At 75.2% G+C, this 42,868-nt stretch carries 39 protein-coding genes; 18 read left to right on the top strand and 21 right to left on the bottom strand.

Annotation, left to right across the window (positions count from 1 at the left end; genetic code table 11):
- The coding region (locus ACZDWJ_RS15540) for a DUF4031 domain-containing protein (protein WP_463522281.1) at positions 1-254 on the bottom strand (254 nt) is incomplete at its 3' end.
- A 60-nt stretch (positions 255-314) separates the two neighbouring features.
- On the opposite strand from ACZDWJ_RS15540, the gene ACZDWJ_RS15535 reads away from it, so the two are divergent.
- Positions 315-686, top strand: a complete 372-nt coding sequence (locus ACZDWJ_RS15535) for a hypothetical protein (RefSeq protein ID WP_463522279.1) — start codon at positions 315-317, stop codon at positions 684-686.
- Between the two features lie 19 nt (positions 687-705).
- Here the strand turns inward: ACZDWJ_RS15535 and ACZDWJ_RS15530 are convergent, their stop codons facing one another.
- On the bottom strand, positions 706-1,422 hold the full coding sequence (locus ACZDWJ_RS15530) for a GntR family transcriptional regulator (RefSeq protein WP_463522277.1): 717 nt from the start codon (positions 1,420-1,422) through the stop codon (positions 706-708).
- Positions 1,423-1,559: 137 nt separating this feature from the next.
- Here ACZDWJ_RS15530 and ACZDWJ_RS15525 point away from each other — a divergent pair, with 137 nt between their 5' ends.
- Positions 1,560-1,997 carry an SRPBCC family protein gene (locus ACZDWJ_RS15525; protein ID WP_463522275.1) on the top strand — a complete coding sequence of 146 codons (438 nt, stop codon included), beginning with the start codon at positions 1,560-1,562 and terminating at the stop codon, positions 1,995-1,997.
- A gap of 47 nt (positions 1,998-2,044) precedes the next feature.
- Positions 2,045-2,665 (top strand): alpha-ketoglutarate-dependent dioxygenase AlkB, encoded by a 621-nt coding sequence (locus ACZDWJ_RS15520; protein ID WP_463522273.1) that lies wholly within the window; start codon positions 2,045-2,047, stop codon positions 2,663-2,665.
- A gap of 10 nt (positions 2,666-2,675) precedes the next feature.
- Here ACZDWJ_RS15520 and ACZDWJ_RS15515 read toward each other — a convergent pair whose 3' ends face one another.
- Positions 2,676-3,233: a LemA family protein gene (locus ACZDWJ_RS15515; protein WP_463522271.1), complete on the bottom strand. Its 558-nt coding sequence runs from the start codon at positions 3,231-3,233 to the stop codon at positions 2,676-2,678.
- Positions 3,234-3,354: 121 nt separating this feature from the next.
- On the opposite strand from ACZDWJ_RS15515, the gene ACZDWJ_RS15510 reads away from it, so the two are divergent.
- From ACZDWJ_RS15510 to ACZDWJ_RS15485, 6 genes are all read left to right on the top strand, one after another.
- Entirely contained in the window at positions 3,355-4,677 is a 1,323-nt protein-coding gene (locus tag ACZDWJ_RS15510; RefSeq protein WP_463522269.1) for an MFS transporter, read from the top strand.
- Between the two features lie 135 nt (positions 4,678-4,812).
- Positions 4,813-5,421, top strand: a complete 609-nt coding sequence (idi, locus tag ACZDWJ_RS15505; protein ID WP_463522267.1) for an isopentenyl-diphosphate Delta-isomerase — start codon at positions 4,813-4,815, stop codon at positions 5,419-5,421.
- The gene (locus ACZDWJ_RS15500) at positions 5,418-6,512 is read left to right on the top strand and encodes a polyprenyl synthetase family protein (protein WP_463522265.1); all 1,095 of its coding nucleotides are present in this window, start codon (positions 5,418-5,420) and stop codon (positions 6,510-6,512) included. Before idi ends, ACZDWJ_RS15500 begins: the two co-directional genes overlap by 4 nt.
- Positions 6,509-8,038 carry a phytoene desaturase family protein gene (locus ACZDWJ_RS15495; protein WP_463522263.1) on the top strand — a complete coding sequence of 510 codons (1,530 nt, stop codon included), beginning with the start codon at positions 6,509-6,511 and terminating at the stop codon, positions 8,036-8,038. The genes ACZDWJ_RS15500 and ACZDWJ_RS15495 overlap by 4 nt, the downstream gene beginning before the upstream one ends.
- A complete protein-coding gene (locus tag ACZDWJ_RS15490; protein ID WP_463522261.1) occupies positions 8,038-9,951 on the top strand; it encodes a DUF5914 domain-containing protein in 1,914 nt (637 codons plus the stop codon). The genes ACZDWJ_RS15495 and ACZDWJ_RS15490 overlap by 1 nt, the downstream gene beginning before the upstream one ends.
- A 241-nt stretch (positions 9,952-10,192) precedes the next feature.
- The gene (locus ACZDWJ_RS15485; RefSeq protein WP_463522259.1) at positions 10,193-11,497 is read left to right on the top strand and encodes an HNH endonuclease signature motif containing protein; all 1,305 of its coding nucleotides are present in this window, start codon (positions 10,193-10,195) and stop codon (positions 11,495-11,497) included.
- Between the two features lie 89 nt (positions 11,498-11,586).
- Here ACZDWJ_RS15485 and ACZDWJ_RS15480 read toward each other — a convergent pair whose 3' ends face one another.
- Together ACZDWJ_RS15480 and ACZDWJ_RS15475 are read right to left on the bottom strand one after the other, a co-directional pair.
- Entirely contained in the window at positions 11,587-14,082 is a 2,496-nt protein-coding gene (locus ACZDWJ_RS15480) for a hypothetical protein (RefSeq protein ID WP_463522257.1), read from the bottom strand.
- Positions 14,083-14,174: 92 nt separating this feature from the next.
- Positions 14,175-15,962 (bottom strand): redoxin domain-containing protein, encoded by a 1,788-nt coding sequence (locus ACZDWJ_RS15475; protein WP_463522255.1) that lies wholly within the window; start codon positions 15,960-15,962, stop codon positions 14,175-14,177.
- A gap of 105 nt (positions 15,963-16,067) precedes the next feature.
- Between ACZDWJ_RS15475 and ACZDWJ_RS15470 the strand changes: the two genes are divergently transcribed.
- Both ACZDWJ_RS15470 and ACZDWJ_RS15465 read left to right on the top strand, forming a co-directional pair.
- Positions 16,068-17,540, top strand: coding sequence for a phytoene desaturase family protein (locus ACZDWJ_RS15470; protein WP_463522253.1), 1,473 nt, complete (start codon positions 16,068-16,070; stop codon positions 17,538-17,540).
- Positions 17,541-17,571: 31 nt separating this feature from the next.
- Positions 17,572-19,422, top strand: coding sequence for an N-acyl-D-amino-acid deacylase family protein (locus tag ACZDWJ_RS15465; protein WP_463522251.1), 1,851 nt, complete (start codon positions 17,572-17,574; stop codon positions 19,420-19,422).
- Here ACZDWJ_RS15465 and ACZDWJ_RS15460 read toward each other — a convergent pair.
- Positions 19,335-20,315, bottom strand: a complete 981-nt coding sequence (locus ACZDWJ_RS15460; protein WP_463522249.1) for a sterol desaturase family protein — start codon at positions 20,313-20,315, stop codon at positions 19,335-19,337. The two genes, ACZDWJ_RS15465 and ACZDWJ_RS15460, sit on opposite strands and share 88 nt — an antisense overlap.
- A gap of 63 nt (positions 20,316-20,378) precedes the next feature.
- Between ACZDWJ_RS15460 and ACZDWJ_RS15455 the strand changes: the two genes are divergently transcribed.
- Positions 20,379-20,999, top strand: a complete 621-nt coding sequence (locus tag ACZDWJ_RS15455) for a TetR/AcrR family transcriptional regulator (protein WP_463522247.1) — start codon at positions 20,379-20,381, stop codon at positions 20,997-20,999.
- A gap of 35 nt (positions 21,000-21,034) precedes the next feature.
- On the opposite strand, the gene ACZDWJ_RS15450 is transcribed toward ACZDWJ_RS15455, so the two are convergent.
- The gene (locus ACZDWJ_RS15450) at positions 21,035-21,313 is read right to left on the bottom strand and encodes a DMT family transporter (RefSeq protein ID WP_463522245.1); all 279 of its coding nucleotides are present in this window, start codon (positions 21,311-21,313) and stop codon (positions 21,035-21,037) included.
- Positions 21,314-21,392: 79 nt separating this feature from the next.
- On the opposite strand from ACZDWJ_RS15450, the gene ACZDWJ_RS15445 reads away from it, so the two are divergent.
- Positions 21,393-21,947, top strand: a complete 555-nt coding sequence (locus ACZDWJ_RS15445; protein WP_463522243.1) for a TetR/AcrR family transcriptional regulator — start codon at positions 21,393-21,395, stop codon at positions 21,945-21,947.
- Between the two features lie 84 nt (positions 21,948-22,031).
- Positions 22,032-22,742, top strand: a complete 711-nt coding sequence (locus ACZDWJ_RS15440; RefSeq protein ID WP_463522241.1) for a DUF1275 family protein — start codon at positions 22,032-22,034, stop codon at positions 22,740-22,742.
- 79 nt (positions 22,743-22,821) lie between these two features.
- Here ACZDWJ_RS15440 and ACZDWJ_RS15435 read toward each other — a convergent pair whose 3' ends face one another.
- The 14 genes from ACZDWJ_RS15435 to ACZDWJ_RS15370 form a co-directional block, all read right to left on the bottom strand.
- Positions 22,822-23,610 (bottom strand): SDR family oxidoreductase, encoded by a 789-nt coding sequence (locus tag ACZDWJ_RS15435; RefSeq protein WP_463522239.1) that lies wholly within the window; start codon positions 23,608-23,610, stop codon positions 22,822-22,824.
- A 70-nt stretch (positions 23,611-23,680) separates the two neighbouring features.
- Positions 23,681-26,335 carry a molybdopterin-dependent oxidoreductase gene (locus ACZDWJ_RS15430; RefSeq protein ID WP_463522237.1) on the bottom strand — a complete coding sequence of 885 codons (2,655 nt, stop codon included), beginning with the start codon at positions 26,333-26,335 and terminating at the stop codon, positions 23,681-23,683.
- On the bottom strand, positions 26,332-27,102 hold the full coding sequence (locus ACZDWJ_RS15425) for an FAD binding domain-containing protein (RefSeq protein WP_463522235.1): 771 nt from the start codon (positions 27,100-27,102) through the stop codon (positions 26,332-26,334). The genes ACZDWJ_RS15430 and ACZDWJ_RS15425 overlap by 4 nt, the downstream gene beginning before the upstream one ends.
- Positions 27,102-27,962, bottom strand: a complete 861-nt coding sequence (locus tag ACZDWJ_RS15420) for a MurR/RpiR family transcriptional regulator (RefSeq protein ID WP_463522233.1) — start codon at positions 27,960-27,962, stop codon at positions 27,102-27,104. The genes ACZDWJ_RS15425 and ACZDWJ_RS15420 overlap by 1 nt, the downstream gene beginning before the upstream one ends.
- Positions 27,959-29,239 carry a M20 family metallo-hydrolase gene (locus ACZDWJ_RS15415; RefSeq protein WP_463522231.1) on the bottom strand — a complete coding sequence of 427 codons (1,281 nt, stop codon included), beginning with the start codon at positions 29,237-29,239 and terminating at the stop codon, positions 27,959-27,961. The genes ACZDWJ_RS15420 and ACZDWJ_RS15415 overlap by 4 nt, the downstream gene beginning before the upstream one ends.
- Positions 29,236-30,447 carry a pyridoxal-phosphate-dependent aminotransferase family protein gene (locus tag ACZDWJ_RS15410; protein WP_463522229.1) on the bottom strand — a complete coding sequence of 404 codons (1,212 nt, stop codon included), beginning with the start codon at positions 30,445-30,447 and terminating at the stop codon, positions 29,236-29,238. Before ACZDWJ_RS15410 ends, ACZDWJ_RS15415 begins: the two co-directional genes overlap by 4 nt.
- Positions 30,444-31,874, bottom strand: a complete 1,431-nt coding sequence (gene allB / locus ACZDWJ_RS15405; RefSeq protein ID WP_463522227.1) for an allantoinase AllB — start codon at positions 31,872-31,874, stop codon at positions 30,444-30,446. The genes ACZDWJ_RS15410 and allB overlap by 4 nt, the downstream gene beginning before the upstream one ends.
- Positions 31,871-32,749: a factor-independent urate hydroxylase gene (pucL, locus tag ACZDWJ_RS15400; protein ID WP_463522225.1), complete on the bottom strand. Its 879-nt coding sequence runs from the start codon at positions 32,747-32,749 to the stop codon at positions 31,871-31,873. Before pucL ends, allB begins: the two co-directional genes overlap by 4 nt.
- A gap of 3 nt (positions 32,750-32,752) precedes the next feature.
- The gene (gene uraH, locus ACZDWJ_RS15395; RefSeq protein ID WP_463522223.1) at positions 32,753-33,076 is read right to left on the bottom strand and encodes a hydroxyisourate hydrolase; all 324 of its coding nucleotides are present in this window, start codon (positions 33,074-33,076) and stop codon (positions 32,753-32,755) included.
- Complete coding sequence (uraD, locus tag ACZDWJ_RS15390) at positions 33,073-33,603, bottom strand: 2-oxo-4-hydroxy-4-carboxy-5-ureidoimidazoline decarboxylase (protein ID WP_463522221.1); 531 nt, start codon at positions 33,601-33,603, stop codon at positions 33,073-33,075. Before uraD ends, uraH begins: the two co-directional genes overlap by 4 nt.
- Before the next feature lie 147 nt (positions 33,604-33,750).
- Positions 33,751-35,274 (bottom strand): AtzH-like domain-containing protein, encoded by a 1,524-nt coding sequence (locus ACZDWJ_RS15385; RefSeq protein WP_463522219.1) that lies wholly within the window; start codon positions 35,272-35,274, stop codon positions 33,751-33,753.
- Positions 35,271-36,347, bottom strand: a complete 1,077-nt coding sequence (locus ACZDWJ_RS15380; RefSeq protein WP_463522217.1) for an acetamidase/formamidase family protein — start codon at positions 36,345-36,347, stop codon at positions 35,271-35,273. The genes ACZDWJ_RS15385 and ACZDWJ_RS15380 overlap by 4 nt, the downstream gene beginning before the upstream one ends.
- 58 nt (positions 36,348-36,405) lie before the next feature.
- Positions 36,406-36,831 carry a pyridoxamine 5'-phosphate oxidase family protein gene (locus ACZDWJ_RS15375; RefSeq protein ID WP_463522215.1) on the bottom strand — a complete coding sequence of 142 codons (426 nt, stop codon included), beginning with the start codon at positions 36,829-36,831 and terminating at the stop codon, positions 36,406-36,408.
- Entirely contained in the window at positions 36,828-38,594 is a 1,767-nt protein-coding gene (locus ACZDWJ_RS15370; protein ID WP_463522213.1) for a dolichyl-phosphate-mannose--protein mannosyltransferase, read from the bottom strand. Before ACZDWJ_RS15370 ends, ACZDWJ_RS15375 begins: the two co-directional genes overlap by 4 nt.
- A 59-nt stretch (positions 38,595-38,653) precedes the next feature.
- Here ACZDWJ_RS15370 and rsmI point away from each other — a divergent pair, with 59 nt between their 5' ends.
- The 4 genes from rsmI to ACZDWJ_RS15350 all read left to right on the top strand — a co-directional run bounded on the left by rsmI (position 38,654) and on the right by ACZDWJ_RS15350 (position 42,821).
- Positions 38,654-39,574, top strand: coding sequence for a 16S rRNA (cytidine(1402)-2'-O)-methyltransferase (rsmI, locus tag ACZDWJ_RS15365; protein ID WP_463522211.1), 921 nt, complete (start codon positions 38,654-38,656; stop codon positions 39,572-39,574).
- The gene (locus tag ACZDWJ_RS15360; RefSeq protein WP_463522209.1) at positions 39,571-40,434 is read left to right on the top strand and encodes an alpha/beta fold hydrolase; all 864 of its coding nucleotides are present in this window, start codon (positions 39,571-39,573) and stop codon (positions 40,432-40,434) included. The genes rsmI and ACZDWJ_RS15360 overlap by 4 nt, the downstream gene beginning before the upstream one ends.
- The gene (locus ACZDWJ_RS15355; RefSeq protein WP_463522207.1) at positions 40,431-41,303 is read left to right on the top strand and encodes a TatD family hydrolase; all 873 of its coding nucleotides are present in this window, start codon (positions 40,431-40,433) and stop codon (positions 41,301-41,303) included. Before ACZDWJ_RS15360 ends, ACZDWJ_RS15355 begins: the two co-directional genes overlap by 4 nt.
- 414 nt (positions 41,304-41,717) lie before the next feature.
- On the top strand, positions 41,718-42,821 hold the full coding sequence (locus tag ACZDWJ_RS15350; RefSeq protein WP_463522205.1) for a ubiquitin-like domain-containing protein: 1,104 nt from the start codon (positions 41,718-41,720) through the stop codon (positions 42,819-42,821).
- Positions 42,822-42,868 lie beyond the last annotated feature (47 nt).

Below are 42,868 nucleotides of genomic sequence, written 5' to 3'. Positions count from 1 at the left end.
CGGGGTCCGCGGCGGCGCAGGCCGGCCGCGGCCAGCCGGGCCACCAGCTCGCGGCTGCGCACCGGCGTCGCGCCGGCGGCCACCAGCGCGTCGTAGTGCTCGGCCGGGACGTCGTAGTGATCGCGGTCGAACCCGCGCTCCGGGACGCCGGCGGCGCGGGCGAAGGCGTGCAGCTCCTCGTAGGAGACGTCGCTGACCAGGTGCGACCACATCCGGCCGTGGCCGGGCACCTGGGGCGGGTCGATGAGGATCACCGCCCGATCATCCCGCGCGGCGCCCGCGGCCCGGCGTCCGGGCTTGGCCGGGCGTGTTGGATGGGCCACGTGGACGCCACCGTGCTGATGGAGGCCCGCGCCCGGGTGCTGCGGGACCTGCAGGCGCGCGCGCTCGCGACCGCCGTCGCGGTCTCGGCGCTGGAGGAGGCCGTCTCCTCGCGCAGCTGGTGGGTCGACCATTGGCCCGCGGGCGTGGAGTACCTCGCCGGGCTGATCGCCCAGGACGTCCAGGACACCCTCTCCGAGAGCGTCGGCCGCTGGCCGCTGTGCCACCTGTGCGACGGCCCCGCCCACAGCCTCTACATCACCCCGGACCTCGGCGGCCCCGACCCGCAGTGGGTGTGCGAGGAGAGCGGACGCCTCGTGGCGCCGCTGGGCCACCTGGGCGGCATCCGCTCCGTCGAGGGCTGAGCGCGCGCGGGGCGTCGGCTCACTCCGAGCCGAGCTGCACCCAGAGCGTGAAGCGGTCGGCCCGGTAGACCGAGCGGGACACCTCGAGCACCTTCTCGCCCGCCAGCGCGCGGCGCGAGTGACGCAGCACGGCGGCCCCGGAGTCGAGCCCGAGGTGGCCGGCCTCCTCGGCCGTGCAGACGTCGGCGGAGATGGAGTCCTCGGCCCAGGCCGGACGCAGGCCGCGGGCCTCGAAGGAGTCGTAGAGGCTGGTCGGCAGCGCGGACTGCAGGAAGCCGGGCAGCAGGATCTCGTTGAGGTAGGCGTCCTCGAGGCACATCGGCTGGTCGTCGGCCAGGCGCAGACGGCGCCAGTGGATGACGGCGTCGCCCTCGGTGAGGTTGAGGGCCCGGGCGACGCCGGGACCCGCCTGCTCGCGGCGCGCCAGGAGGGTCTGGGACTCCGCCACGAGGCCGCGGCGCTGCATCTCCTCGGTGAACCCGATGATCCGGCTCGCCGACCGACGCGGACGCGCGACGAAGGTGCCGCGGCCGGGGATGCGCTCGAGCAGCCCCTCCACGACGAGGGCGTCCATCGCCTGCCGGACGGTCATGCGCGCGACCCCGAACTGGTGCACCAGCTCGCGCTCGGACGGGGCCGGGGCCCCGGGCGCGCTGCCGGTCACCAACGACCGCACGTACTCGCGCACCTGGACGTGCTTGAGCGTGCGGCCATCGGGGGACATGACCTTCTCCACGGGGACGAGATTAAGGATTCCTTCATGGCCACGTCAGGCGAACCGCGATAGTCGCGGGCTCGAACGGCTCACACGACGGATCCGTGACCCACCGGTCGGGTGATCGCGCTGGATCCGTGGCGGCCTAGGTTCGAGGCATGCACGTGGAGCGCACCTTCATCGTCCCGGTCCCCGTCGAGCGGGTCTACGACTACCTGCTCGACTTCTCCCGCACCGAGCAGTGGGACCCCGGCACGGTCTCGACCCGACGCCTCGACGGCGACCTCGGCGTCGGCACGCGCTACGCCAACGTCTCGGAGTTCATGGGCCGCCAGGTCGAGCTGACCTACACCACCGCGGTCGCCGAGCGGCCGCACCGCCTGGAGTTCCGCGGCGAGAACCGCTCCTCGAACAGCCGCGACATCCTCGTCCTGCGCCCCGTCGACGAGGCGTCCACCGAGATCCACTACCGCGCGGAGTTCCGCTTCCACGGGATCACGCGGCTGCTCGCGCCGCTCGTGGTGCCGCGCAAGCTGCCCGCGCTCGCCGACGAGACCGTCGAGCAGCTCACCGCCGCGCTGGTCCGACACGCCTGAGCATCTCTTCTCGAACGCATGTTCGAGAAGAGGCGTAGACTGGGGTCATGGACTTCCAGGGCTCGCTCTTCTCCGAGGTCGAGGACGTCGATTTGCTCACCCGCCTCGCCGGTCGTGAGCGGCACGTCCTGGCCCACGGCGCGTGGGTCGACGTCGTCCGCTCCTTCCTGCCCGAGCCCGACGCCGTCCTCGACGCCCTGGTGCACCGGGTGCCGTGGCGCCAGGAGCGCCGGGCGATGTACGACCGGGTCGTCGACGTGCCCCGCCTGGTGCACACCTACGGCGAGGGCGAGGCGCTCCCCCACCCGCGCCTGGTGGAGGCGCGCGAGGCGCTGAGCCGGCACTACCGCCCCGAGCTCGGCGAGCCGTTCCGCACCGCCGGGTGCTGCTTCTACCGCTCCGGCGAGGACTCCGTGGCCTGGCACGGCGACACCATCGGCCGCGGCTCCACCGAGGACACCATGGTCGCCATCGTCTCCGTGGGCGACCCCCGCCGCCTGCACCTGCGGCCGCGCGGCGGCGGCGCGTCGCTGGCCTTCGAGACCGGCCACGGCGACCTGCTCGTCATGGGCGGCAGCGCCCAGCGCACCTGGGAGCACGCCGTCCTCAAGGTGGCGCACGCCGGTCCGCGGATCTCGGTGCAGCTCCGTCCGCGCGGGGTCTTCTGAGGGGAGCGCCTCAGAACGAGACGGCGGGCGGGGCCTCCTGGCCGGCCGGGGCGTCGTAGAACTCCCGGCGCGCGACGCCGGCCGGGCCCACCAGCAGCATCCAGGGGAACGTCACGATCAGGCGGTTCAGCCGGCCCGCGGCGTCGTTGTAGTAGGTGCGGGCGTAGGCGATCTGGTCCTCGGTCTCGGCCAGCTGGCGCTGGAGCTCGACGAAGCTCTGGTTGGCCTGGAGGGCGGGGTAGGCCTCCGCGACGACCCGCAGGCGCCCCAGGGCGCCCTGGAGCGCGGCGTCGGCCGAGGCCTTGGCCCGCACGTCGGCGTCGGCCGTGGCGGCCTGGACGCCGGCCCGGGCGCGGGTGACGTCCTCGAGCACGGTGCGCTCGTGGGCGGCGTAGCCCTTGACGGTCTCGACGAGGTTCGGGACGAGATCCGCGCGGCGGGTGAGCTGGACGTCGATGCCGCTGAGCGCCTCCTGGGCGCCGACCTCGAGGCTGCGCAGGCGGTTGAAGCCCAGGACGCCGACGACCGCCAGCGCGGCGAGGACGACCAGGACGACGATGAGGATCACGGGAGGCCTCTCGGGACGCTGCAGGACGAGGGGGTCGGTCCCCATCATGCCGCGCGGGGCGTCGGGGCGGGGCGGGAAACCGAGGTGCCGATGTCGGCGGGCGGTGCGAGACTCCCCGACGATGTCCTCCGAGCCCGCCGCGCCGCCCGCACCGCCGTCCCGACCACCGCTGAGCGCCTTCTGGCACGACCTCCCCCGCGAGGGCCGGCTGCTGCTCTCGGTGGTGGTGCTGGAGTTCGTGGGCACCGGGCTCGTGCTGCCGTTCTCGGTCGTCTACCTCCACGAGGTCCGCGGCATCGCCCTGCCCACGGTGGGCCTGCTGCTGGCGGTGCCCTCGCTCATCGGCCTGGTGGCCAGCGCCCCCGGCGGCATCGCCATCGACCGGCTCGGCCCGCGTCGGGTGCTGATCACCTCGCTGGTGCTGATGATCGCCGCCGACGTCGTGCTCGCCTCGGCCACGAGCGCGCCCGTCGCGGCGGCCGCGCTCACCCTCAACGGCCTGGCCGGCGGGCTGTCGTTCCCGGCCTTCTCCAGCTTCATCGCCGACGTCGTGCCCAGCGGCATCCGACAGCGCTACTTCGGCATCAACTTCAGCCTGCTCAACCTGGGCATCGGCCTCGGCGGCGTCCTCGGCGGCCTGCTCGTCGACGTGCGCCGTCCGGCGACCTTCCAGGCCATCTACCTCCTCGACGCGCTCAGCTTCGTGCCCGCCCTCGTGCTGCTCATCGTCCCGTTGCGCCGCGTCGGCAACCCGCGACCGCACGTGATCGCGGGCCACCCCGACCATCCCGACCACCCCGACCGGCCGGCCACCGCGCTGCGCACCCTGGGCTATCGCGCGGTGCTGCGCGAGCCGGCCATGGCCTCGCTCATGGTGCTGGTCTTCCTCACCGCCTTCGTCGGCTACGCCCAGCTCAACACCGGCATGCCGGCCTTCGCGCGCGCGGTCAGCGAGGTCTCCACCCGCGACGTCGGCCTGGCCTTCGCCGCGAACACCCTCGTGATCGTGCTCCTGCAGCTGCTGGTGCTGCAGCGCATCGAGGGGCGCCGACGCACCCGCGTCATCGTGGTCTTCGCCGCGATCTGGGCCACCGCGTGGATGCTGCTCGGCGTCTCGGGCCTGCTGCCCGGAGGCGTGGGCGCGACGGTGCTGGTGACGGCCTGCGCGGCGGTCTTCGGGCTCGGCGAGACCCTGCTGCAGCCCACGATCCCGGCCCTGGTCAACGACCTCGCGCCCGACCACCTCCGCGGGCGCTACAACGCGCTCCCCTCGGGGGTCTTCCAGCTCGCGGCGATCGTCGCGCCGCCCGTGGCCGGCCTGATGATCGGCCGCGGCCTGCCGGAGGCGTGGATCGCGATGCTGGTGGCCGGCTGCGTGCTCAGCGCCGCCTGGGCGGTGCTGCGCCTGGAGCCCGTGCTGCCGGCGTCGGTCAACGGCCGCTGACGCGGTGCGTTGCCCGGGCCCCACCCGATCGGGTCGGCACGGATCGATCCGCCTGCGTACGTTGAGGATCACCGCCACACCGAGCACGCCCACCGAGAGAGGCCGCGCATGGTGCCGAGCCCAGCCATACCCCACGTGTCTGAGGCCCTGACCGACCCGGACGGCAGCGCGGCCGACCTGGTCGTCCTGCTCGACGAGCACGACCGTCCCACCGGCGTCGCGCCTCGTCTGGAGGTGCACACCGACGACACCCCGCTGCACCTGGCCTTCTCCCTCTACCTCCTCGACGACGACGGCCGCGTGCTGCTGACCCGCCGCGCGCTGGGCAAGCGCACCTGGCCGGGCACCTGGACCAACGCGTGCTGCGGTCACCCGCGCCCCGACGAGCCGATGCTCGACGCCGTGCGTCGTCGCGTGGGCGAGGAGCTCGGGCTCGCGGTGCCCGAGCCCCGCGTCGTGCTCCCCGACTTCCGCTACCGCGCCGTCGACGTCAGCGGCGTCGTCGAGCACGAGGTGTGCCCGGTGCATCTGGCGCAGGTGCCCTCGGGCACCGTCCTGGCCGCCGACCCCGACGAGGTCGGCGACCACGCCTGGGTGGCCTGGCCGCAGGTGCGCGCGCTCGTCGCGGCCGCACCGGCGCTGGTGAGCCCGTGGATGGCCCTGCAGGTGCAGGCCCTCGGCGAGCGGCACGGCGACGACCTGCGCGGCGCCCTCGACACCGCGAGCACCGGGGATCGACGATGACCGCCGATCCGCTCGCCCTCACCCCCGCCGACCCCGCGGTCGCGCTGGCGGCCGTCGAGGAGGTCCTCGACGAGCGGCTGCACGCCCTCGCCACGCAGTGGCGGCACCTCGCCGAGCACGGCGTCGGCGGCGACCCCGTGCTCGGGGTGCACGACGTCCCCGGCCTGCTCGCCGATCTGGTGCACGCCGGCGGCAAGCGCTTCCGTCCCCTGCTGTGCCACTGGGGCTTCGTGGCCGCCGGCGGGCTCGACCCCCGCGAGGTGGCGCCGCTGGGCGCGGCCCTGGAGCTCCTGCACGTCTTCGGCCTGGCCCAGGACGACGTCATGGACGCCTCCACCACGCGCCGCGGCCGCCCGGCCGTCCACGTGCGCGCCACCGAGGCTCACCACGCCAGCGGCGGCCGCGACGACGCCGCGCGCTACGGCGAGTCGGTGGCCGTGCTCGTCGGCGACCTCGCCCACGTCGAGGCCGACGCGCTCGTGGCCGGCCTGCCCGACGCCGTGCGCGCCGAGTGGTGGCTCACCTGCGTCGAGCTGGTGCGCGGCCAGGTGCGCGACCTCGCCGGCGCCGCCCGCGGCGGCGGACCCGACGCCCTGGCCCGCGCCTGGGAGGTCGCCCGCGCGAAGTCCGGCGCCTACACCGTCGAGCGGCCGCTGCGCCTGGGCGCGCTGGCCGCCGGCGCCGGCCCGGAGACGCTGCAGGCGCTCTCGGCCTACGGTCGGGCGCTGGGCGAGGCCTTCGCCCTGCGCGACGACCTCCTCGGGGTGTTCGGCGACCCCGCCCTCACGGGCAAGCCCGCCGGCGACGACCTGCGCGAGAGCAAGGCCACCGTGCTGCTGGCCCTGCTCGAGGAGCGGCTCCCGGCCGCCGATCTCGGAGCCCTGACGCGCATCCGCAGCCACGCTCACCAGGAGGACGACGTGCGCACCGTGACCGCTCAGCTGGAGGACCTCGGCGTGCGCGCCGAGGCCGAGGCGCTCATCGCGCAGGCCCACGCTCGCGCCCTGACCGCCCTCGACGACGCCGTCGCGCCGGCCGCGCGCGCCGGCCTGACCGTCGTCGCCGACCAGGTCGCCTGGAGAGACCGATGAGCCGCGTCGTCGTCATCGGGGCCGGCCTCGCCGGCCTCGCCACCGCCTGTCACCTCAGCGGCTCGGGCCACGAGATCGTCCTCGTCGAGCGCGAGACGATCCCCGGCGGCCGCGGCGGCCGCATCCACGACCAGGGCTACACCTTCGACACCGGGCCCACCGTGCTCACGATGCGCGGGCTGATCGACGACGTCATCAGCGCCGCCGGCGGCGACCTCGACGCCCTGCTGCCGATGCGCCTGCTCGACCCCGGCTACCGCGCCAAGTACTCCGACGGCTCGGAGATCCTCGTGCGCCACGGCCACGAGAACATGCGCGAGGAGATCCGCCAGAAGTCCGGCGCGCGCGACGCCGCCGCCTTCGACGACTTCGTGGGCTGGCTGCGTCGGCTCTACGACGTCGAGATGCCGCACTTCATCGACGCCAACTTCGACTCTCCGCTCGACCTGCTCTCCTCCCCCGCCGCTGCGGCGCGGCTGGTGGGCATGGGCGGCTTCGGCCGGCTCGGCCCGGCGGTGGCCCGCCGCTTCGAGGACGACCGCCTGCGTCGCCTCTTCACCTTCCAGGCCATGTACGCCGGCCTCCCGCCGAGCTCGGCCCTCTCGCTGTACGCCGTGATCACCTACATGGACTGCATCGAGGGCGTCTGGTTCCCCGACGGCGGCATGGGCGCGGTCCCGGTGGCGATGGCCAAGGCGGCCGAGGACGCCGGCGTCGACGTTCGCTACGGCGCCACGGTCTCGCGGCTGCTGCGCCGCAACGACGGCGCGGTGGCCGGCGTCGAGATCGACGGCTCCGAGCGCATCGCCGCCGACGCCGTCGTGTGCACCCTCGACCTGCCGGTCGCCTACCGCCACCTGCTGCCCGAGCTGAAGGCGCCCCGCGTCGTGCGCAAGGGGCAGTACTCCCCCTCGGCGGTCGTGTGGCACGTCGGCGCGCGCGGGGAGCTGCCCGCCGGCACCCACCACCACAACATCCACTTCGCCGACGCCTGGGACTCCTCCTTCGACGCCCTCATCAAGCAGGGCCGGATGATGCCCGACCCCTCGCGCCTGGTCACCGTGCCGACGATGAGCGACCCGTCGCTGGCCCCCGAGGGCGGCCACGTGCTCTACGTGCTGGAGCCCGCGCCGAACCTCGACGGCGTCGTCGACTGGAAGACCCAGCGCGGCCGCAGCCGCGAGGAGCTCCAGCGGTTCCTCGAGACCGAGGGCTACCCCACCGACATCGTCGCCGAGGAGCTCGTCGACCCGCTCGACTGGGAGCGCCAGGGCATGGAGCGCGGCACCCCGTTCGCGCTGGCCCACACGTTCCTGCAGACCGGGCCGTTCCGGCCCAAGAACGTCGAGAAGCGGGTGCCGGGCCTGTTCTTCGCCGGCTCCGGCACCACGCCGGGCGTCGGCGTCCCGATGGTGCTGGTCTCCGGCAAGCTCGCCGCCCAGCGCGTCCTCGACCACCTGCCCTCCGACGCGCTCGGCGTCCGCCGACGCGGTCGTGAGCGGCGGTCGAGCGGGGCGGTGGCCTGATGGCCACGCTCGCCGAGCCGGTCGCCGACCCGCACCTCCTCGAGGGGTACCGCCGCTGCGCGGAGCTGACCCGCCAGCACGGCACCACGTACTTCTGGGGAGCGGCGATCCTGCCGCGCGAGCAGCGGCGTCACGTGCACGCCGTCTACGCCCTGTGCCGGCTCGCCGACGACATCGTCGACGCCCCCGGCGCCACGATGGCGCCCTCGGCGGCGGCCACCGAGGCGGCGCTGCGCGACTTCCAGCACCGGTTCGTCGACGCCGTCCACGCCGGCGGCAGCGACGACCCCGTGCTGGCGGCCGTCGCCACCACCGTGGGCGCCACCGGCATCGACGCCGAGTGCTTCGAGCGGTTCTTCGACGCCATGGCCCAGGACCTCACCGTCGACCACTACCCCACGTGGGACGACCTCCTGGGCTACATGGAGGGCTCCGCGGCGGTCATCGGCGAGATGATGCTGCCGGTGCTGCAGCCGCTCTCGCCGCAGGCCAAGGAGCCCGCGCGGGCGCTCGGCCTGGCCTTCCAGCTCACCAACTTCCTGCGCGACGTCGACGAGGACCTCGACCGCGGCCGGGTCTACCTGCCGCAGGAGGACCTCGAGCGCTTCGGCGCCGACCCCTTCGAGCGGCGCGTCGACCCCGCCTGGCGGGCGCTCATGCGCTTCGAGCTCGAGCGCAACCGCGAGCTGTACCGCGAGGCCGACGCCGGTCTCGCGCTGCTGCCCGACGCCTCGCGTCGCTGCGTCGGCACCGCGCAGCGGCTCTACGCCGGCATCCTCGACCGCATCGAGGCCGCCGACTACGACGTCTTCACCTCCCGCGCCCGGGTGCCCACCTGGCGCAAGGCGGCGCTGGCCGCCGTCGCCCTCGGCGGCGCCGCGGCGCACCTCGCGCCCACGCGCGCCCCGGCCGTCGAGCCGCCGGCCGCCGTCCCCGGCCAGCTGCACGAGCGCATCCCGCTGGCGCTGCGGCCGATGCCCTCGCGCGACCGACTCGAGCCGTCGTGGCGCGACGCGAAGCCCGCGCGCATCCGCGCCGCGCTCGACGTCGCCCTGGCCCGCGACCCCGGCGGCTGGTACTGCGTCGGCGCCTCCACCGACCTGCGCGACACCTCGATCGTGCGTCACGTCGGCGGCCAGGAGGTCGCCCTGTGGCGCACCTCCACCGGCGTCCACGCCGCCCCTGGCTCCTGCCCCCACCTCGGCGCGCTGCTCACCGACTGCGAGGTGCTCGGCGACCGTCTCCACTGCCGCTGGCACGGCATGCCGCTCGACGAGCAGGGCGTCCCCGGCTGGCAGCCCTTCACCGCCCACGACGACGGCGTCCTGCTGTGGGTGCGCATCCCCACCGCCGGCGAGGTCACCTCCGAGGCGCCCCGCCTGCCGGTGCGTCCCGCCCTCGGTCGCTCGGTCTCGGCGGTCGTCGCCGTCCCCGGCACCTGCGAGCCGCGCGACATCATCGCCAACCGCCTCGACCCCTGGCACGGCTCGTGGTTCCACCCCTACGCCTTCAGCCACCTCACCGTCGACGAGGCCGCCAGCGACGACGAGGTGCTCACCGTCGACGTCACCTTCCGCGTCAGCCGCCGCCTCGGCGTCCCGGTGCGCGCTGAGTTCACCTGCCCCGACGCCCGCACGATCGTCATGACGATCACCGAGGGCGAGGGCGCCGGCAGCGTCGTCGAGACCCACGCGACGCCGCTCGGCCTCGACGCCGCCGGCCGGCCGCGCACGATGATGGTCGAGGCCACCATCGCCACCTCCGAGCGCACCGGCTTCGCCGTCGCCCGCCACGTCGCGCCACTCCTGCGCCCGGCCATGCGGAGCACCGCGCGGCGGCTGTGGGTCGACGACATGGTGTACGCCGAGCGGTCGTGGCTGCTGCGCTCGCGAGGGGAGTCGTACGGGGTCTGAGGCTGGGGCGGCGAGACTCTCGCCGGGCTCTCGCTGGGCGTCCTCGCCGTCGGTGGCCTGCTGGTCCGCTTCACGTTGAAAGGCACACCGAGGAGAGCGGGGCTCGGGGGTGCCGCGTCGGTGCGCCGCCGCCCGTGGTCGCGCGCCGCCCCGGTGGTCGAGCCTGTCGAGACCCCCGCACCCGCCCGGATCCCTGTGCACAGGCGCTCGTCTTCGAACTGGTGTTCGGATAGAATGAGGCATGGCCACACGGAAGCCCCGTCTCCTGCGCGACAGCGACGTCCTGCGCGCTGCGATGCAGGCCAGGTCCGTGGCTGACGACGCCGAGCGTGAGGTCTTCCAGATCGCTGCTGACTGGGCGATCACCCACACCGTTGCGGACGAGATGGACGCCGCGTTCCTCGTGGGCACGCACTGCGAGGTGTCGATCGCCGGCCCGGGTGCGCCGATGGTCTCGGAGTACTGCTGCGACGAGATCGCCGCCGCGCTGGGCATGTCGACTGACTCCGGGCGCTACTACGTCGGCCACGCCCTCGAGGGCTGCACCCGGCTCCCGCGCCTGTGGACCCGCCTCGTCGAGGGCGAGGTGACCGTCGCCCAGGTGCGTCGGATCACCGAGCACACGATGGTGCTCTCCTTCGACGCCGCCGCTCGCGCGGATCAGCTCCTCGCCGCCTATGCGCACTCCGTCGGGCGTCGGGCGATCGAGAACGCGATCAACCTCGCCGAGCAGCAGGTCGACCCCGATCTCGCGGCCCTGCGCCAGCGGCTGGCTCGTGACGACCGGCGCTTCGACGTGGCCGTCGACCAGCCGAGTCTGGACGGCACCGTCGACGTGCACGGCCGGATGGACCGCGAGGACGCGATCGACCTCGACGCCGCCCTCGCCGAGCTGGCCCACCAGGCCCTCGCGCTCGGCTCGACCGACTCCCTCGACGCGCGGCGTGCGTGGGCCGCTGGCCAGCTCGGGCGCCAGCACCTGGACCTCGCCGAGTCGGTGGTCGAGCCTGTCGAGACCCCAGCGCCCGCCCGTCGCCGCGAGACGATCCTCTACGTCCACCTCTCCGCCGACGCCCTCGGCGACATCGGCCCCATCGCCACCCTCGAGGCCACCCGCTCCCCGCTCCTCCTCGACGCCGTCAAGAGCTGGTGCCCAGGCTCGTCGAAGGTGACGATCCGGCCCGTCCTCGACCTGGCGGCCGAGCGGCACTGCGAGTCCTACGAGGCCGCACAACTCCTCCGCGAGCAGGTCATCGTCCGGGACCGCACCTGCGTCTTCCCCCACTGCCGCCGCCCCGCGAGGCGTGCGGACCTGGACCACATCAACCCGTTCGACTCCGGCGGCCCGACGTCATCCTGGAACCTCGCGTGCCTGTGTCGACATCACCATCGCTCCAAGACCCATTCAGGCTGGCGCTACCGGCCCGACCCCGACCATCCAGGCCACCACCTCTGGACCAGTCCCACCGGCGTCCACTTCCGGCGAGGCCCCACCGGCACCGTCCAACTCCCGTTGGTCGAGCCTGCCGAGACCCCCACACCCTGACGCCACCAGCACGAGCTCCAGCACCCTCAGCCCGCGACCGACAGCCGGTCCCGGGCTCGAGGTGCGTCCCGGGTTCGAACGGCCCGGCCCTAGCGCGGCAGGTAGGTGCGTGCGGTCGCCTTGGCGTCGCGGCAGCCGGTGCGTCGTGCGGTGACGACCGCCTCGATCCGCTTCCCGCGCATCGCGGAGGTCAGCGTCAGGGAGCGGGCGCGGATGCCGGTGAACCGTCCCCCGACGTACCACGAGACGACGTAGCTGCTCGGCTGCGGCGACCAGCGGCCCACGGACGCGGTGAGGCGTCGTCCGACAGTGCGAGTGCCGGAGATCGACGGCGCCGTGAGGAGGGACGGTGCGGCTCCCTCCCGGACGCTGCTGGACGCCGACAGCGCCTCGCCGGGGCGGACCTCGACGTAGGGCGTGGCCCGGACCCGGAGGCTGAGGCGCCGTCCCAGCGCCGCGGCCGGGACGCGCAGCGTCGAGCGGGTCGCGCCGGTGAGCGCGCGTCCGTCGAGCAGCCACTGGTAGGAGAAGCGGGCCGGCACCGCGGACCAGTCGCCGCGAGCCGCGCTGACGGTCTCGCCGGCGCGCACGGAGCCGACGATGCGCGGCGGGGTGAAGGACAGCATCGCGCCGGTGTCGTCGGTGCGGCGCAGCTCGCTGACGCCGTCAGGGCCCTCGCCGAGGACGACGACGGTGCGTGTCCCCGAGCCCGGGCACAGCATGCTGTGGAACAGCAGCGACGAGGTGCAGCCGGCCGCGCTGGCGGCGGCCAGCTGCACGCTGCCTCCGGAGCGGCGCAGGACGTGCAGCTGCTGGCCGGTCGTGGCGGTCACGGTCGCGCACGCCGCGCGGCGCTCGCCCTGCAGCCGCAGCGTGAGGCCGTTGCCCAGGCCGGCAGGCAGGGCGGGGCACTCGACGGCCCCCTCGCGCAGGAAGGCGACGGTGTAGCGCGGGGCGGAGTCGGCGTCGACGAGGGCACGGAAGGGGGCCGGCCCGTCGAGGCGGCAGGTGGTAAGGGCCTCGCCGCCGGAGGTGCTCGCGCACACGCCGCGACCCTCGGCGTCGACGATGAGGACCGAGGCCTGGGCCCCGCCCGGCTGGAGGGCGTCGGCGATCTGGATGGTGCGTCCCCCGCTCGAGCCGACCGGCAGCACGCTGCAATCCAGCCGGCCGAGGGTGCGCTCGCCGCTGCGGGTGCTCAGGTCGTCGCCCTGGGGGAGGCAGCCCTCGGACGAGCCGAGGTCGTGGAAGGTGGTGCGCTGGTCGGTGCCGAGGACGTCGGTGATCAGCGTGTAGCGGCCGTCGCTCGGCAGGGTGCACAGCGGCGCCCCGTCGCCGCCCGCGCACACCGACTGCAGCGCGGGGTCGTAGAGCGCGTCCTCGTGCTGCTCGTCGGCGGCGGTGGCGTGGGAGGCGAGCCAGATGCGCTCTCCGGCCCGACCGTCGAGCTGGCGGCAGCCGATGCCCGGGTGGCGGTCGGCCGGGGTGATGCCGAACGGTGCGGCGGCGATGACGGGGCAGCCGGAGCCGGCGGCGAGGGAGCGGGCGACGACGTCGTACCCGACGCCCGTGGAGGAGCCGCTCTCCCCGCGCAGCCGCGAGAGCATCCGGAAGGGCGCCGCGCCGCGCAGCGTGCAGCCGAGGCCGTCGACGGTGGGCGGGCACGCGAGCGTGCCGGTGGCGTCGACGATCTGTGTCGTCACCCGGTCGCCGGACCGTCCCTCGTCGAGGGTGCGGCCCGCGAGCACGAGGGGAGTGCCCGCCGGGGCGTCGAGCCGGCGGCAGGTCACCTGCTGACGGCTCCGGGTGGCGATCCGCTGCGGCGCCTCGAGCCAGGACGTCGGGGCGACGGCGTCGCAGCGTCCCGCCTCCAGCACGTCGGTGACCGACGCGTCGAAGGGGAGCGCCCCCGGGTCGAGATCGTCGCGGTTGGCCAGGACGAGCACGTACGTGCCCGCCTGCGGGGCCCGGCACGGCTGGTCGTCGCTGCTGGAGCAGGCGACCTGCGCGTCGTCGCGGTAGAGCGTCCAGCCGATCGCGCTGTTCAGCGACTCCACCTGCACCAGGTGGGTGGACGCCGCCAGCTCGAGCCGGCGACAGGTGAGCTGGAAGGGCTGCAGGCGGCCGAGGAACAGGCGCGGCGCGCTGCCGAGGGTCGAGGTCGGCGCGAGCCCGCAGCCTGCGGCGTCGTCGACGCGCAGGACGTCGACGGAGTAGGGCGCGGTCGTGCCCGCGCGGGAGCGCACCAGGATCCGCAGGTCGCTGCGATCCGGCACGACGCACGGTCCGGACCCGGCCAGTCGGCACTGGACGGCGCCGTCGGGATCGACGAGCGTGACCTCCGGCGCCGCGGGACCGCCGTCGGCGCTCGCGACGAGGGTCAGGCCCGCGGCCTGCGACGGAAGGCTCCAGCAGGTGGTCTCGTCGGCGGACAGGGTGCCGCTGATCGGCTGGCCGACGCGCAGCGAGTCCAGCGAGAGCGCCCCGCAGGACGCCGCGCGAGCCTGGGCGGGAGCGGGCGTCATCCCCAGCAGACCGGCGAGTCCGGCGAGCACGATGAGGAGGGCGGTGAGGCGGCGTGGCATGGCGTGTCTTTCCGGAGTCCCGAGTGGTCGAGCGCTTCGTACCACGGGAGCGCCGGCCACCGCCGGTGAACAGGCGACCGGGAGCTGAACGTCTACTCGAACGCGAACCCCCACAGCCGCACCCCGGGCGAGGGCAGCAGGCGGACGGTGCGGTCGGAGGCGGCGTCGGAGGTGGCCAGGCGCAGCAGGCCGCCGGGGCCGCGGACGGCGATGGTGCGGAAGCCGTCCTCGGAGACGACGCTGATGAAGCCCTCGCCGGTGACGACCGCCTCGACGTTGCTGGCGCGATAGCGCAGGCGCAGGATGCTGGCCGGAGAGGTGGCGCGCAGGGAGTCGCGGCGGACGTCCCAGCTGCCCTGGAGGCCGTAGGTGCTCAGCGGCTGGGCGCCGGGGAGCGGCTGGTAGCGGCTGACCTCGGTGGAGAGGTAGCGCGGCACCCCGGCGTAGCCGGCCTGGCCGGGGAAGAGTCGGATCGCGGACGTGCGGCCGATCAGCGCCATCGCGGGCTCGACGAGCAGCTGCGGGCCAGGGAGGTCGGCATCGCGTCCCTCCTCGGTGAGCAGGGTGCGCAGCCCGCGCTCGAGGGTCTCCAGCCCACCGGCGCCGAAGGCGATCGCGCGGACGGTGCCGCGGGCGTCGATGAGGTAGTGGGCCGGCCAGACCTGCGAGCGGTAGGCGTCGAAGGTCTCGCTGTCGGTGTCGAGCGCCACCGGGTAGCTGACGCTGCTGCGGGCGAGCATCCGCTCGACGACCTCGCGCGTCTCCAGCGGGTACTCCGCGGTGTGCACGCCGATGAACGAGGCCTGCGGGTAGGCGTCGGCCAGTCGCTGGGTGCGCGCGAGGTCGCGCACGCAGGTCAGGCAGGTGGCGGAGAAGAGCGTGAGGATGGTGGGACGGCCGCGGAGCCGGGGCGGGGTGTCGCCGACGAGGTTGATCCAGCCCTCGAAGCGGATCTTCGGCGCCGTTCCGCACGAGGCCAGCAGCACCGAGCCCGGCACGCATCGTGAGAGAGCCCGGTTCTCGGGATCGGTGAACGGCACCAGTCGCCCGCTGCCCCCGAGGGCGGTGTAGGACTCGGTCGCCCCCGGCGAGCGGCTCGTGCCCGGCGAGGAGCCCGCGGACGCCGGTGCGGCGACGGGCGCGGGCAGCCGTCCGACGTGCGGTGCGAGCGGCACGACGACGGTCAGCACGAGACCCGCGACGAGCGCGACCGCGCCCGCACGCCGCAGGTCGGGGCCGACGCGCGGGCGGGGAGCGAGCACCAGCCCGCCGGCCAGGGCGGCGGCGAGCACCACCGCGGGGACGACGACCCGCGCGTCGGAGGACGCGGCGTCGGGGGTGAGGGCAGCCAGCACGGGGCCGGCGACGGGCAGGGCGGCCAGCCCGGCGAGCAGGGTCGGCACGAGCGGCGACGCGGGGTCCTCCGAGCGCCGGGGCAGCACGGTGGCCACGGCGCTCCGGGCGCGGGCGCCGAGGGCGGGCGCGACGAGCAGCAGCCCGGTGACGGCGATCGCGATCCCGCCGAGCACCCGCAGCGACGACGTCGGCAGGCCGGCGACGTCGAGCAGTCGCGGCCCGAGCAGCTCGGCCGTCGCGAGCACCACGCCTGCGCCCAGCGGGGCGAGCGCCGGGGTGAGGTCGGGGAGGCGTCGGGCCGGGCGCTCGCGCTCCGGCCCGGAGTCGAGCACGTCGAGGACGACGACGCGCGGCGCGTCGGCAGGGTCGTCGGCGTCGCCAGGGTCTGTGGGCTCCTCGGCGGCACGGGCCACCACCGGCCGAGCGTCGAGGACCGCGCGCAGCGGCCGCACGAGCAGCAGGTGCAGTCCGACGCCGAGCAGCACCCCCACGAGGAGCGCGATCGGCACGGCCAGCACGACCACGGCATCCTCCTCGGATCTCGGTGCGGCGACGTCGAGGGGTTCGGTGCGCCCACCCCTACCGGATGGGCCGTGGGTCGTCGTCGCGGTCCTGGCATCCTCGACCGGGTGAGCCCCGCAGCGAAGAGACGTCCCGACGCTCGCACCGCCGTCGTCGTCGGCGCCGGTCCCAACGGCCTGGCCGCCGCGGTCACGCTCGCGCAGGCCGGTCTGCGGGTGACGGTGCTCGAGGCGGCCGACGTCATCGGCGGCGGCACCCGCACCGAGGAGCTGACGCTGCCCGGACTGCGGCACGACATCTGCTCGGCGGTGCACCCTCTCGGCGTCGGCTCGCCCTACCTCGCGACCCTCCCGCTGGCCGAGCACGGCCTGGAGTGGGCCTGGCCGGAGGTCGACCTCGCCCACCCGCTCGACGACGGCAGCGCGGGCGTCCTGCTGCGCGACCTCGACGCGACGGTCGCGGGCCTGGGACGCGACGGCGCGGCCTGGCGTCAGATCTTCGGCCCGCTCACCGACGGGTTCGACGAGCTCGCCCAGGACGTGCTCGGCCCGATCGTGCGCTGGCCCTCGCACCCGCTGCGGATGGCCCGCTTCGGCGCGCTCGCGGGGCTCCCGGCGTCGGTGCTGCTGCGCCGCTTCCGCACCCCGCAGGCCCGGGCGCTGTTCGCCGGCTCCGCCGCGCACGCCTACCAGCCGCTGCACCGCCCGGCGACGGCCGCGGTCGGCCTGATCCTCACCGCGGCCGGCCACGCGCACGGCTGGCCGGTGGCGGTGGGCGGCAGCGCCGCGATCACCGACGCGCTGGCCTCGCTGCTGCGCGAGCTCGGCGGCGAGATCCACACCGGCACGCGCGTGCGCGGTGCCCCGGACCTCCCGGCCTCCGACGTCACCCTCCTCGACACCACGCCGTCAGGCGCTCGCGAGATCCTCGACGGCCGCCTGCCGGGGCGCATCGACCGCGCCTACCGCCGCTGGCGCTACGGCCCGGCCGCCTTCAAGCTCGACCTCGCCGTCGAGGGCGGGGTGCCGTGGACGAACGAGGCCGCCCGCCGCGCCGGCACCGTGCACGTCGGCGGCACGTGGGAGGAGGTCGCGCGAGCCGAGGCCGACGTCGTGGCCGGCCGGATGCCCGAGCGGCCGTTCGTGCTGCTGGCCCAGCAGTCGGTGGCCGACCCGTCCCGCTCGGTCGGCGACCTCCACCCGGTGTGGCTCTACGGGCACGTGCCGAACGGCCATGAGGGCGACGCGAGCGCGGCGATCCTCGACCAGGTCGAGCGGTTCGCCCCCGGCTTCCGAGGCCGCATCCGCGCCACGGCCGTGCACGGTCCCGGCGACTACGAGGCCCACAACCCCAACTACGTGGGCGGCGACATCGCCGGCGGCGCCAACGACGTCGTGCAGCTGCTCGCGCGGCCGCGGCTCGGCGTCGACCCCTACGCCACCGGCGTGACCGGGGTGTTCCTGTGCTCCTCGAGCACCCCGCCGGGCGCGGGCGTCCACGGGATGTGCGGCCACCAGGCGGCGCGCAGCGCGCTGCGCCACCTCGAACGCCACCTCGCAGGGGCCCGGACGGGCTCTTGACGCGCGTCAGATCGGACGGTGTCCTGGGGGCGTGACGTACGACACCCTCATCCGCCGCGGCCGCTGGTTCGACGGCTCCGGCGCCCCCTCCGCGATCCGCGACCTCGGCCTGCGCGACGGCGTCGTCGTCGCGGTCTCCGCCGAGCCGCTCCCGGCAGGGGAGGGCACACGGGTCATCGACGCCGAGGGCTGCTGGGTGCTGCCCGGCCTGGTCGACATCCACACCCACTACGACGTCGAGGTGCTCGACGGCCCCGGGCTGGCTGAGTCGGTGCGCCACGGCGTCACCACCGTGTTCGTGGGCTCCTGCTCGCTCTCCACCGTGCACGTCGGTCCGGTCGACGCCGGCGACCTCTTCGGTCGCGTCGAGGCGATCCCGCGCCTGCAGGTCATCGACGCCGTGCAGCGGCACCAGACCTGGGACGACGCGCCGTCCTACGTCGCGGCCCTGGAGTCGGTGCCGCTCGGTCCGCACATCGCAGCGTTCATCGGCCACTCCGACGTGCGCACCGCCGTCATGGGCCTCGACCGCGCCACCCGCGCCGAGGTGCGGCCCACCGAGGCCGAGCAGACGCAGATGGAGCAAAGGGTGCGCTCGGCGCTCGACGCCGGCTTCCTCGGCATGTCCAGCCAGCAGCTGCTCTTCGACAAGCTCGACGGCGACCTGTGCCGCTCGCGCACGCTGCCGTCGACCTACGCACGCCGCGGCGAGCTGCGTCGCCTCACCGACCTGCTGCGCGAGCGCGGCCGGGTGCTGCAGTCCGGCCCCGACATCACCCACCCGCAGACGATCGTCGAGGCGGCGTTCAACTCGGTGCGGCGCCGCGGCCGCAAGGCGCTCAAGACCAGCCTGCTCTCGGCCGCCGACATCAAGGCCGTGCCGCCGGCGGTGCGGATCATGGGCCCGCTCGCACGCACCGTGAACCGCCTCGGCGGCGACTTCCGCTGGCAGCACCTGCCGGTGCCCTTCGAGGTCTACGCCGACGGCATCGACCTGGTGATCTTCGAGGAGTTCGGCTCCGGCGCCGCCGCGCTGCACCTGGCCGACCAGGTGGCGCGCAACGAGCTGCTGCGCGACGAGGCGTACCGGCGGCGCTTCCGCAAGGACTACGAGTCGCGCTTCGGCCCGCGGGTGTGGCACCGCGACTTCTTCGACGCCGAGATCGTCGCCTGCCCCGACGCCTCCGTGGTGGGGAAGAGCTTCGGCCAGGTGGGCGTCGAGCGCGGTGGGCTGCACCCCGTCGACGCCTTCCTCGACCTCGTGCTCGAGCACGGCACCGCCATCCGCTGGCGCACCACGATCTCCAACCACCGTCCCGAGCTGCTGCGGGTGCTGGCCGCCGACCCCGGCGTCCAGATGGGCTTCTCCGACGCCGGCGCCCACCTGCGCAACATGGCCTTCTACAACATGGGGCTGCGGCTGCTGCGCCACGTGCGCGACGCCGACCTCGCCGGCCGGCCGTTCCTCAGCGTCGAGCAGGCCGTGCACCGGCTCACCGGCGAGCTCGCCGACTGGTACGGCCTGGACGCCGGCCACCTCCGGGAGGGCTCGCGGGCCGACGTCGTCGTGCTCGATCCCACGGCCCTCGACGAGCGGCTGGAGGAGTACCACGAGAGCCCGGTGGAGCACTACGGCGGACTGCGGCGCATGGTCAACCGCAACGACGCCGCGGTGCGGGCCGTGCTCGTCTCGGGCCGGGTGGTCGTGGAGGACGGCGAGCCCACCGAGGTGCTCGGCCGCGAGCGCACGGGCGCGTTCCTGCGGGTCGGGGAGCCGACGCCGCCGGTGGCGCCTCAGGCCGCGGCGTCGCCTGCCGCGGTGGAGGTCGAGACGGCGGGCGCGGAGGCGGTGGGCGTCCAGCCCGGCGGGCCGAACACGTAGCCCAGCTTCTCGCGCCAGGTGGCAGCGGCCCGCACGTCGCGGGCGATGGCGGCGTACTCGTGGGTCTGGAGCGTCCAGATGTTGCGGGTGCCGACGGGCGTGGTGAGGCCGTAGACCGGGCGGCGGATCTCCTCCTGGAAGGAGCCGAAGAGGCGGTCCCAGACGATGAGGATGCCGGCGTAGTTGCGGTCGAGGTACTCGGGGTCGCAGCCGTGGTGGACGCGGTGGTGCGAGGGCGTGTTGAAGACCAGCTCGATCGGGCGCCAGAGGCGGTCGACCCGCTCGGTGTGCACGAAGAACTGGTAGACGAGGTTGATCGAGAACGCCGCGAAGATCATCGCCGGCGGGACGCCGAGCGCGGGCAGCGGCAGCCAGATCAGCAGGTCGTGGCTGTTGTTCCACTTCTGCCGCAGCGCGGTGGCGAAGTTGAAGTACTCGCTGGAGTGGTGGGCCTGGTGGGTGGCCCACACGATGCGGACGCGGTGCGCCACGCGGTGGGTCCAGTAGAAGAGGAAGTCGATGAGCACGATCACCAGCAGCCACGACCAGACGCTGCCCTCGGGCAGCTGCCAGGGCGCGACGTAGGCGAAGAGCGCGGCGTAGACGACCAGCGCGCCGACCTTCAGCGCGCCCGTGGTGCCCACCGAGATCAGGCCCATGAGCATGCTGGCCAGGGCGTCCTGGCGGTGGTACTGGCCGCGCAGCGGGACGGCGCGGCCGTCGGGGGCGATGCGCTCGGACTCCGGGCGCTCGTCCTCCAGCAGCAGGGCGGCGAGCGACTCGAGGATCACCGAGATCAGGAAGAACGGGATGGCGAGGGCCACCGGGTCCTGCAGCGGGCCCGGCAGCGCGTCCCACAGGCGCGCGAGGGGGTCGACGAGGGCGTCCAGCATGGGACGAGGTTAATTGACTCGTGAGTCAATTGGCAAGGGTCGTCCAGACCGTAGGGTGCGGTCATGGCTCACGTCGGCACCCGCGGCATGCCGCGCGCCGAGCGCGAGGAGCAGATCCTGGCCGCCGCGCTGGCCGAGTTCGGGGAGCGCGGCTACCACCAGGCCGGCATCGACGCCGTCGCCGCGCGGGCCGGCATCTCCAAGCCGCTCGTGCACGCCTACTTCGGCACCAAGGACGCGCTCTACGCGCGCTGCGCCGAGGAGGTCGCCGCGCTGCTGCTCGAGCGCATCGAGCCGGTGGTGGCCCAGGCTGAGCCCGGCGTCGCGATGGCGCTGGAGACGATGCGCACGATCTTCGAGACCGTCCGCGAGCGCCCGCGCGACTGGATGCTCGTCTACGACCTCACGCTGCCGGCCGGCTCGCAGGCCGAGGAGGCCGCGCGCACGGCGCGGGAGCGGCTCACCGAGCTCGGCGCGGTCGGCGTCCGCGCGGCGCTCGAGGTGGGCGGGGCCGACCCCGGCCCCGCGGTGGCGGCCATGGACGCCGCGGCCATGAACCACGTGTGGCAGGCCGTCGTCACCGCGCTCATGACGTGGTGGTTCGACCACCCGGAGCAGACCCCCGAGCAGCTCACCGAGCGGTTCGCGCGGCTGCTCGAGGCGCTCACCGCGTCACGCGGCTGAGCGCCCCGAGCAGAAGCGCTGTCGGGCGGGCAGGATCAGACGCGACGCTTGCCGACGACGCCCTCGGCGACGCCGATCAGCGCGAAGGCGGCGATGACGGCCACGATCGCGGTGCCGACGCCCGACCACACCGCGTAGGCCACCGACACCGGCACCGTGCGCACGACCAGGGCGAGCAGCCACACCGAGGCGGTGTAGCCGGCGAGCACCAGGGCGCTCCAGCCGGGCTGGGTGAACCCCTGGGCGCGGGGGAGCAGGGCGGTGGAGACGACCTCGATGCCGATGGCGGCGAGGAGGAGGACGACGGCGTACACGGGACTTCCTGACGTGGCTGCGAGGGATGTAGCGACTGCTACATTTCGTCTCGACTGTAGCACTCGCTACAGTCGCCGGGTGAATCGTCGCGACGAGCTCCTGGACGCCGTCACCGGCCACGTCCTCGAGCACGGCCTCATCGGCCTGACGCTGCGGCCGGTCGCCGCGGCCATCGGCACCTCCGACCGGATGCTCGTCTACCACTTCGGCACCCGCGACGAGCTGGTCTCGGCCGTCGTGCAGCGCGCCGGCGAGCTCTCGATCGCCGAGGTCGACCGCCTCGCGCCCGCCGACGGCGTCCGGGCCGGCGTCAACGCCCTGTGGGCCGCCTTCCAGCGCGATCCGCTGCACCGCTACCTCGACGTCTACTGCCAGGCCGCGGCCACCGGCCTCATCGGTCGCGAGCCGTACCGCTCGGCCGTGCGCGCCGGCAACGCCCGCTGGGCCGCCGCCCTCGCCGCCCACCTCGTGCGCTGCGGCGCCGACCCCGCGGGCGTCGAGCGCGTGGTCACCCTCGTCGACTCCGCCCTCTACGGCTTCCACCTCGACCTCGCCACCGACGAGCCCGAGCGCCTGGCCTCCGGCGTCGACGACCTCGCCGTCGCGGCCGAGCGGATCGCCCAGGAGGGCTGAGGCGGGCTGAGGCGTGGTGGTCGTCTCATCCCCGTCCGCCGACACCTGAGCGCGGCGTCCGGCGCGCAGGCCAGGATGGCGTCCATGACCCGCCTGGCCGCCGTCCCCGCCGCTCGCGTGCACCTGGTGCTGATGCTGGTGCTCACCTTCACCACCGGCATCGTCGACGCCGTCGGCTACCTGGGGCTCGACCGGGTCTTCACCGGCAACATGACCGGCAACGTCGTCATCCTCGGCATGGCGCTGGTCGGTGGCGACGGCCTGCCGATCCTCGGGCCGGTGCTCGCCCTGGTGGGCTTCATGGCCGGCGCCGCGCTCGGGGGGCGCGTGCTCAAGCGCGCCGACGCCGCCTGGACGCCGCTGAGCACCGGGCTGCTCGCCGCCGTCGGCGTGGTGACCCTCGCGCTGGCGGTGGTGCTGCTCGTCGTCGGGGAGGAGCCGGAGCGGGCGCTCGGCGTCACGGTGACGACGCTGCTCGGCGCCGTCATGGGCCTGCAGGCGGCCACGGCGCGGTTCATCGCCGTCAAGGACGTCACGACGGTGGTGGTCACCTCGACGATCACCGGCCTCGCCGCCGACTCGCTGCTGGGCAGCGGCAAGGCGCGCGCCGAGGGCGGTGGCTCCGGACGCCGGTTCCTCGCCGTCGCGCTCATCCTCGCCGGCGCCGCCGCCGGTGCCGCGCTCCTGCACTGGCACCTGGGCGCCGGCCTGGTGCTGGCCGGCGTCCTGATCCTGGCCGTCGCGCTCGTCGGCGGCCTGCACGCGCGGGCCGCGTCGGCCTCGCGCCCCTTGTAACGCGGAGTCCCGTGCACTGGCCCCCGGTCATAACCGGTGGGAAGTGCACGGGACTCCGCGTTACAAGCCCGCGGGCGGGTCAGCTGTGGGCGAGACGCTTGTTCACCAGCCGCGTGAGCCAGGCGGGGGAGAAGCGGGCGCCGAGGGCGAGCACGGAGCTCTGGGCGCCGACGGGGTAGTGCACCTGGTGGATGGCGCGGCGGGCCGGGTGCGGCTCGACGGCGGCGCGGATGGTGTCGGCGACGTCCTGGGGGCCCAGGCGGATGCCGAGGGACTCGGTGGTGCCGGTGGTGAGGTCGGTGGTCATGGCGGTCTCGACGAACAGCGGCCAGATCGCGACGACGCGGACGCCGTGGGCGCCCCACTCGAGGTCGAGCGCCTCGGTGAGGCCGCGGACGAAGAACTTGGTGGCGCTGTAGTTGGCCAGCTCGGCCTGGCCGTAGATCGCCGAGGCGGAGGAGAGGTTCACCATGACCGAGCCGGGGGTGGCCTTGAGGTGGCGGAAGCCGGCGTGAGCGCCGTTGACGACGCCCTTGACGTTGATGTCGATCTCGAGGTGGTGGGTCTCGGTGGTGATGTCCTCGAAGCGGCCCCCGCGCAGGATGCCGGCGTTGTTCACCAGGACGTCGAGGCGGCCGGTCTCGGCGACGAAGGCGTCGACGGCGGCGGTGAAGGCGTCGGCGTCGCGGACGTCGAGGCGGCCGGTGACGACCTTCGCGCCCAGCGCCTCGACCTCGGCGGCCAGGGTGGCCAGGCCGGCCTCGTCGATGTCGTAGCCGCCGATGGTCCAGCCCTCGCGGGCGAAGGTGAGGGCGGTGGTGCGGCCGATGCCGGCGGCGGCGCCGGTGATGAGGATCGCGCGGGTCATGAGGGTAGTGATAGCAGGGGTGGCGGGGCCGTCGACAGGACGCACGTCACGCATCTGAGGATGCTTCTCCTCACATCGACCCGTCCCGGTGGAGCAGGCGCCAGATCCGATCGCGGCTGATCGGCAGCTCGTGGGGACGCCGGCCGATCGCGTCGCGGACGGCGTTGGCCACCGCCGGCGCCACCGGGTTGTACGGCGCCTCGCTCATCGACTTCGCGCCGCCGGGGCCGAGCGGGTCGTGGGTGTCGGCGAAGAGCACCTCGGTGGCCGGGACGTCGCCGAGCTGCGGCACCCGGTAGTCGCGCAGCGTGCGGGTCGTGACGACGCCCTCGCGCAGCGTCACCTCCTCCCACAGCGCGCTGCCCAGGCCCTGCGCGACGCCGCCCTCGATCTGCCCGCGCAGCTGCTCGGGGTTGAGCACCCGGCCGGCGTCGGCGGCGTGCACCGAGCGCAGGATCCGCAGCTCGCCGGTCTCGGGGCGCACCGCCACCCGGACGCCGTGGACGTTGTGGGCCGTCGAGCGGGGCGTGCCGTGGTGGGCGCCGTCGGCGCGGACGGGCTGCTCCGGCGTCGGCCGCTCCCCGGCGGCGAGGCGGACGCCGAGCGCGCGGGCGGCCGCGGCCACCGCGCCGCCGGCCACCACCGAGCCGGTGGAGCCGTAGGCGCCGGTGTCGTGGGCGGTGGCGTCGGTGTCGCCGTGCCGCACCCGCATGCGCGCCGGGTCGGCCCAGGCCGGAGCGAGCCGGCCGAGCTCCTCGGCGACGATCTGGCGGTGCACGGTGGCCGAGCCGTTGCCGAACTCGGCGGTGCCCACCTCCAGCAGCACGGTGCCGTCGGCCAGCGCGCTCACCGACGCCGTGGCGTGGTGCCCGCGCGGCGGGATGGTGGCGATCATCGCCGCGGCCAGGCCCTCGCCCACCAGCCAGCCCTCGGGCGCGGGGTCGCCGGCGTCGCGCGCCAGCGCCTCCTCGACGAGGTCGAGGCACTGCAGCAGGCCGTCGCCGTGCAGCTCGACGTCGGTGTCGGCCGGGCCGTTCACCACCAGCGGGTCGCCGGGCCGCACGACGTTGCGCCGCCGGATCTCCGCCGGGCTCAGACCCACCTCGCGCGCCAGCTCGTCCATCGCCGACTCCACCGCCAGGATCACCTGGCCCAGGCCGTAGCCGCGGAACGCGCCGGAGGGCAGCTGGTGGGTGTAGACCGCCTCGGCGTCGACCCGCTTGGCCGGGCACCGGTAGAGCGCCACCGACTCGTGGACGCCGTGGAAGAGCACGCCCGCGGCGTGGTTGCCGTAGGCGCCGGTGTCGCTGAGCACGTCGACGCGCATCGCCGTCAGCACGCCGTCGGCGTCCGCGCCGAGCTCGACGGCCACCCGCATCGGGTGGCGCACCGGGACGCAGGTCAGCTGCTGCTCGCGGGTCAGCTCCAGCTGCACCGGACGCGGGGTGCCGCCCTCGGCCAGCCGCAGCACCGCCAGCGCGACGACGTCCTCGACGAGCATCTCCTGCTTGCCGCCGAACCCGCCGCCCACGCGGGCGGCGTGCACCCGCACCGACTCCCGCGGCAGGCCCAGCACGTGCGCGAGCTCGTCGCGCACCAGGAACGGCACCTGGGTGGAGGTGCGCACCACCAGTCGGCCGTCCTCGAGCCAGGCGCGGGCGCCGTGGGTCTCCAGCGCGACGTGCGAGACCCGGGCGGTGCGCCACACCCCGCTCACCCGCGCGGCCGCCGCGACCAGGCCGGCCTCGACGTCGCCGACCTCGCCGTGGGTCTGGGCGACGACGTTGCGACCCGGCTCGCTGATGCGGTGGACGACGGCGTCCTTCTCGCCGTGCACCAGCGGCGCGCCGGGCGCGCGCGCCGCCTCGGGGTCCAGGACGGCGGGCAGCACCTCGTAGTCGACCTCGATCAGGCCCGCCGCGGCCTCGGCCCGCGCGACGCTCTCGGCCACCACCACCGCCACCCGCTGGCCGTGGAACCGGACGACGTCGTCGAGCAGGCGGGTGTCGTCGGGGTCGTCGAGGCGGCTCTCGTGGCGGCCGGTGGAGTAGAGGACGTCGGGGGCGTCGCGGTGGGTGAGCACGAGGTGGACGCCGTCGGCGGCCTCGGCGGCCGCGGTGTCGATGCTCCGGATCCGGGCGTGGGGGTGCGGGCTGGTGAGCAGCACGGCGTGCAGGGTGTCGGCGGCGACGTGGTCGGCCGGGACGTCGAGGGTGTACTCCTCGCGGCCGGTGACGATCCGCGGGCCGGCGGGCACGGGCGTCGAGGTGCCCAGGCCGCCGGCGGCGCTCACGGTGCAGCGTCCGGCGAGGGCGTCGCGGATCGAGCGGTAGCCGGTGCAGCGGCACAGGTTGCCCTTCCACAGCCGGTCGGGCGCCTCGTTCGCGCGCGCCCCCTCCAGCGCCATCGCGGTCACGACCATCCCGGCGGTGCAGAAGCCGCACTGGAAGCCCTGGGCGTCGAGGAACCGCTGCTGCACCGGGTGCGGCGCCTCCGGGGTGCCGAGCCCGGCGGCGGTGGTGACCTCGACGTCGTCGCGCACCGCGCGGGCCGCCGGCACCAGGCAGGAGTGCCGCGGGACGCCGTCGACGAGCACCCCGCAGGCGCCGCAGTCGCCGGCGTCGCAGCCCTTCTTCACCGCCAGGTGGCCGGTCTCCCGCAGGAACGTGCGCAGGCACTGGCCCGGTCGCGGCTGCGTGTCGACCTCCTGCCCGTCGACCCTCACGCGGCCCGCCCCAGCTCGGCGACGACCTCGCGCACCAGGACGCCGGTCATCGCGGCGCGCCAGTCGGCGGCGCCGTGGGCGTCCTCGAACCACGGGACGCCGGCCAGGGCGTCGTCGGCGTCGGGCTCGGCGAGCACCACCGGACGTGTGGTCGAGGCGGTGACGGTGACGCGCGGGCCGGCCGGGGTGGCCAGGCCGACGACGAGCGCCGCCGAGCGGCCGTGGTCGGTCAGCGCGATGCGCCGCAGCGCGGCCGGTGCGGCCAGCGAGGCGGCCGGCACGTCGACGGCGCGCAGCACCTCGCCGGGCGCCAGGGACGTGCGCCGCTCGCCGCGCACCAGCGTCGCCACGGGCTCGCGACGCTCCCCGCCGTCGGGGGTCCACACGACCGCGGTGGCATCGAGCCCGGCCAGCAGGGAGGTCATCGCGCCGGCGGGCAGCGCCAGGCAGACGTTGCCGCCCACCGTGGCGACCTGCTGGATCTTGAACGACATCAGCAGCGCCTCGGCGGCCTGCGCGAACAGCGGCGAGCCGGCGTGGGCGGCGAGGGTGGCGATGGGGCAGGTGGCCGCGATCCGCAGGCCGCCGTCGGGCAGCGGCTCGAGGTCGGGCCAGCCGAGGGTCGTGAGATCGAGCAGGCCGCGGACGCCGGGCTGCGGCTGCGACATCAGCCAGGTGCCGCCGCCGAGCACGGTCTCCCCGTCGGCGAGCGCGAGGTCGGCGCGGCTGCGGGCGCTGCGGAAGGACGTGACGGCGCCGAGGTCCATCAGGCCTCCACCTCGCCCAGACGCCGGTAGGAGGCGCTGATCGCCGCGACGCGCTGCGCGGCGCCCGGGCCCAGGCGCTCGAGGACGCCGTCGGCCAGCACGGCCACCAGGCCCATCGCGGCGGCGTAGGAGTCGAAGCCGAGTCCGCCGGCCAGCGGGCACTCCAGCCACACCGCCGCGCCGCTCGCATGGTCGGCGCCGGTGGGGTCGGCGAGCACGACGACGTCCGCGCCGGTGCGGCCGGCCTCGGCCACGAACGCCCCGAATCCGGCGGGCCGGCGGCGGAACCCGACGGCCACGACGACGTCGCCGGCGCCCAGACCCACGAGCTCCTCGCCGCTGACCTGGCCCGGCAGCGGCGCGAGGCGGACGTCGTCGCGCACGTGGGCCAGCTGCTGGCGCAGGTGCAGGGCGACGGGGTGGCTGTTGCGCCAGCCGGCCACCGTCACCCGGCGGGCGTCGGCGAGCAGCCTCACCGCGGCGGCGACGCCGGCCTGCTCGACCGCCCGCCGCAGCCCGTCGGCCTCCAGCGCGAGGTGGCCCGCGAGGTCGGGCCGGGCGCCGACGCGGCCCGGCGCGCCCTCGGTGACGGCCAGGGCTCGCAGGGCGCGCAGGTGCTCGCGCACCTCGTCGAAGTCGGCGAAGCCGAGGCTGCGGAAGAGCCGGCTCATCGTGGCCTTCGAGACGCCGGCCAGCGAGGCCAGCTCGGCGGCGCGGTAGGTGGCGAGGTCGTCGAGGTGGTCGAGCAGGGTGGCCGCCGCCCGGCGCTCCTGGGGGGAGAGGGCGTGGCGCCGGTCGGCGATCCGCTGGTCGATCGGGGTCGGGTCGATCGGGGTGGGGTCGATCGGCGCGAGCGTCATCGTCCGCGCCCCGCGGTGAGCCGGGCCCGCTCGCCGGCGGCGACGGCCAGCACGGCGGCCTCGAGGGCGTCGAGCCCGGCGGCGACGTCGACCTCCCGCACGTCCTCGGCCGGATGGTGGCTGATGCCGTCGAAGCAGCGCAGGAACAGCATCGCCACGTCGGCGATCGCGGCGATCGCCATCGCGTCGTGCCCGGCGCGGCTCCACAGCCCGAGCGGGTCGGGGTCGCCGGTGTGCCGGATGCCCTGGACGACGGCGTCGGTGAGCCACGCCGCGCAGGGCGCGGACGCCGCCCGGTGGCCCTCGACGACCTCGAGCCCGAGGTCGCGGGCCGCGCACAGCTCGGCGATGCCGGCGTGCAGCCGGTCCCAGAGGTCGTCGCGCTCCTCGTCGGTGGCCGCCCGCAGGTCGAGGCTGAGGTCGACGCGGCCGGCGATCACGTTGACCGCGCCCGGGCTGGCCTCGATCCAGCCGACGGTGGCGATGCCGCTGCTCGCCCGGCCCACCCGCTCCACCAGCGAGATCACCTCGGCGGCGCCGACGAGGGCGTCGCGGCGCCGCTCCCACGGGGTGCCGCCGGCGTGCCGGGCCTCGCCGAGCACGCTGAGCCGGAAGCGGCGCGCGCCGGCGATGGTGGTGACGTAGCCGAGGGAGGCGTCGCGGGCCTCGAGGCAGGGCCCCTGCTCGATGTGGGCCTCGAGGTACCCGATCAGCTCCTCGGGGCGGCGTGCGGCGTCGCCGACCCGGGCGGGATCGAGCCCGAAGTCCTCCAGGGCGCGGCGCAGGGTGACGCCGTCGGCGTCGACGAGCTCGAGCCAGGCGGGGTCCCACAGCCCGGCGACGGCCTTCGAGCCCAGCAGCGCGGTGCCGAAGCGGGCGCCCTCCTCGTCGCTGAACCCGATGACCTCGAGGGCGAACGGCAGCTCCTCGATCTCGCCGTCGTCGATGCGCTGGCCCAGCCGCTGCGCGACCGCGATGGCCATGACGACGCCGAGCATGCCGTCGTAGGCGCCGGCGTCGGGCACGGTGTCGAGGTGGCTGCCCAGCAGCAGCGCCGGACGCCCCGGCTCGCCGCGGCGTCCGCACACGTTGCCGGCGGCGTCGACGCGCGCGACCAGGCCCGCCTGCTCGATCCAGCCGGCGGCGAGCCGGTTCGCGGCGGCGTGCTCGGGGGTCAGGTGGGTGCGCTCGAGGACGTCGGGGCGTGCGGAGAGGCGCTCGAGCTCGGCGCAGCGGGCCAGCACCCCGGCCGCGGTGGTCGGGTCGAGAGCGCTCATGCGTACACCTCCTGCGCCGCCCCGACGCCGCCGCCGGCGGTGACCGCGACGCCGTGGGCGCGCAGCACCTGCTCCAGGCAGGCCAGGGTGGTGAGGACGGCGTCGGTGCGGGCGTTGTAGCCCATCGTCCCGATGCGCCACACGCGTCCGTGGAGCGGCCCGAAGCTGGTGCCGATCTCGAGGCCGAAGTCGTGCAGCAGCGCGCCGCGCACCGACTCGCCGTCCACGCCGTCGGGGATGAGCACGGCGACGACGTTGGTCATCTTGTGGGCGACGTCGCCGAAGACCTCCAGCCCCAGCCCGCGGACGCCGGCGAGCGTCGCCTCGCCGTGCAGCCGGTGCCGGGCGATCGCCTCCTCGAGCCCTTCCTCGAGCAGGATGCGGGCGCACTCCCGGGCGCCGTAGAGCATGGTGGTGGCCTCGGTGTGGTGGTTGAGCCGCCGCGGCCCCCAGTACTCCATGATCTGGGCGAGGTCGAGGTAGTTCGAGGCGATCCGGGTGCCGCGCGGCACGTCGTCGGCCGCCGCGATGCCGGCCTCGACGTGGCGCCGCGCGGAGATCACCTCGGCGGCGCGCGGGGAGATCGTGATCGGCGCGCTGCCCGAGGGTCCGGCCAGGCACTTCTGCAGCCCGGCGGTGACGACGTCGAGGCCCCAGGCGTCGGTGGGCAGCGGATTGCCGCCGAGGGAGGCGGTGGCGTCGCAGTAGAGCAGCACGTCGTGCCGCCGGCAGATCTCCCCGAGGTCGGCCAGCGGCTGGCACATCGTGGTGGAGGTGTCGCCCTGCACGGTGGCCAGCACCTTCGGCCGCACCCGGACGACGGCCTCCTCGACCGCCTCGGGCGTGACGACCTGCCCCCACGGCGCCTCGACGACGTGCACCTCGGCGCGGCACCGCTCGGCGATCTCGACGAGCAGGTGCCCGAAGCGTCCGAACACCGGCACGAGCACGCGGTCGCCGGGCTCCAGCAGCGAGACCAGCGCGGCCTCGATGCCGGCCCGCGAGGTGCCGTCGACGAGGAGCGTCTGCTCGTTCTCGGTGGCGAACACGCCGCGGTAGAGCGCCATCGTCTCGGTCATGTACGCCGTCATCGCGGGGTCGTACTGGCCGACGAGCTGCGCCGACATCGCCCGCAGCACGCGGGGGTCGGCGGTGATCGGGCCGGGGCCCATCAGCAGGCGCGGCGGCGGGTCGACGGGCAGGCTCATGCCAGGGCCTCCTGCGGGGACGGGCGGGTGGGGCGACGGCTCGCCGGACGCGCGAGCATCGCGGCGTCGCGCGGGAGGGCGGCGTCGTCGAGGAGGCGCCCGGCGCGGACGGTGGCGGTGAACCGACCGGGGTAGACCCGGCCGTCGTAGGCGGAGATCGGGTTGCGGTGCGCGAGCAGCGCGGCGTCGACGTGCAGCGCCTGCGCCTCGTCGAAGATCGCGAGGTCGGCGTCGGCGCCGGGCTCCAGGCGGCCCTTGGCGTGCAGGCCGACGAGGTCGGCGGGCGCGCGGGAGGTCCAGCGGCTCACGGTGGCGGCGTCGATCCCGCGGACGCGGGCCTCGGCGAGCACCGCCGTCAGCCCCACCTGCAGGCCCGAGACCCCGCCCCACGCCTGCTGGAGATCGCCGTCGCCGCGCTCCTTCTCGGCGGCGTCGGCCGGCGAGTGGTCGCTGACGACGAGGTCGATGAGGCCCTCGCGCAGCCCGTCCCACAGGGCGTCGCGGTTGCCGGCGTCGCGGATCGGCGGGCAGCACTTGAACTCCGGTGCCGCGTCGGGGATGGCGTCGGCGGTCAGGCACAGGTAGTGCGGGCAGGTCTCGACGGTGAGCGGCAGGCCCTCGGCGCGGGCGTCGGAGATGAGGTCGAGCGCGCGGGCCGAGGAGAGGTGCAGCAGGTGCGCGCGGGCGCCGGTGGTGCGCACGCCCTCGATCACCCGGGCGATCGCGGCGAGCTCGGCGTCGTGCGGGCGCGAGGCGACGAAGTCCGCGTAGGCCCGCGACGGCGGCGCGGGGGTGCGGGCCAGCACGTCGGCGTCCTCGGCGTGCACGATCAGCAGCGCGTCCAGCCGCGCGACCTCCCGCAGCGCGGCGGCCAGCCCGGCCGGCCCCAGCGGCGGGAACTCCTCGACGCCGGAGGGCGAGAGGAAGCACTTGAAGCCCATCACCCCGGCGTCCCAGAGCGGCTCGAGGTCGGCGAGGTTGCCCGGGATCGCCCCGCCCCAGAAGCCGACGTCGACGGCCAGCTGCTCGGCCGCCGCGGCCTGCTTGACCCGCAGGTGCTCGACGGTGGTGGTCGGCGGCAGCGAGTTCAGCGGCATGTCCACGATCGTCGTGACGCCGCCGAGCGCGGCCGCCCGGGTGGCCGAGGAGAAGCCCTCCCAGTGGGTGCGGCCCGGCTCGTTGACGTGCACGTGGGTGTCGACGCCGCCGGGCAGCACCACCGCGGAGTCGGGGGCGCGCAGCACTGGGCCGCCCGCCGCGTCCAGCCCGGCCAGCGCGCCCTGCAGCGAGGCCGCGTCCGGGTGCTGCTCCACGGCGGTGATGACGCCGTCGGCGATCCGCACCACCGCCGGCACGATGCGCTCGCCCAGCACCACCCGGGTGCCGGCGACCGCCGCGAGGGAGGCGAGGGAGTCGGCCGCGCTCATGCGCCCTCGCGCAGCACCGTGGCCTGGATGAGGCCGTAGGGGCGGTCGGCGGCGAAGAAGACCTCGTTCGGGTTGTCGAGGCCGAAGGGGGAGAGATCGACGAGGAAGTGGTGCTTGTTCGGGCAGGCCAGTCGGATCTCGGCGATCTGCGGGTACGCCTCGAGCACCGCGCGGCCCATCGCGTGGATGGTCTGCTGCAGCGCCAGGGAGTGCAGCGAGGCGAAGGTCTCCAGCAGCACCGCGCGGACGCCGGCGTGCACGGCGTCGAAGTCGAGGTCGGCCTCGGCGCCGGCGGCGTAGCGCCAGGTGGCGGTCATGCTCGTGGCGAGGATGCGATCGTCGGTCTCGGCCAGGGTGGTGAACCGCTCGCGCGGGAAGCCGTGGAACTCCGAGCCGGTCGACTTCAGCAGCACGCAGTCGGTGATCCCGGCGTGCACCGTGACGCCGTCGGCGTCGTGCTGCACCCGGGCGGTGCGCACCTCCTGGCCGGTGCGCACGAAGGCGTGGTCGTGCGGTACGCCGTCGACCTCGATGCGGTCCCAGGAGTAGAGCTCGGCGGAGAGGTCGGCGCCATGCACCGGCTCGAAGGAGCCGACGAAGTGGGCGGCGGCGTCGAGCAGGAAGCCCTCGACGGTGGGGATCCCGCGCTCGCGGGCGAAGGCGTAGAGGGTGTTCTTCTGGCTGTCGGTGGCCAGCACGTTGGCGTTGTCGCCCTCGAGGTGGCAGGCGGCGAAGTCGCCGGTGAGCTGGGTGGTGACGTTGAGGTCGGTGATCGCGTGGCGTCCCGGACGGCCGACGTCGCGGCGCACCCGCACCAGGCGGCACTCGGCCTTCCCGTACTGGTTCTGCCCGAGGACGATGTCTCCCAGTGCCATGGCTCAGCTCCCGCGGTAGGTGGTGTAGGCGAAGGGGCTCAGCAGCAGCGCCAGGTGGTGGTGCGGCTGGGCGTCGGTGATCTCGACGACCAGCTCCACGGCGGGGAACAGCGTCGCCCGCTGCTGGGCGGCGAACCACGGCCCGGTGGCGAAGGCCAGCCGGTACGCGCCGGGCTCCACCGGATCGGGGAGGCGCAGACGACCGTCGCCGTCGGTGCGGCCGCTGGCCACCGGCGTGCCGTCGACGCCGGCGAGCACCACCTCGACGCCGGCGGCCGGCGCGCCGCGGGCGGCGTCGAGCACGTGGGTGGACACGGTGGGGCTCATAAGGGCTCCTCGACAGCGGGATCGGCGGCGGGATCGGGATCGAGCAGGTCGGCCAGGCGCAGCAGGGTGATCTCGGCGAGCTGGGCGGCGACGACGACGCGCTCGGTGGCGTCGTCGTGGCCCAGGCGCTGCTCGAGCAGGGCCAGCAGCTCCTCGGCGTCGCGGCCCTTGGCGCGCACCAGGTAGATGCGGCCGAAGCGCTCCTCGTAGGCGGCGTTGCCGGCGGCCAGGCGGGCGCGCACGCCGTCGTCGTCGCCGACGCCGGCCTGCTCGCGGCGGCTCATCGCGGACGCCGCGTCGCCGCCGGCGGGGCGCTCGCCGATGCGCGGGTGTCCGGCGAGGGCCCCCTCGACCTCGGCGTCGCTCCAGGAGGCGGCGAGCCGGGCGGCGACGTCGAGCGCGGTGGCGCGCTCGCGCAGGGGGCGAGCGTCGGCCAGGGCGGTGGCCCAGGAGTCGATCGCGACGAGCGGCGCGAGCACCGCGACGGCCTCCTCGCGGCTCAGGGCGTCGAGCTGCGCCACCTCCACCGAGCACCCCCGTCGTCGCCGTCCGCGACGCCGTGCGGGTCGCGGTGGCGTGAAACCTAGGAGCCTCGTGTCACCGGTCGGAGAAACCGCTGTTTCAGCGGTGTTGCTTCTTCGGGCCGGGGATCGCGCAGGGGATCGGGCCGGGGATCAGGCCAGGGTCTGCGCGAGCCGCAGGAGGTCGCGGTCGGTGCCGTGCGCGCCGACGAGGCACACGCCCGCGGGCAGCCCCGCCGAGGTGCGCACCGGGACGCTGACGGCCGGCAGCCCGCCGAGCCCGGCCAGGCAGGTCAGCCGCAGGGTGGCGGTGCGGACGGCCGCCAGCCGCTCGGCCAGGCCCGGGCCGGTCGCGGGGGCGACGGTGGGCGCCGAGGGCAGCACGAGCACCCGCTCGCCGACGAGCTCGCGGATGCGGGCCCGCGCCTCGACGACGACGTCGTAGGCGGCGTGCGCCTCGGCGTTGGTGATCTCCCGCGCGGCCTCGAACCGGCCGCGGACGTCGGGGCCCAGCGCGTCGAGGCGCTCCCCGATCCAGGAGCCGCGCACCTGCCAGGCCTCCCACGACTGCCAGGTGGAGTAGGCCTCGCGCCAGCGGTCGAGGTCGCTGAGCGGCCAGGTCTCGCGCACCACCAGACCGCGGTCGGCCACCCAGCGGTCGACCGCGACGGCCACGTCGGTGTCGGCCAGCCGCAGCAGCTCGGGGACGACGACGAGGTCGCGGCCCGACGCGTCGTCCTGCGGGGGCAGCAGCACCTCGCCGACGAGCGCGAGCAGGTCGGGCGTGCGCGTCAGCCAGCCGACCGCGTCGAAGGTCGGCGCGAGGGCGAGGAGGCCGTTGCGCTCGACGACGTCGTGGCTGGTGCGGATGCCGTAGAGCCCCTGGTAGGCCGCGGGCACGCGGATCGAGCCGCCGGTGTCGGTGCCGAGGCCGATCGTGGCGTGGCCCAGCGAGACCGCGCTCGCCGAGCCCGACGACGATCCGCCGCTGATGCGGTGCGGCGCCTGCGGGTTCGGCGGGGTGCCGAAGTGCGGGTTGGTGCCGGCCAGCGACCAGGCGAACTCGTCGGTGCGGGCGATGCCGCGCACGTCGGCGCCGGCCTCCACCAGCGCCGCGACGACCGCGGCGTCGCCCCGCTCGACCGGCGCCTCGCGCTCCCAGGTGGGGTTGCCGGCGCCGACGACGTGCCCGGCGACGGCGTAGAGGTCCTTGACGGCCACGCTCTCGCCGGTGAGCGGGCCGGGCCCGGCGCCCGGCACGAGGGGGTCGCCGACGACGCGCCAGATGCGGGTGTCGAGGGCCGGAGCGGGCACCGACACGTGGGCCGCGGTGACCTTCCAGCCGTCGGGCGTGCGACCCCACAGCTGGGTCTGCTGCCCTCGGCCGCCGCGCTCGAGCTCGGTGACGGCGATGACCAGCGCGTGGTCGGGGTCGGTGACCTGCACGTGGGTCTGCAGGATCCGCCGCCGCGGCGCACCGCCGCGTCCGCTGCGGAAGGCGCTGATGCGGTCGTGGCCCACCAGCAGGCCCGCGGCGTCGCCGCGCAGCGTCGTGGAGCCGGGCGCGAAGAGCCGGTCGAGCGTGGCGACGTCGTCGGCCATCAGCGCGCGCTCGTACTCCCAGAACGCCTCGACGAGGCCGGGCGGCACGGGCAGGGCGGGGCCGGTGGGGGTCATCGGTCGGCTCCCGTGAGGTGGGCGAAGTCGGCCTTGCGGATGCGGGCGTGCACGCCCTTGACGACGTCGACGACCTGCGAGATGTCGAAGTCGGTGGCCGCGGAGAGGTAGGCGTAGGCCTGACGCGGGTCCATGCCGTAGCGGGCCTGCAGCAGGCCGATGGCGGCGCGCACGCAGTTGGCCACCGCGACGTCGAGATCCTCGTCGAGGCCGGTGGGGATGAGGTGCTCGCGGGTCTCGGCGAGCGGGCCGACGAGCTCGCCGAAGCGGGCCACGGCGTCCTCGCGGGCGACGACGTCGAGCCGCACCCGCGCGCGCAGCGAGGCCTCGAGCGCGGTGAGCGCGACCTCGCCATCGCCCTGCGCGAAGTGCGGGTCGCCGACGTAGGCCAGCGCTCCGTCGACCTGCACCGGCAGGTAGAGGGTCGAGCCGACGGTGAGCAGGTTGACGTCGATGTTGCCGCCGTGGGCGCCGGGCGGCACCGAGTGCGGCCGCTCGCCACCGGGCACGGCGACGCCGATCAGCCCGAGGAAGGGCGCGAGCGGGAAGCGCGGCCCCTCGGAGGCGCCGGGGGTGAGCGCGATGGTGGCGTGCTCGCCGTCGTCGGTGACCCGCGCGAAGGCCGACCACACCTCGCCGTCGAGCGGGTACTCCCCGGGCAGCGCGCCGCGGCCGTGCCGGTTGGAGACGACGCCGTAGGGCACCCGCGGGGTCGTCTCGAGGATGGTGACGGCCAGCAGGTCGCCCACGTGCGCCCCGGCCACGTGCACCGGACGGCTCACCACGTGCGGGCCGTCCACGCCGAAGGTGCGCGGGTGGTCGGAGGCCGCCAGCGCGATCGCGTCGGCCAGCACCGGCACGTCGTGGGGGGCGAAGAACCGCTCGGGGTCGCGGCCCTGGTCCTCGAGGATCCCCTCGTGGCTGAGGGTGTCGAAGGTGACCTCGGCGCCCGGCTCGACGTGCAGCAGCGGCGCGTCGGCGGCGCAGGGCAGCCGGCCCCACAGCACCTGGTCGGGGGAGGAGGCGACGTAGTGGTCGCCGACCACCCCGTCGCCGAGCTCGAGCACGGACATGGCCGCGAGCCTAGGGGGCCGATGTTGCGCGCGGGTTCCGGCGACCGCTCCGGCGCGATCAGGCCTCGCGCAGCAGCCCGGGACCGAAGACGAAGCGGCGCACCTCGATGCGCAGCGCCACGCGGGCCGGGTTCTCCCGCGGCTGCCGGTAGCGCGAGGCGTACCGCTCGACGGCGCGGGCCACCGAGGTGGCGTCGTCGCGCAGCTCGGCGGTGCCCTCGAGGGTCGACCAGCGGGCGCCGTCGACCTGGCAGGCCGCCACCTCGCCGGCGCCGGCGTCGCGCAGCACGTGGCGGGCCTTCAGCGAGCCGGCGCTGGTGATCACCCACGCGCAGCGCTCCTCGACGTCGAGGGCGACGCCGACGGGCACCACGTGCGGGCGTCCGTCCTTGCGCAGGGTGGTGAGCGTGCACAGGTGCCGCTCGGTCCACATCGCGAGGAGCGGGGCGGGGATCTCGTCCCAGCCGGGGGTGAAGGAGGTCATATCCACCTGCTGAGCCAGATCCGGTCGAGCCACTCGCCGTGGGTGAGCAGCCCGTTGGTGAAGATCGGCCAGAACCACGCGAAGTTCGCCACCACGGCGACGACGAAGGTCCCGGCGATCACGACGCCGACGGTGCGGCGGCGGGTCGGGGTGCGGTCGGGGCCGATGAGGCGTCCGATCGCGAGGGTGAGCGCCAGCACGACGAACGGCAGCGTCACGACGATGTAGTAGAGGAAGATCGGCCGGTCGGCGTACATCAGCCACGGCAGCCAGGTGGAGCCGACGCCCACCACGGCCAGGCCCGCGCGCCAGTCGCGGCGGCCCAGCCACATCACCAGCGCGAACACGATCGCGACGACGCCGCCCCACCACAGCGCGGGCGTGCCGATGAGCAGCACCTGACGCAGGCAGTCGCTGCCGGCCGGCGCCTCGCAGCCGCGGGTGCCGGGCTGGATGCCGGTGTCGGCGGCGACGCCGACGGGCCGGTTGAGCAGCAGCCAGCCCGCGGGGTCGGAGGCGTAGTCGTGCTGCGCGCACGCCAGGAAGTGGGTGTGGAAGGTGTAGACGTCCTGGTGGTAGTACCAGAGAGAGCGCAGCGACTGGGTGACCTCGCCGAGGCCGCGGGCGTCGGGCTCGGTGGCCGTCGGCCAGCGCTTGTCCGGGTCGAGCCGGGCGTCGATCGACTCGCCCTGGCAGGGCCCCTTCACGCCGACGAACTGGGTGTACTGGGTGGAGGAGAGGCTCTTCTCGTACGCCGAGGCGTGCACCAGCCAGCCGCTCCAGGTGGCGACGTAGACGATCAGGCCGACGCCCACGAGGTAGCCGAAGGCGGGCAGCCCGTCGACGACCAGCGCCCTCGGCCACGACCACCGCACGCCGAAGGAGCGACGCGCCCCGGCGCTCCAGGCCACCATGAGGATGCCGAACGCGGCCAGGGGGTAGATCGCGGTCCACTTGGTGCCGCAGGCGAGGCCGAAGCAGACGCCCGCCGTGAGCAGCCACGGCCGCCACAGCAGGGCGCGGACCGGACCCCACGCGGCAGGATCGTCGATGCGCTCGGGCACCAGGCGGGCCAGGCGGGCGCGCATCCAGAACCGGTCGTTGACCAGGCACGAGACCGCGCAGAGGGTGAAGAAGGCCAGGAAGATGTCGAGCAGGGCCAGGCGGGAGAGCACGAACTCCAGACCGTCGAACATGATCAGGACGCCGGCCACCAGGCCGAGCATCGTGGAGCCGGTGACGCGTCGCGCCAGGCGGATCATCACCAGCACCATGAGCGAGCCGACGACGGCCGAGGCGATCCGCCAGCCGAGCGGGTCCATGCCGAAGGCCTTCTCGCCCAGGCCGATCAGCCACTTGCCGACCTCGGGGTGCACGATCATCGACGGCTCGGAGGTCCACAGGCCCTGCGTCTGGCCGGCGAGGATCTTGTCGTTCGCGTCGGCGACGTAGCCGTGCACGTAGCCCTGGTTGATCAGCGACCAGGCGTCCTTGGCGTAGTAGGTCTCGTCGAACTCGAACTCCTTCGGCGTGCTGAGGTGCCACAGCCGCAGGGCGAACGCGAGGAGGGTGAGCGCGAGGGCGCCGGTCCAGCCGACGACGGGGTCCTCCAGATCGAGCCGGCTGCGCGCGCGGGCCCAGGCGCTCGGACGCGGCACGCCGTCGGCGTCGCGGTCGAGCACGGTGCGGCCGGTCGTCGCGGGGCCGGTCCGCGGTTCCGTCCGGGGCGTCGGCGCGGGGGCGTCGGCGTCGTCGGTGCTCACGAGGGAGCACTGTACGGGCGGGGGCCGAGGCGGTCCGCCGCTCCTGCGATGATGCGGCCATGACGGCCCCCACCGCTGACGGCTCCTCCGGCGAGTCCGGTGAGGCCGGCGTGCTGGTGCTCGCGGCCACGCCCATCGGGCGCGTCGCCGACGCCGCACCCCGGCTGGCCGAGGAGCTCGCCGCCGCCGACGTCGTCGCCGCCGAGGACACCCGGCGCCTGCGCCGCCTGACCACCGACCTCGACGTCGCCCTCGCCGGCCGCGTCGTCTCCTACTTCGAGGGCAACGAGGCCGCCCGCACCCCGGTGCTGCTGGAGGCGCTGCTGGCCGGCGAGCGGGTCCTGCTGGTCACCGACGCCGGCATGCCGAGCGTCTCCGACCCCGGCTACCGGCTGGTGGCGGCCGCGGTCGAGCACGGCGTCCGGGTGACGGCGGTGCCCGGCCCCTCGGCGGTGCTGACCGCGCTGGCGGTCAGCGCCCTGCCGGTCGACCGGTTCTGCTTCGAGGGCTTCCTGCCTCGCAAGGCCGGCGAGCGCGCCCGCCGGCTCGCGGGGCTGGCCGCCGAGGAGCGCACGATGGTGTTCTTCGAGGCGCCGCACCGCACCGAGGCGGCGCTGGCGGCGCTGGCCGAGGCCTTCGGCGACGACCGCCCCGCCGCGGTGTGCCGCGAGCTCACCAAGGTGCACGAGGAGGTCGTCCGCGGCCCGCTCGCCGATCTCGTCGCCTGGGCCGCCGACGGCGTCCGCGGCGAGGTCACCCTCGTCGTCGCCGGCGCCACCGCGCCCGCCGTCGACGCCGACCCCGACGCCCTCCGCGCGGCCGTGGCCGAGCGGGAGGCCGCCGGCACCCCCCGCAAGCAGGCCATCGCCGACGTCGCCCGGCTGGCCGGCGTCCCCAAGCGCGAGGTCTACGACCTCGTGCACCGAGCAGTCCCTCCCGCCCACCGTGCCCCCGCCCCGGGGGAGAGGAGCACCCCGTGAGCCCCACCGACCGCCTCACCTCCTTCACCCGCGACGGCCTGGTCTTCGACGTCGTCGACGCCGGCCCCCTCGACGGCGACCCGGTCGTGCTGCTGCACGGCTTCCCCGAGCGCGCCAGCTCCTGGGAGGCCGTCGCGGCGCTGCTCCACGAGGCCGGCCACCGCACCTTCGCCCCCGACCAGCGCGGCTACAGCCGCGGCGCCCGGCCGCGCCGCGTGCGCGACTACGCGGTGCACCACCTCGCCGACGACGTCGCCGCCCTCGTCGGCGCGATCGGCGAGACCACCGGACGTCCTGGCCCCGTGCACCTCGTCGGCCACGACTGGGGCTCGGCCGTCGGGTGGGCCACCGCCGCACGCCACCCGAGCCTGGTGGCGTCGTGGACGGCCGTCTCGGTGCCGCACCCCGCGGCGTTCCTGCGCGCCGAGGTCACCTCCACGCAGTTCCTGAAGTCCGCCTACTTCCTGCCCTTCTGGACCCCGCGCCTGGTGCCCGCGCTGGCCCGCCGTCGCGGCGGCCTGGTGCACCGCACGCTGCTGAGGGCCGGCATGACCCAGGCCGACGTCGACCGCTTCCACGCCGAGGTCGTCGAGGACGACGTCCTGCCCACCGCGCTCAACTGGTACCGCGCGATGCCGCTGGGCGACCGCGGCGTCCTGCGCGGCCGCGTCACCGTGCCCACCACGCTGGTGTGGTCCGACGGCGACGTCGCCATCGGCCGCAAGGGCGTCGACCTCACCGCCCGCTGGGTCGACGCCGACTACCGGCTCGTCGAGCTGCCCGGCGTCAGCCACTGGATCCCCACCGAGGAGCCGCGCGCGCTGGCCGACGCCGTCCTCGCGCGGATCGCCGCGTCGTGAGCCCCACCAACGAGAGCCGCGAGCAGCGCACCGAGCGGCCGCCGGCGCCCGAGCCGCTGCCGCACCCGGTGGTCGACAACCACTGCCACCTCGACATCGGGCGCGGCGACGTCGGCGTCGCGCCGCTCGACCTCGAGGACGCCTTGGCCCGCGCGGCCGCGGTCGGGGTGCCGCGCATCGTCCAGATCGGCTGCGACCTCGAGCGCGCCGCGTGGGCCGTCGAGGCCGCCGCCGCCCATCCGCAGCTGGTGGCCGGTGTCGCGCTGCACCCCAACGAGGCGCCGCGGGTGGCGGCCGAGCAGGGACTCGACGCGGCGATCGCCGAGCTCGAGCGGCTCGTCACCGCCCACGACCGCGTGCGCGCCGTCGGCGAGACCGGCCTGGACTTCTTCCGCACCGGCGAGGACGGCGTCGCCGCGCAGATCGAGTCCTTCCGGCGTCACATCGACCTCGCCAAGCGCACCGACCGCACGCTGGTCATCCACGACCGCGACGCCCACGACGCCGTCCTCGAGGTGCTCGACTCCGAGGGCGTGCCCGATCGCTGGGTCATGCACTGCTTCTCCGGCGACGCCGCCTTCGCCCGCGCCTGCCTGGACCGCGGCGCCTTCCTCTCCTTCGCCGGCACCGTCACCTTCGGCAACGCCGGCGCCCTGCGCGAGGCCCTCGTCGTCGCGCCGCAGGACCGGATCCTGGTCGAGACCGACGCGCCCTACCTGACCCCGACGCCCTGGCGCGGCCGCGTCAACGCCTCCTACCTCGTCCCGCACACCGTGCGGACGATGTCGCAGGTGCGCGGGGAGGACCTCGAGGGGCTCTGCGCGGCCATCGACGCCACGACCGAGGTGGCCTTCGGCGGCGCCTGGTAGGTCTCGGACGGGGTGAGGACGGACTCTCACCGTTCTCTCACGCTCGCTCCGGCCCGATGGCGAGAACCCTGCTCTGACCTGCGAGAACACCTCCGATAGACACCCCTCCTCACCGACGAGAGGCTCCTCACAACCGGCCTCGTCGGTTTGCCTCAGGTGCGCGGAGCCTGTTCCGATAGACGCTCGACGGCCGGGATCGGGACACGAGTTCGGCCAGCGCACACCATCGCGGGACCACCCCGCGCGGCCGTTTCTCGAGGGGGCCGCCGCGGGCGACCAGGACTACGGTCCGCCCCGCCGCGCTGGCTCCCGAGGCCCGGGAAGCACGACGTTCGGAGCAACGTGCAGCATCTCTCCAGGGTGGCCCGCTGGGCGTCCCCTCGACTCGACCGCGCCAGCAACCACCGGGGCCTGATGGCTGCCCTGACCACCTTCGTGGTCCTCGCCGTCGCCGGCTCGACCCTCGGATACCGCGCCATGGCGTCGGACACCGTGACGCTCAGCCTCGACGGCAAGCAGCGCACCGTGTCCGCCAGCGGCGGCACCGTGGGCGACCTCCTCGCCGACCAGGGCGTCGACCTCGGCCCGCACGACGTCGTCGCGCCGTCGGTCTCGACCCCGATCGAGGACGGCAGCGCCGTCAGCGTCCGCTTCGGCCGCCAGCTGACCCTCGAGGTCGACGGCAAACCGAAGACCTACTGGGTCACCTCCAGCACCGTGGCCGGCGCGCTCGGCCAGATCGGCCGCGAGTTCCGCGGCTCGGACCTCTCGCTCTCCCGCGGCGGCGCCATCGACCGCTCCGGCGCGACCCTCGAGGTCGTGACGCCGAAGCGCCTCACCGTCGTCCTGGCCGGCGCCAAGCCCGCCAGGCGCTACCTCGCCGCCGCCACGGTCGGCGACGTCCTCGCCGACCTCGGCGTCAAGGTCGACAAGCGCGACCGCGTCTCCCCGTCGCTCTCGCGCCGGGTCGAGAACGGCGACCGCGTCGTCTTCACCGACGTCAGCGTCAAGACCCGCCGCGTCACCGGCGAGGCCGTGCCGTTCGGCACCGTCAAGCGCACGGACTCCTCGATGGCGCAGGGCACCACCAAGGTCACCCGCCAGGGCCGCGACGGCGTCCGCGACGTCACCTACCGCGTCACCTACTGGAACGGCGAGGTCCGCGTGAAGTCGGTCGTCGCCCAGACCGTGCGCACCGCCCCGGTGAGCCGCATCGTCACCGTCGGCACCAAGAAGCCCGTCCAGCGCAGCACCGCCACGAACTTCGCGAGCGGCAGCACCGTGTGGGACCAGCTCGCGCAGTGCGAGTCCGGCGGCAACTGGGCCATCAACACCGGCAACGGCTACTACGGCGGCCTGCAGTTCAACCTCGGCACCTGGCGCGCCTACGGCGGCTCCGGCCTCCCGAGCGAGAACTCGCGGGAGACCCAGATCGCCATCGCCACCAAGGTGCGCGACGCCTCCGGCGGCTACGGCGCCTGGCCGGGCTGCGCCTCCAAGCTCGGGCTCCCGACCTGATCGGGCCCGACCCCTCAGCAGCGGCGGCTCCGGCCGGGGACGACACC

It is taken from the genome of Nocardioides sp. B129/18, assembly GCF_055282735.1.
The sequence above is the reverse complement of the archived record's forward strand: the minus strand, read 5'-3'. Positions and strand labels throughout refer to the sequence as shown.

Coding starts and splice junctions, on each gene's coding strand:
- ACZDWJ_RS15480 (WP_463522257.1), bottom strand. CDS start 14,082: ATGCCACGCCGCCTCACCGCCCTCCTCATCGTGCTCGCCGGACTCGCC.
- allB (WP_463522227.1), bottom strand. CDS start 31,874: ATGAGCGCGGCCGACTCCCTCGCCTCCCTCGCGGCGGTCGCCGGCACC.
- ACZDWJ_RS15425 (WP_463522235.1), bottom strand. CDS start 27,102: ATGGACCTCGGCGCCGTCACGTCCTTCCGCAGCGCCCGCAGCCGCGCC.
- ACZDWJ_RS15460 (WP_463522249.1), bottom strand. CDS start 20,315: ATGCTGGACGCCCTCGTCGACCCCCTCGCGCGCCTGTGGGACGCGCTG.
- rsmI (WP_463522211.1), top strand. CDS start 38,654: ATGACGGCCCCCACCGCTGACGGCTCCTCCGGCGAGTCCGGTGAGGCC.
- ACZDWJ_RS15490 (WP_463522261.1), top strand. CDS start 8,038: ATGGCCACGCTCGCCGAGCCGGTCGCCGACCCGCACCTCCTCGAGGGG.
- ACZDWJ_RS15385 (WP_463522219.1), bottom strand. CDS start 35,274: ATGACCCCCACCGGCCCCGCCCTGCCCGTGCCGCCCGGCCTCGTCGAG.
- ACZDWJ_RS15410 (WP_463522229.1), bottom strand. CDS start 30,447: ATGAGCCTGCCCGTCGACCCGCCGCCGCGCCTGCTGATGGGCCCCGGC.
- ACZDWJ_RS15520 (WP_463522273.1), top strand. CDS start 2,045: ATGGACTTCCAGGGCTCGCTCTTCTCCGAGGTCGAGGACGTCGATTTG.
- ACZDWJ_RS15525 (WP_463522275.1), top strand. CDS start 1,560: ATGCACGTGGAGCGCACCTTCATCGTCCCGGTCCCCGTCGAGCGGGTC.
- ACZDWJ_RS15375 (WP_463522215.1), bottom strand. CDS start 36,831: ATGACCTCCTTCACCCCCGGCTGGGACGAGATCCCCGCCCCGCTCCTC.
- ACZDWJ_RS15455 (WP_463522247.1), top strand. CDS start 20,379: ATGGCTCACGTCGGCACCCGCGGCATGCCGCGCGCCGAGCGCGAGGAG.
- ACZDWJ_RS15350 (WP_463522205.1), top strand. CDS start 41,718: ATGGCTGCCCTGACCACCTTCGTGGTCCTCGCCGTCGCCGGCTCGACC.
- pucL (WP_463522225.1), bottom strand. CDS start 32,749: ATGGCACTGGGAGACATCGTCCTCGGGCAGAACCAGTACGGGAAGGCC.
- ACZDWJ_RS15420 (WP_463522233.1), bottom strand. CDS start 27,962: ATGACGCTCGCGCCGATCGACCCCACCCCGATCGACCCGACCCCGATC.
- ACZDWJ_RS15485 (WP_463522259.1), top strand. CDS start 10,193: ATGGCCACACGGAAGCCCCGTCTCCTGCGCGACAGCGACGTCCTGCGC.
- ACZDWJ_RS15500 (WP_463522265.1), top strand. CDS start 5,418: ATGACCGCCGATCCGCTCGCCCTCACCCCCGCCGACCCCGCGGTCGCG.
- ACZDWJ_RS15380 (WP_463522217.1), bottom strand. CDS start 36,347: ATGTCCGTGCTCGAGCTCGGCGACGGGGTGGTCGGCGACCACTACGTC.
- ACZDWJ_RS15435 (WP_463522239.1), bottom strand. CDS start 23,610: ATGACCCGCGCGATCCTCATCACCGGCGCCGCCGCCGGCATCGGCCGC.
- ACZDWJ_RS15535 (WP_463522279.1), top strand. CDS start 315: ATGGGCCACGTGGACGCCACCGTGCTGATGGAGGCCCGCGCCCGGGTG.
- uraH (WP_463522223.1), bottom strand. CDS start 33,076: ATGAGCCCCACCGTGTCCACCCACGTGCTCGACGCCGCCCGCGGCGCG.
- ACZDWJ_RS15495 (WP_463522263.1), top strand. CDS start 6,509: ATGAGCCGCGTCGTCGTCATCGGGGCCGGCCTCGCCGGCCTCGCCACC.
- ACZDWJ_RS15510 (WP_463522269.1), top strand. CDS start 3,355: ATGTCCTCCGAGCCCGCCGCGCCGCCCGCACCGCCGTCCCGACCACCG.
- ACZDWJ_RS15415 (WP_463522231.1), bottom strand. CDS start 29,239: ATGAGCGCTCTCGACCCGACCACCGCGGCCGGGGTGCTGGCCCGCTGC.
- ACZDWJ_RS15440 (WP_463522241.1), top strand. CDS start 22,032: ATGACCCGCCTGGCCGCCGTCCCCGCCGCTCGCGTGCACCTGGTGCTG.